This is a genomic window from Arthrobacter sp., from assembly GCF_048266065.1.
GTDB lineage: Bacteria > Actinomycetota > Actinomycetes > Actinomycetales > Micrococcaceae > Arthrobacter_H.
On record NZ_JBLXAH010000016.1, the window covers coordinates 1 to 41823 of the forward strand.

38 protein-coding genes and 1 tRNA gene are annotated in these 41823 nt (G+C 67.4%); 15 read left to right on the top strand and 24 right to left on the bottom strand.

Annotated features, from left to right (window positions below; all coding sequences use genetic code 11):
- Nucleotides 1-53: 53 nt before the first annotated feature.
- The 7 genes from ACN0TP_RS17600 (at nucleotide 54) to ACN0TP_RS17630 (ending at nucleotide 8972) form a co-directional block, all read left to right on the top strand.
- Nucleotides 54-1409, top strand: coding sequence for an amino acid permease (locus ACN0TP_RS17600; protein ID WP_417221196.1), 1356 nt, complete (start codon nucleotides 54-56; stop codon nucleotides 1407-1409).
- Between the two features lie 130 nt (nucleotides 1410-1539).
- Nucleotides 1540-2664: an ABC transporter permease gene (locus ACN0TP_RS17605; RefSeq protein WP_417221135.1), complete on the top strand. Its 1125-nt coding sequence runs from the start codon at nucleotides 1540-1542 to the stop codon at nucleotides 2662-2664.
- A 68-nt stretch (nucleotides 2665-2732) separates the two neighbouring features.
- Entirely contained in the window at nucleotides 2733-3467 is a 735-nt protein-coding gene (locus ACN0TP_RS17610; protein ID WP_417221138.1) for an ABC transporter ATP-binding protein, read from the top strand.
- A gap of 103 nt (nucleotides 3468-3570) precedes the next feature.
- A complete protein-coding gene (gene pta, locus ACN0TP_RS17615) occupies nucleotides 3571-5643 on the top strand; it encodes a phosphate acetyltransferase (protein WP_417221140.1) in 2073 nt (690 codons plus the stop codon).
- Nucleotides 5644-5669: 26 nt separating this feature from the next.
- Entirely contained in the window at nucleotides 5670-6800 is a 1131-nt protein-coding gene (locus ACN0TP_RS17620) for an acetate kinase (protein WP_417221142.1), read from the top strand.
- Between the two features lie 48 nt (nucleotides 6801-6848).
- Complete coding sequence (locus ACN0TP_RS17625) at nucleotides 6849-8570, top strand: ABC transporter ATP-binding protein (protein ID WP_417221143.1); 1722 nt, start codon at nucleotides 6849-6851, stop codon at nucleotides 8568-8570.
- Between the two features lie 12 nt (nucleotides 8571-8582).
- On the top strand, nucleotides 8583-8972 hold the full coding sequence (locus ACN0TP_RS17630) for a hypothetical protein (protein WP_417221146.1): 390 nt from the start codon (nucleotides 8583-8585) through the stop codon (nucleotides 8970-8972).
- Nucleotides 8973-8981: 9 nt separating this feature from the next.
- Here ACN0TP_RS17630 and ACN0TP_RS17635 read toward each other — a convergent pair whose 3' ends face one another.
- The 8 genes from ACN0TP_RS17635 to ACN0TP_RS17670 all read right to left on the bottom strand — a co-directional run bounded on the left by ACN0TP_RS17635 (nucleotide 8982) and on the right by ACN0TP_RS17670 (nucleotide 16441).
- Nucleotides 8982-9950, bottom strand: coding sequence for an ABC transporter permease (locus ACN0TP_RS17635; RefSeq protein WP_417221148.1), 969 nt, complete (start codon nucleotides 9948-9950; stop codon nucleotides 8982-8984).
- Nucleotides 9947-10951 carry an ABC transporter permease gene (locus tag ACN0TP_RS17640; protein WP_417221150.1) on the bottom strand — a complete coding sequence of 335 codons (1005 nt, stop codon included), beginning with the start codon at nucleotides 10949-10951 and terminating at the stop codon, nucleotides 9947-9949. The genes ACN0TP_RS17635 and ACN0TP_RS17640 overlap by 4 nt, the downstream gene beginning before the upstream one ends.
- Before the next feature lie 72 nt (nucleotides 10952-11023).
- Complete coding sequence (locus tag ACN0TP_RS17645) at nucleotides 11024-12685, bottom strand: ABC transporter substrate-binding protein (protein WP_417221197.1); 1662 nt, start codon at nucleotides 12683-12685, stop codon at nucleotides 11024-11026.
- Nucleotides 12686-12843: 158 nt separating this feature from the next.
- Nucleotides 12844-13155, bottom strand: coding sequence for an AzlD domain-containing protein (locus tag ACN0TP_RS17650; protein WP_417221152.1), 312 nt, complete (start codon nucleotides 13153-13155; stop codon nucleotides 12844-12846).
- A complete protein-coding gene (locus tag ACN0TP_RS17655) occupies nucleotides 13152-13832 on the bottom strand; it encodes an AzlC family ABC transporter permease (protein ID WP_417221154.1) in 681 nt (226 codons plus the stop codon). Before ACN0TP_RS17655 ends, ACN0TP_RS17650 begins: the two co-directional genes overlap by 4 nt.
- A 45-nt stretch (nucleotides 13833-13877) precedes the next feature.
- Nucleotides 13878-14561 carry an HAD family hydrolase gene (locus ACN0TP_RS17660; RefSeq protein ID WP_417221156.1) on the bottom strand — a complete coding sequence of 228 codons (684 nt, stop codon included), beginning with the start codon at nucleotides 14559-14561 and terminating at the stop codon, nucleotides 13878-13880.
- Nucleotides 14562-14567: 6 nt separating this feature from the next.
- Nucleotides 14568-15575 (bottom strand): NADPH:quinone reductase, encoded by a 1008-nt coding sequence (locus tag ACN0TP_RS17665; protein WP_417221158.1) that lies wholly within the window; start codon nucleotides 15573-15575, stop codon nucleotides 14568-14570.
- Nucleotides 15572-16441 carry a glycerophosphodiester phosphodiesterase gene (locus ACN0TP_RS17670; RefSeq protein ID WP_417221160.1) on the bottom strand — a complete coding sequence of 290 codons (870 nt, stop codon included), beginning with the start codon at nucleotides 16439-16441 and terminating at the stop codon, nucleotides 15572-15574. Before ACN0TP_RS17670 ends, ACN0TP_RS17665 begins: the two co-directional genes overlap by 4 nt.
- Before the next feature lie 75 nt (nucleotides 16442-16516).
- Here ACN0TP_RS17670 and ACN0TP_RS17675 point away from each other — a divergent pair, with 75 nt between their 5' ends.
- Nucleotides 16517-17767 (top strand): DUF445 domain-containing protein, encoded by a 1251-nt coding sequence (locus ACN0TP_RS17675; protein WP_417221162.1) that lies wholly within the window; start codon nucleotides 16517-16519, stop codon nucleotides 17765-17767.
- On the opposite strand, the gene ACN0TP_RS17680 is transcribed toward ACN0TP_RS17675, so the two are convergent.
- From ACN0TP_RS17680 to ACN0TP_RS17695, 4 genes are all read right to left on the bottom strand, one after another.
- Nucleotides 17756-18619, bottom strand: coding sequence for a hypothetical protein (locus ACN0TP_RS17680; protein ID WP_417221164.1), 864 nt, complete (start codon nucleotides 18617-18619; stop codon nucleotides 17756-17758). The two genes, ACN0TP_RS17675 and ACN0TP_RS17680, sit on opposite strands and share 12 nt — an antisense overlap.
- Before the next feature lie 41 nt (nucleotides 18620-18660).
- Nucleotides 18661-19110 carry a DUF2871 domain-containing protein gene (locus ACN0TP_RS17685; protein ID WP_417221165.1) on the bottom strand — a complete coding sequence of 150 codons (450 nt, stop codon included), beginning with the start codon at nucleotides 19108-19110 and terminating at the stop codon, nucleotides 18661-18663.
- Between the two features lie 98 nt (nucleotides 19111-19208).
- On the bottom strand, nucleotides 19209-20483 hold the full coding sequence (locus tag ACN0TP_RS17690; RefSeq protein WP_417221167.1) for an endonuclease/exonuclease/phosphatase family protein: 1275 nt from the start codon (nucleotides 20481-20483) through the stop codon (nucleotides 19209-19211).
- A gap of 298 nt (nucleotides 20484-20781) precedes the next feature.
- Nucleotides 20782-20854: transfer RNA gene (locus tag ACN0TP_RS17695), tRNA-Lys, on the bottom strand.
- 98 nt (nucleotides 20855-20952) lie between these two features.
- Between ACN0TP_RS17695 and ACN0TP_RS17700 the strand changes: the two genes are divergently transcribed.
- The 3 genes from ACN0TP_RS17700 (at nucleotide 20953) to ACN0TP_RS17710 (ending at nucleotide 23503) form a co-directional block, all read left to right on the top strand.
- Nucleotides 20953-21612 carry a hypothetical protein gene (locus ACN0TP_RS17700; protein WP_417221168.1) on the top strand — a complete coding sequence of 220 codons (660 nt, stop codon included), beginning with the start codon at nucleotides 20953-20955 and terminating at the stop codon, nucleotides 21610-21612.
- Nucleotides 21613-21879: 267 nt separating this feature from the next.
- Nucleotides 21880-22476 carry a hypothetical protein gene (locus tag ACN0TP_RS17705; RefSeq protein ID WP_417221171.1) on the top strand — a complete coding sequence of 199 codons (597 nt, stop codon included), beginning with the start codon at nucleotides 21880-21882 and terminating at the stop codon, nucleotides 22474-22476.
- A gap of 13 nt (nucleotides 22477-22489) precedes the next feature.
- A complete protein-coding gene (locus tag ACN0TP_RS17710) occupies nucleotides 22490-23503 on the top strand; it encodes an anion permease (RefSeq protein WP_417221172.1) in 1014 nt (337 codons plus the stop codon).
- Between the two features lie 133 nt (nucleotides 23504-23636).
- On the opposite strand, the gene pstB is transcribed toward ACN0TP_RS17710, so the two are convergent.
- From pstB to pstS, 4 genes are all read right to left on the bottom strand, one after another.
- Complete coding sequence (gene pstB, locus ACN0TP_RS17715) at nucleotides 23637-24416, bottom strand: phosphate ABC transporter ATP-binding protein PstB (RefSeq protein WP_417221174.1); 780 nt, start codon at nucleotides 24414-24416, stop codon at nucleotides 23637-23639.
- A gap of 26 nt (nucleotides 24417-24442) precedes the next feature.
- Nucleotides 24443-25564, bottom strand: a complete 1122-nt coding sequence (gene pstA / locus ACN0TP_RS17720; RefSeq protein ID WP_417221176.1) for a phosphate ABC transporter permease PstA — start codon at nucleotides 25562-25564, stop codon at nucleotides 24443-24445.
- Nucleotides 25564-26496, bottom strand: coding sequence for a phosphate ABC transporter permease subunit PstC (gene pstC, locus ACN0TP_RS17725; protein ID WP_417221177.1), 933 nt, complete (start codon nucleotides 26494-26496; stop codon nucleotides 25564-25566). Before pstC ends, pstA begins: the two co-directional genes overlap by 1 nt.
- Nucleotides 26497-26616: 120 nt before the next feature.
- Nucleotides 26617-27732, bottom strand: a complete 1116-nt coding sequence (gene pstS, locus ACN0TP_RS17730; RefSeq protein ID WP_417221179.1) for a phosphate ABC transporter substrate-binding protein PstS — start codon at nucleotides 27730-27732, stop codon at nucleotides 26617-26619.
- A 310-nt stretch (nucleotides 27733-28042) separates the two neighbouring features.
- On the opposite strand from pstS, the gene ACN0TP_RS17735 reads away from it, so the two are divergent.
- The 3 genes from ACN0TP_RS17735 to disA all read left to right on the top strand — a co-directional run bounded on the left by ACN0TP_RS17735 (nucleotide 28043) and on the right by disA (nucleotide 31749).
- Nucleotides 28043-29170: an FUSC family protein gene (locus ACN0TP_RS17735; protein ID WP_417221181.1), complete on the top strand. Its 1128-nt coding sequence runs from the start codon at nucleotides 28043-28045 to the stop codon at nucleotides 29168-29170.
- 41 nt (nucleotides 29171-29211) lie between these two features.
- On the top strand, nucleotides 29212-30588 hold the full coding sequence (radA, locus tag ACN0TP_RS17740) for a DNA repair protein RadA (protein ID WP_417221183.1): 1377 nt from the start codon (nucleotides 29212-29214) through the stop codon (nucleotides 30586-30588).
- Between the two features lie 84 nt (nucleotides 30589-30672).
- Nucleotides 30673-31749, top strand: coding sequence for a DNA integrity scanning diadenylate cyclase DisA (gene disA / locus ACN0TP_RS17745; protein WP_417221184.1), 1077 nt, complete (start codon nucleotides 30673-30675; stop codon nucleotides 31747-31749).
- A 19-nt stretch (nucleotides 31750-31768) separates the two neighbouring features.
- Here the strand turns inward: disA and ACN0TP_RS17750 are convergent, their stop codons facing one another.
- Nucleotides 31769-32458, bottom strand: coding sequence for a hypothetical protein (locus ACN0TP_RS17750; protein WP_417221186.1), 690 nt, complete (start codon nucleotides 32456-32458; stop codon nucleotides 31769-31771).
- An 86-nt stretch (nucleotides 32459-32544) separates the two neighbouring features.
- Here ACN0TP_RS17750 and ACN0TP_RS17755 point away from each other — a divergent pair, with 86 nt between their 5' ends.
- Nucleotides 32545-33516, top strand: a complete 972-nt coding sequence (locus tag ACN0TP_RS17755; RefSeq protein WP_417221188.1) for an A/G-specific adenine glycosylase — start codon at nucleotides 32545-32547, stop codon at nucleotides 33514-33516.
- Nucleotides 33517-33598: 82 nt separating this feature from the next.
- On the opposite strand, the gene ACN0TP_RS17760 is transcribed toward ACN0TP_RS17755, so the two are convergent.
- The 7 genes from ACN0TP_RS17760 to ACN0TP_RS17790 form a co-directional block, all read right to left on the bottom strand.
- Nucleotides 33599-33796, bottom strand: coding sequence for a hypothetical protein (locus ACN0TP_RS17760; RefSeq protein ID WP_417221189.1), 198 nt, complete (start codon nucleotides 33794-33796; stop codon nucleotides 33599-33601).
- Nucleotides 33797-33978: 182 nt separating this feature from the next.
- On the bottom strand, nucleotides 33979-34482 hold the full coding sequence (locus tag ACN0TP_RS17765) for an amino-acid N-acetyltransferase (RefSeq protein WP_417221190.1): 504 nt from the start codon (nucleotides 34480-34482) through the stop codon (nucleotides 33979-33981).
- A gap of 98 nt (nucleotides 34483-34580) precedes the next feature.
- Nucleotides 34581-37112 carry an ATP-dependent Clp protease ATP-binding subunit gene (locus tag ACN0TP_RS17770; RefSeq protein ID WP_417221191.1) on the bottom strand — a complete coding sequence of 844 codons (2532 nt, stop codon included), beginning with the start codon at nucleotides 37110-37112 and terminating at the stop codon, nucleotides 34581-34583.
- Between the two features lie 147 nt (nucleotides 37113-37259).
- Nucleotides 37260-37562: a histone-like nucleoid-structuring protein Lsr2 gene (locus ACN0TP_RS17775; protein WP_417221192.1), complete on the bottom strand. Its 303-nt coding sequence runs from the start codon at nucleotides 37560-37562 to the stop codon at nucleotides 37260-37262.
- Between the two features lie 135 nt (nucleotides 37563-37697).
- Nucleotides 37698-37880 carry a hypothetical protein gene (locus ACN0TP_RS17780; protein WP_417221193.1) on the bottom strand — a complete coding sequence of 61 codons (183 nt, stop codon included), beginning with the start codon at nucleotides 37878-37880 and terminating at the stop codon, nucleotides 37698-37700.
- A gap of 4 nt (nucleotides 37881-37884) precedes the next feature.
- Nucleotides 37885-39414, bottom strand: coding sequence for a lysine--tRNA ligase (lysS, locus tag ACN0TP_RS17785; protein ID WP_417221194.1), 1530 nt, complete (start codon nucleotides 39412-39414; stop codon nucleotides 37885-37887).
- Between the two features lie 139 nt (nucleotides 39415-39553).
- On the bottom strand, nucleotides 39554-41557 hold the full coding sequence (locus tag ACN0TP_RS17790) for a M13 family metallopeptidase (protein WP_417221195.1): 2004 nt from the start codon (nucleotides 41555-41557) through the stop codon (nucleotides 39554-39556).
- Nucleotides 41558-41823: the final 266 nt, after the last annotated feature.

A 41823-nucleotide genomic window follows, 5' to 3' on the forward strand; every position in this document is an offset into this window, starting at 1 on the left:
TGAACCTGCTGCGGGTCAGCGTCTTCGGCGAGCTCGAATTCTGGTTCACGCTCATCAAGATCGCCACCATCATCGCCCTGGGATCCGCGATCGGCACCGGACTGTTCTACGGTTCGGCCGAAACCATCCAGGCTGCCGGTCCCGCGGTCCTGCTGGCCTACATCGTCGCCGGTTGCGTGGTCTTCACGGTCATGCGTGCCCTGGGCGAACTGGCAGTCCGGCATCCGGTCGCCGGTTCCTTCGCCCAGTACGCGAACCGCTACATCCACCCGCGCGTCGGATTCCTCGCCGGCTGGACGTTCGCCTTCGAGATGATCGTCGTGGCGATCGCCGACATGACGGCCGTCGGCCAGTACATGGGCATGTGGTATCCGAACGCCCCGGGATGGATCTGGATGCTCGCTGCCATGCTGCTCATCGGCGGGTTGAACCTGCTGCGGGTCAGCGTCTTCGGCGAGCTCGAATTCTGGTTCACGCTCATCAAGATCGCCACCATCATCGCCATGATCGCCGGGGGCCTGTACCTCATCGTCTTCGGCGTCACCGTCGGCGGATACCACCCCGGCCTGCACAACCTCGTGGACCACGGCGGGTTCGCCCCCTTCGGCGTCTGGGGCATCGTGATGAGCCTGGGCATCGTCGTCTTCTCCTTCGGCGGCATCGAGACGCTGGGCATGACCGCAGGGGAGACCGGCGACCCCGCCACGGCTATCCCCAAGGCGGTCAACACGGTCCCGATGCGCATCCTGATCTTCTACGTGCTCTCCCTGGGCGTCATGCTGTGCATGTTCCCCTGGAGCGAGATCGGCTCCGAGGGCAGCCCGTTCGTGCAGGTCTTCGCCGGACTGGGCATCCCCGCCGCCGAGCACATCATCAACGCGGTGGTCCTCACCGCGGCCCTGTCGGCGATGAACTCCATCTTCTACGCGGCCACCCGCACCATGTACGGGCTCGCCGAGCAGGGGCAGGCACCGGCAGCCTTCGGGCGGGTCTCGCGCAACGGGATCCCGGTCTGGCCGGTCGGGGTCGTCGCCGCCTGCCTACTGGTCGGCCTGGGCCTGTACTTCTGGATCCCCGACCAGCTCTTCCTCATCGTCGCGTCCATCGCCACGTTCGCCACGGTGTTCACCTGGGGGGTCATCCTGCTGGCCCACCACCGGATGCGCCTGGAACTGCGCGCTGCCGGCCGGCAGCCGGGAAAATACGTCATGCCGTTCTGGCCGGTGCTGAGCTACCTGGGATTGGCGTTCATGGCGTTCATCGTCGTCATCCTCGGTTTCAGCACCTCCGGGAGGACCGCCCTGGTCGTCGGCGCGGTGTGGATTGTCCTGCTGCTCATCGCCTACCAGTTCGTCGGCGCCGACGGCCGGCGGAAGGTCGACCTGGAGACGGCCAACAGCACCTCCTGACGGCGGCGGGGGCAGGTGTGAGCGCCCCCACCCCGAGGATCAACCGAACGGTTGATGGACCGGATCCGGGATCACGGGATGGTGGATACAGGAGCCAAACGGCTCGTGTTGTCCCCCGAAAGAAGTCACCGTGTTCCTTGCCATTCGAGATATCCGCTTCGCCAAGGGCAGGTTTGCCCTCATGGGCGGCGTCGTCGCCCTGATCACCCTGCTGCTGGTCATGCTCTCCGGGCTGACCGCCGGCCTGGGCGACCAGTCGACCTCATCCATTTCCCAGCTGGGCGCCGTCCACGAGGACGGCACCACGAAGCCGGTGGACACCATCGCCTTCGGTGCGACCGGCACCGCGGACCCGAAGGAATCCTTCACCGAAAGCTCCATCACCGCCAGCCAGGTCAGCGACTGGTCCCGGCAGAACGGCGTCGCCCGCGCCGAGCCCCTGGGCATCAGCCAGACCCGCCTCCAGGCCGGGGACGCCGACCACGCGGTCGGCACCACCAATGTGGCGGTCTTCGGGGTCGACCCGGCCGGCCAGCTCGCCCCCGCCCCGGTGGACGGCAAGACAGTGGTCCTGAGCACGACGGCGGCAGAAGACCTCTCCGTCGACACCGGTGACACGGTGGCCCTGGGCGGAACCGAACTGACCGTCGGGAAGATCGTCTCCGACCAGTGGTACTCGCACACCAGCGTCGTCTGGACGGCACTTCCCACCTGGTCGAAGATCGCCCACCTCTCCGACCCGCACCAGATCGGCACCGTCGCGGCCATCACCTACCAGGACGGCGCCACGGTCGACGAGGCGGCAGCCAACCAGGCCGCCCACACCGTGAGCACCTCACGCACCGGGGCCTTCCAGGCCCTGGGCTCCTACAAGTCCGAGCACGGCTCCCTGCTGATGATGCAGGCGTTCCTGTATGGCATCTCGGCACTGGTCATCGTCGCCTTCCTCACCGTCTGGACCGTCCAGCGCACCCGCGACATCGCCGTGCTGAAGGCACTGGGCGGATCCGGGGGCTACATCCTGCGCGACGCCATCACCCAGGCGGCCATCGTCCTGCTCGTCGGAGCGGGGATCGGCGGGGCGGTCGGCATCCTCGGCGGGTTCTTCGCCGCGCAGGCGGCACCATTCCTGGTGAACCTGCAGACCACGCTGTTGCCGATCATCGGCATCGTCGTCCTGGGCCTGGCCGGATCCGCAGTAGCCGTCCGCCGCACCACCAAGGTCGATGCCCTGATCGCCCTCGGCGGGAACTAACCGCCCCGCCCGCTTCCCGCGGCGGCACGCCGCCTCCCCCACCCCCTGCCTTGCACGAAGGACACCCCATGACCACCACGTCCAATTCACCCCGCCCCGCCTCCACCCGCACCGGCTCGGCCCTGAGCCTGGTCAACGTCACCCTCGAATACCCGGATGGCGAGGGCATCGTCAAGGCCCTGGACGCCGTCGACCTCGCCGTGGAGCCCGGCCAGATGGTCTCCCTCGTCGGCCCGTCGGGTTCGGGCAAGTCCAGCCTGCTGGCCACCGCGGCCACGCTGGTGCGCCCCACCCACGGCGTGGTCCTGATCGACGGCGTCGACGCCACCGGGCTGGCCGACCACGACCTCACCACCCTGCGTCGCGAGAAGATCGGCATCATCTTCCAGCAGCCGAACCTGCTCGCCTCGCTGACAGCCACCGAGCAGCTGCTCATCGTGGACCACCTGCGCGGCAAGTCCCCCAAGGCAGCACGGGACAAGGCCGCCGGGCTCCTGGACCTGGTCGGACTCGGCTCCGACGCCTCCAAGCGGCCGCACCAGCTCTCCGGTGGCCAACGCCAGCGCGTGAACATCGCCCGCGCCCTGATGGGCGACCCCACGGTGCTGCTGGTCGACGAGCCCACAGCGGCCCTGGACCACGACCGCTCCGACTCGATCGTGAGGCTGCTGCGCCAGGTCACCGACGAGTTCCAGGTCGCGACTGTCATGGTCACCCACGACACCGAGTTCGTCCCGCTGACCGATGCCGTCGCCACCATGCGCGATGGCCACCTGACGGCACCGGTGCCGGCCAACTCCTGAGCCGCGGGCGCGGGCCGCCCGGGATGTGACGGGCATCCTCGGCGGTCCGCGCCGTGCCGTGGCACGATGGACGGGGAAATTCGTCCCGTTTCGAAGGAGACCCATGGCCCGCGGCATCTACGTCAGTGCGTCCACCCCGGCCAGCGGCAAATCGCTGGTCACCCTGGGCCTGGCCGACCTCCTGCACCGGCACGCGGACCGGATCGGGTTCTTCCGCCCCATCACCGATGGCCCCGAGGTGGACACCGATCCGGCAGCCACCCTCATCCGTGACCTCTTCAAACTGGACGACTCCCATGTCAGCGTGGCCATGACGCGTGCCCAGGCCCGCGAGCTGATCGTCGCCGGCAGGATCGACGAGATCCACTCCCGGTCGCTGGAGGCCTACAGCCGGATCGCCCGGGAGGTGGACGTGGTCATCGTCGAGGGCACCGACCTCTCCGACCATGACGCGGCCCTGGAATTCGGGCTGAACGCCCAGCTGGCCAACCACCTCGGCTGCCATGTCGTCGGCGTGGTCAACGCGGCAGGACACACGGTGAACGAGGCGGTCGACGCCGTCGACGTGGCCCGCAAGGGCTTCTACGAGGAGAACGTCTCCCTGCTGTCCATGATCGTCAACCGGGCCGACCCGGAACTGGCAGGGCAGATCCGCGACACCGTCCGCCCCGGTCTGCAGCACCGCAAGGTCTACGTGCTCCCGGAGATCGACGAGATCGTCAGGCCCACCGTCGGGGAGGTCAGTTCGGCCCTGGGAGCACAGCTGGTGGCCGGGGCACCGGAAATGGACCGCGACGTCCGGCACGTGCTGGTGGCCGCCATGAACGTGGGCTACCTGCTGGAGCGCTACCGCGACGACTCGCTGGTCATCGCCCCGGCGGACCGCTCCGACGTCATGGCCACCGCGGTCGCCACGTCCCGGACACCTGGCTTCCCCACCACCGCAGCCCTGCTGCTCACCGGTCCCCGGCCCATCGAGGACACCGTACTGCCCCTGCTGGCCGCCGCACCCTTCCCTGTCTTCACCGTCCCGGACGACACCTACTCCACGGCACACCGCGTCTGGGAGGTCTCCGGCACGCTGACCGCCGCGCAACCGCGCAAGACGGCGGCGGCCCTGGGCGCCTGGTACCGCGACGTCGACGAGGACGAACTGCTCGCCCGGCTCTCCCTGCCGGCACCGGCGACCATGACTCCGCTGCGCTTCCTGCACCAGCTCGTCGAACGGGCGCGGTCCTCCCGGCAGCGCATCGTGCTGCCGGAGGGCGAGGACCTGCGCATCCTGCGGGCCGCGGAGATCATCAACCGCCGCGGCATCTGCGACCTCATCCTGTTGGGCAACACCCACGAGGTCCGCGAACTGGCGGCCACCCACGGCATCGACCTGGGCTCCATCCCCATCACCGACCCGGCCCGCAGCGACCTGCTGGAAGGCTTCGCCGCCGAATATGCGAAGCTGCGCGCCCACAAGGGCGTCACGCTCGATGCAGCGCGCGAACGCATGCTCGACCGGTCCTATTTCGCGACGATGATGGTCCACCTGGGCCACGTCGACGGCATGGTCTCCGGCGCCGCCCACACCACGGCGAACACCATCCGCCCCTCGCTGGAGTTCATCAAGACCCGGCCCGGGGTCGCCGTCGTCTCCTCCGTGTTCCTCATGCTGATGGAGGACCGCGTGCTGGTCTACGGGGACTGCGCGGTGAACCCGGAACCCGATGCGGCCCAGCTTGCCGACATCGCAGTGGCCTCGGCCCAGACGGCCCGGCAGTTCGGCGTCGAACCCCGGGTGGCGATGCTCTCCTATTCGACAGGCACCTCCGGCTCCGGCGGCTCGGTCGACGATGTCCGCGCCGCCACCGACCTGGTGCGCGAGCGCGACCCGGAACTGGCAGTGGACGGCCCCATCCAGTACGACGCCGCGGTCGACGCCTCCATCGGAGCCTCCAAACTGCCGGGTTCCTCGGTCGCCGGGCAGGCGACGGTGTTCATCTTCCCGGACCTGAACACCGGCAACAACACCTACAAGGCCGTCCAGCAATCCGCCGGCGCGGTCGCCGTCGGGCCGGTGCTGCAGGGCCTGAACAAACCGGTCAACGACCTCTCCCGCGGCTGCACTGTCGATGACATCGTCAACACCGTCGCCATCACCGCCATCCAGGCCCAGGAAGACTAGCCACCAGAAGACCAGGAGTCCCCCGCATGCTCGTACTCGTCATCAACTCGGGTTCATCGTCGCTGAAGTACCAGGTCCGCGAAACCACCACCGAGGAGGTCCTGCTCTCCGGCCTGGTCGAACGGATCGGCGAGACCGAGGTCCCCGACCACGCGGCAGCGCTGGAAACTGTGGAAGGGCACCTGCACCGCGTCCTGGGCGACCGGGCGATCGAGGCGGTCGGCCACCGGGTCGTCCACGGCGGCGAGCGCTTCACCACCCCCGTGCTGATCACCCACGAGATCGTCCGCGCCATCGAGCGCCTCGCCCCGCTTGCGCCCCTGCACAACCCTGCCGCCGCCCTGGGCATCCGCGCCCTGCTGGAGAAGTGGCCCAAGCTCCCGCAGGTGGCCGTCTTCGACACCGCATTCCACCGCACCCTGCCCGAACATGCCTGGCGCTACGCGGTCCCGGATGACCTGTACAAGTTGCACGGCGTGCGCCGCTACGGGTTCCACGGCACCAGCCACGACTTCGTCACCGGGCGCGCCGCCGAGCTGCTGGGCATCGAGCGGGACCGCTTCCGCGCCGTCATCGCCCACCTGGGCAACGGCGCATCGGTCACCGCCATCCGCGACGGGCGCAGCATCGACACCTCCATGGGCTACACCCCGCTCGAGGGCCTGGTCATGGGCACCCGCTCCGGGGACCTGGACGCCTCGATCGTCACCCAGCTGGTGATCCGCGGCGAATACACGGCCGAGGAGATGGACCGCATCCTCAACAAGGACTCCGGGCTCAAGGGGCTCTCCGGCGACAATGACATGCGCTCGGTCGTCGAGGCCGCCGCGGAGGGGCACGACGGCGCCGAGCTGGCCTTGGAGGTCGCCTCCTACCGGTTGCAGAAGTACATCGGTGGCTACCACGTCGCCGTCGGCGGGGCCCAGGCCATCGTGTTCACCGCAGGCATCGGCGAGAACTCCTGGCCCTTCCGCCAGCGCGTGGTCGACGGGCTCGGGGCGCTGGGCGTCACGCTCGATCAGATGTCCAACGTGGAGCGCAGCCAGGAGGCGCGCATCATCTCCGGGCCGGATTCGGCGATCCCGGTCCTGGTGGTTCCCACCGACGAGGAGTCCGAAATCGCGCGGGCCACCGAGGATCTCGCCCTCGCGGGGTAGGGGCCGTGGCGGCGTGCCAACCACCCGCCGATAAGGCAGGATGGGACTATGACGCACGCCACATCCGAATTCACCGATTCCGCCGAACCCGCGGAGGGTGGTGGTCCCCTGTTGCAGATCACCGACCTGGCCATCGACTTCAGCACGTTGAACGGTCCGGTCAAGGCGGTCGAGGGTGCCAACCTCAGCCTGCACGCGGGCAAGACGCTGGCCATCGTGGGCGAATCCGGCTCCGGCAAATCCACCACCGCCATGGCCGCCATCGGCCTGCTGGCCGGCAATGGCAAGGTCGTCGGCGGCAGCATCACCTTTGACGGGCAGGACCTCGTCGGCCTGCCGGAAGCGAAGATGCGCTCCATCCGCGGCCGGCAGATCGGACTCGTCCCGCAGGATCCCATGTCCAACCTGAACCCGGTCACGAAGATCGGCCAACAGGTCGCCGAAACGCTGCTGGTCCACGGCATGGCCACCCGCAAGAACGTCGACGCCCGGGTTGTCGCCACCTTGGAAGCGGCAGGGATCCCCGATGCGAAGTCGCGCGCCAAACAGTATCCGCACGAGTTCTCCGGCGGCCTGCGCCAACGGGCCCTGATCGCCATCGGCCTGGCCTGCCGCCCCCGGCTGCTCATTGCCGACGAGCCGACCTCGGCATTGGATGTGACCGTCCAGCAGACCATCCTGGACCAGATCGAGCGGATGACCGCTGAACTGGGCACCTCGGTCCTGCTGATCACCCACGACCTGGGACTCGCGGCGGAACGCGCCTCCGACCTGGTCGTCATGCACCGCGGCAAGGTCGTCGAATCCGGTCCGGCACGCCAGCTCCTGGAGGATCCGCAGCACCCCTACACCCAGTCGCTGGTCAAGGCCGCCCCCTCGGTCGCGGTGGCACGCCTGAGCCCGGGCGCCTTTGCCGCCGACGCCACCGAGCGGGTCGCCAAGGCCACGGATGCAGCTCTCCAGCAGGACGCCCCGAAGAACATCGTGGAGATCCGCGAGTTGACCAAGGCCTACAAGCGCCGCGGAACCAAGGAGGACTTCTTTGCAGCCCGCGACGTCACCCTGGACATCCCCCGCGGCTCGACGGTGGCCATCGTCGGCGAATCGGGTTCGGGCAAAACGACGACGGCACGCATGCTGCTCAAGCTCATCGAACCGACCCGCGGCACCATGCTCTTCGACGGCAAGGACGTGGCCACACTGGACCGCGCTGACCTGCGTGACTTCCGCCAGCGCGTGCAGCCGGTCTTCCAGGACCCCTACTCGTCGCTGAACCCCATGTTCACCGTGGGACGGATCATCGAGGAACCGTTGACCACCTACAAGCGCGGCAACTCCGCAGAACGCAACGCCCGCGTCCACGAACTCATGGACCAGGTGTCGCTGCCCCATGCGATGCTGCGCCGCTACCCGGCCGAGCTCTCCGGCGGCCAACGCCAGCGCGTGGCCATCGCCCGGGCCCTGGCCCTGAAACCGGAACTGATCGTGTGCGACGAGCCGGTCTCCGCCCTGGACGTGCTGGTGCAGGCGCAGATCCTCGAACTGCTCGGCGACCTCCAGGCCGAACTGGGCCTGAGCTACCTGTTCATCTCCCACGACCTGGCAGTGGTCCGGCTGATCTCCGACTTCGTGTGCGTGATGAAGGACGGCGAACTCGTGGAGGCCGCCACCAGCGAGGAGATCTTCACGAATCCCCGCCACCCCTACACCCGCAAGCTGCTCGCCTCGATCCCCGGCAACGAGCTGGAAATCGATCCGGACGCCGCGTAGGGAGGCGAACACATGCCGTCCTGGCTGGACCACCCGCGGTCACCGGACGAGGGCGACGAGCCCGACGACGAGGCCCGCCCGCCGGGACAGGGCCCGCAGCACGGCGGGCCGGCCGCCGGCGAGGACCACTATGCCAACGGGTCCGCCGAATTCCACGGCGCCGGTGCGGTCCCCGAGGGCTTCGGTTTCCGCACCGGGATGCGCAGCGCGCGCACCGTGCTGGGATTCGCCTGGTTCGTCCTGGCCATGGCCACGCTGCTGTTGGGCATGGGCGCGATCATCTTCATCGGCCAGTCGGCCTGGATCCCCGTCGCGCTGCTTTGCCTGCTCGAGCTGGCGTTCATCGCCGTGTTCCTGGTCCTGGTGAGGCTGGCGCGCCAGCGCCGAAACCAGCCGGACTGAACCCGGCAGCTACCGGGACTTCGGATCCAGCGATTCGCGCAGGGACTCCCCCAGCAGGGTGAAGCCCAGCGCGGTGATGGCGATGCAGGCACCGGGCAGGAAGGCCAGCTGCGGGGCGATGCCCAGCTCGGCCTGCGCATAGGTGAGCATGCGTCCCCATTCGGCCGTCTGCGGCAACCCCCCGCCCAGGCCCAGGAAGGACAGCGCCGCAGCGTCGATCACCGCGGTGGCCAGGGTCAGTGTCGCCTGGACGATCACCGGTCCCACCGAGTTGGGCAGCAGGTGGCTCATGGTGATCGTGCGCCGGCTCAAGCCCAGGGTCTGGGCGGCCAGGATGTAGTCGGCCCCCTTCTGCTGGAGCATCGAGGAGCGCAGCAGGCGGGCGAAGATCGGCACGGCGGAAACACCGATGGCGATCATGACCGCGTATTGGCCTTGTCCCAGCACCGCGGCGATGGAGACTGCCAGCAGCAGGTTCGGCACCGAGAGCAGGATGTCCACGAAGCGCATGATCACGTTGTCGACCCAGCCGCCGAAACCGCCGGCCAGCAGGCCCAGCACCATGCCACCGACCAGCCCGAAGGCGGTGGACACGACGCCGATCACCAACGAGGCGCGCGCACCCCAGACCAGCTTGGAGAACACGTCCCCCCCGAAGCGGTCCAGGCCCAGCAGGTACTGCTCGAATTCGCCGGGCCCCGGAATGTGGGTGGGGATGATCTCCTTGCGCCCGGGCAGGTCGTTCCCGCCAAAGGGGGCGATCAGTGGCGCGAACGCCGCGACCAGCAGGAACACGGCGACGATGACCGCGCCGGCGATGGCCGCCGGGTTGCGGCGCAACCGGGTGAACGCGTCGCGCCAGACGCTGTTGCCGCGCCGGGTCGGGGCCGGCGGCGCACCGGCACCCGGGCCGGGTTCGGGGACGCCGGGGGCCCCGGCGATGTCGGATCCGCCACTTGGCGGCAGTGTCATGCTCATTGCACACGCACCCTCGGGTCGATGAGGCCGTAGGAAATGTCCACCAGCAGGTTGATCAGCGCGTAAAAGATCGCGATGAAGATGACGAACCCCTGGAGCACCGGATAGTCGAGCGTGAAGATGGCATCACGCAGGAACCTGCCGATGCCACTGAAGGCGAACACCGTTTCGGTGAGCACCGCCCCGGAGATCATCAGGCCCAGTTGCAAGCCGATCGTCGTGGTGACCGGCAGCATCGCATTGCGCAGGATGAACCGGTTGCGGATCAGCTTCTCGGTCAGCCCCTTGGCCTTGGCCGTGCGCACGTAGTCGGCATTCACGACCTCCAGCACCGAGGCACGGGTGATGCGCACGATGATGGCCAGCGGGATGGTGCCCAGCGCCAGGCCGGGCAGCACCAGGTGCATGAAGGCATCCCAGGCGGCATCCCACTCACGGGTCAGCAGCCCGTCCAGCACGTAGAAGTCGGTGATGTGGGTGGCGTTGATGCGCGGGTTCTGCCGGCCGTCCGTGGGGAACCACGGCAGCTGGATGGCGAAGATCCACTTGAGGATGAAGGCCAGGAAGAACACCGGGATGACGATGCCCAGCAGGGAGAGCACCACGGAGAAGTGGTCCTGCCACTTGCGCACGTGGCGGGCCGCCCAGTATCCCAGCGGGATGCCGACGCCGATGGCGAAGACCAGGGCCACAATGGTCAGCTCGACGGTGGCCGGGAAGCGGGTGGCGAATTCCTCGGTGACGGTGCGCCCGGTCTGCAGGCTCACCCCGAAGTCGCCGGAGAGCAGCTTGCCCATGTATTGCAGGTACTGCACGATGATGGGCTGGTCGAAGCCGTAGGCCTCGTTGATGCGGGCCACCGCCTCGGGGGTGGCCTTGTCGCCCAGCAGGGCGGTGGCGGGGCCGCCGGGCAGGCTGCGCACCCACACGAACAGCAGGATCGAAAGACCCAGGAGCGTCGGGATCAGCAGGGCGATCCGTTTGCCGATGACTCTGAGCACGGTGTCCTCTCGAGATCACGGGAGACGGTACGACGGCGGGGATCCCCCGCCGTCGTACCGTCACCTCGGTGGTTACTTGTTCAGCTTGATCTCGTTGAAGACCTCGTCGTTGACCGGGCTCGTCGGGTAGGAATCAACCCGCTCGTTGAAGGCCAGCGACGGCGCGGGGTGCGCCAGCGGGACGGCCGGGACGAAGTCGGCGATCTCCGCGTTGATGTCCTGGTAGAGCGGGGTCTGCTCCTTCAGGTCAGCGATGCCGCGGGCCTTGGCCAGGTCGGAGAACAGCTTCTCGTTGTCGAAACCGTACTCCGGCTTCTCGGAGCCGAAGAACACGCCGACGAAGTTGTCCGTGTCGTTGTAGTCGCCGGTCCAGCCCAGCAGGTGGATGCCGTGGTCGCTGCCGCCCTGGATGCGGTCCAGGTAGTCGGGGCTCCACTTGTTCGGCTGGGCGTCGACCTTGATGCCGACGTCCTTGAGCTGTGCCGAGAGGTTGGTGAAGATCTGCTCCGGGGTGGGCATGTACGGGCGGGATACGCCGGTCGGGTAGTTGAACTTCACGGTGAAGCCGTTGGGGTAGCCGGCTTCCTTGAGCAGCTGCTTGGCCTTCTCCGGGTTGTAGTCGTACTTCTCGACGTCCGGGTTGTAGCCGTTGACGCTCGGCGGGATGAACTCGATCGCCTTTTCCGTGCCGGTGGGCAGGGTCTGCTTGATGAGCGCGTCCTTGTCGATCGCGTAGGACAACGCCTGGCGGACCTTGAGGTTGGAGAGTTCCTTGACCTTCTGGTTGATGCCCAGGTAGAGGATGGTGAACGGCTGGCGGGCCACGACCTTGTAGCCGTCCTTCTCCAGGGCGTCGGTATCGGACGGCGAGACCAGGTCGTAGCCGTCGATGCTGCCGGCCTCCAGCGCCTGGCGGCGGGCCACCGGGTCGTCGATGACGCGGAAGATGATCTTGTCGATCTGTCCCTTGTCGCCCCAGTAGTCCTTGTTGTAGGACAGCTCGACGCTCTGGCCGGTCTCCCACTTGTCGAACTTGAACGGCCCGGTGCCGACCGGGTGCTTGGTCGCGTATTCGGAGAGCACGGGAGCCTCGGCGGTGCCGCCGACCTTGTCGGCGTCGTACTTCTCCAGCGCCGTCGGTGACTGCATGGCGAACGCCGGCAGGCTCAGGGCCGCGACGAACCCGGCAAACGGCTTGGCCAGGGTGATCTTGGCCTCCGAGGCGGAGACGGCGTCGCAGGACTTGTAGACGGCGTTCTTCGGCTTGTCGGCGAAGCCGCGGAAGAGGTTGCCGTAGTAGTAGGCAACGGTTTCGGACTGCTGGATGCCCTTGAAGTGGTACCAGCGCTCGAAGTTGGCGCAGACGGCCTCGGCGTTGAAGTCGGTGCCGTCGTGGAACTTCACGCCTTCCTTGAGCTTGAAGTCATAGCTGAGCCCGTCCTCGGACTGCTCCCACGATTCGGCGAGCAGTGGAGCCGGGTCCGCGGTACCGGGCTTCGTGCCGACCAGGCCCTCGAAGATCTGGCGGCTGACGCGGAAGGATTCCCCGTCGGAGGCAAAGGCCGGGTCCAGCGACTTCGGGTCCGAGGAGGCGGCGAAGATGAACGTGGAATTCACCGCCGAGTCCCCCGACCCTTCGGCACCGCCGTTGTTGCGCTGGCTCTCGGCACATCCGCTGAGCACCAGGGCCCCGATCGCGAACGAGGTGGTGATGGCTGCAAAGCGGCGGGACATTTTCCACCGTGGCGTGCCACTGGGTGTCATGGCTTCTCCTGAAGGTCGAGTGATCTCACCGGGGGGTCGCTTTCCCCTGCACCTCCGGGTCGGAGGCGCGGTGCATGAATGTGATCCTAGTCTCATTCGGTGCGGGATTCACGCAAGCCAGACCCCGTTTATGGCATTCCGGCCAACCGAAGCAGTGCTGCGGCCACCGCGCCCACGATCACGACCACCAGAAACGGGGCGCGCAACAGCAGGGCGATGCCCGCGGCGACGAGGGCGCCCACGCGGGCGTCGAGGACCAGCTGTTGCCCGCTGGCGAAGGTGTTGACCGCAGTCAGCGAGGCCAGCAGGCCGATGGTCAGGGCGGTGGCGACACGGCCCATGCGCGGTTTGTCCAGGATGCGCGCCGGCACCAGGTAGCCGGACAACTTGGAGAGGTAGGCGACCACGCACGCCAGCAGGACCCACCACCACAGGCTCATGCCGACGCCTCCCGGCCCTGGTGTCCAACCCAGCCCCACACCCCGGCCACGAGGGCCGCCACCAGGATCGGGACGCCCGGCGGCACGAACGGCACCACCAGCACGGTGGCCAGGGCGCAGACGACGGCGATGGCCACCGGTTCCCTCGACTTCAGCCGCGGCCACAACAGGGCCAGGAAGGCTGCCACGGCGGCGCCGTCCAGCCCCCAGGCCTTCGGGTCCCCCAGGGCGTCCCCGAGCAGGGCGCCGACCACGGTGAACACGTTCCAGAGGATGAAGATGCCCACTCCTGCCGTCCAGAATCCGCGCCGGGACTCGGCGAGGTCCGGCTGCACGATCGCCGTGGCCGTCGACTCGTCGATGGTCACGTGGGCGGCGGCTGCCTTGCGCCAGCCCCGGGGGCGGGCCATCGCGTTCATCTGCACCCCGTAGATGATGTTCCGCACGCCCAACAGGGTCGCGGCGCCGAAGGCCGCCGACCCGGCACCACCCCCGGCGATGACCCCGATGAAGGCGAACTGGGATCCGCCCGTGAACATGAGGGCGCTCAGTGCAACGGCCTGCCAGAACTCCAGCCCCGAGGAGACGGCCAGCGCGCCGAAGGAGATGCCGTACAGGCCGGTCGCCACCGCGATGGACAGGCCCGTCTTCACGGCAGGGGATTGGCTCAAACGCATGCCCCCGAGTCTAGCCAGCGGCCGGCTGGAGAGCCCGAGTGTGGCCTAAGCCCGGACGTGCAGATCCGCCAGCGTGTGCAGCACGGGACCGTCGGCCCTCCCCGACCGGTCCACCAGGACCGCCTGGAGTCCGGCGCGTTTCGCCCCCTCGATATCGGCCACCGGGTCATCCCCGACGTGCAGAACGTCCGCGGGGGCCACGCCCAGGGCCGCGCAGGGGACCAGGAAGGCCTCCCGGGCCGGCTTGGCATGCCCTGTCGCCTCGGAGGTGAACACCTGGTCCACCAGCTCCATGATCCCCAAGGCCTGCATTTTCCCAACCTGCTGATCCTGGGTTCCGTTGGTGACCACGGCGAGGGAAGTGCCCGACTTCCGCAGTCCCGCCAGCGTTTCGGCCACATCGGGGAAGGCGGCCCAGGCCCCACGGGCGGCCGCCAGGTACACGGAAAACCAATCGTCCAGCGCGTCCCGGCCCGGGGAGACGTCGAGGCCAGCCGCTTGGAGAAAGGAGAGCATCCGGGCACGGCGCTGCTCCTGGAAGGACAAAGTCCCCTCCAGATACCGATGGAAGTACCGGGCTTCAAGCTCGGCCCAGGTCCGCTGCAGACCGGCACCGCCCCGAAGGCCCAGGCCCTCCACGAGCGCCGTCACCCCGGCCCGCGCCGACGACTGGTGGTCAAAGAGGGTGTTGTCCAGATCAAAGAAGACGGCACGGGCCCGAAAGTCCACGCCGGGTCACCCGGCCGCTTCCGGCAGCAGGACGATCCGGGTGCCCCGCACGTTTCCCGCCTCGAGGTCTCCGTGGGCCCGGCCCGCGTCGGCGAACGCGAGTCGCCGGATGTGCCGCGGCTCCCAGCTGCGCTCGGACAGCATCGTGTTGACGGTGGCCGCCGCCTGGGCCAGTTCGCCCACTGTCGCGTTGCTGATCGCGAAGCCCAGCACGCTCGCATCGCGCATGTACAGCTTCCCGACGGGCAGCACGGGGGCGGACTCCGGTCCGGCGAGCACCACGATGCGGCCGCGCGGTGCCGCCAACCCCACCGCCGCTTCCAGGTCGTTGCGTCCCGAGGTCTCGATCTGGACGTCGATGCCCCCGGGTGCCGCCTCGCGCAACCGGGCGGCCACGCCCTCATCCCGGTAGTCCACCACCGTCTCGGCCCCCAAGCCCCGGCAGCAGGCTGCGTCCCCGGCGGCCGCGGAGGCCAGCACGCGTGCCCCGTGCCGGGCGGCCAGGACGATGGCCGCGGACCCGACGTTCCCCGCGCCTCCGGCAATGTACACACTCTCCCCGCGCCCCACGGCACCGTGCCGGTGAACGGCGAGCGCCGCCGTCGCGCAGGGGTGCAGGGCGGCGGCGGCCACCACCGGATCCACTCCGGCCGGCAGCGGGTAGGCGCGCTCGGCGTCGACGGCGACCAGCTCCGCGGTGGCACCGGGCCGACCGGCGAACCCCAGGGAGTTGGTCCACGCCCGTTGGCCGACGCTGAAGCCCTCGACGCCATCGCCGGTCTGCTCGATGATGCCCACGGCGTCCCGTCCGACGGCGAGGGGGAAGTGCAGTACCGTCGGGTAGGTGCCCGAGCGCACGAACGTGTCCACGTGGTTGACCGCGACGGCGGACACCCGCAGCAGCACCTGTCCCGGCCCGCAGCGGGGGCGGGGCAGATCCAGGCAGTGGATCTCCCCCGCGGAACCAAGGCGGTCGATACCGGCGGCCCGCACCGTCCCAGCGGCCCCGCTCATGGTCGCGCACCGTGCCGGGTGAGGACGCTGCGGGTATGGGCCGGGTGGTTGCTTGTCATCTCCTGGACGCCGAGATCGGCCAGGAACGTGATGTCGGCTTCCTCGTCCACGGTCCACACGCGCAGCCGTGTCCCGGCGGCCAGCCAACGGGCAACGACGTCCCGGTGTTCGCGCGCCCAGGCGACCCCCGGGCCGGCGATACCGGCCAGGCCGGCGTCGATGAGCGGCACCCCCTCCTCGGCCGAGCCATACACGACGGCGGCGACCTCGGCACCCAGCCGGTCACCGGCGTCGTGCAGGGCCTTGGTCTTTGCGGGGTTGGGCCCGGTGATGAGCTGGCAGAGCGCGGCGGCGGGAACCCGTGCTGCCAGGTGGCGCAGGGAGCCGGCGTCGAAGCACATGAAGCTGATGCCGACCGACCCGATGGTGGAGGTGGCGGCGTCCCAGCCGAGTCCGTCCAGGGTGTCCAGGACGGCGTCCTCGAGGTCGCGGCCGAATTCGCTGGGGTGCTTGATCTCGATGGCCAACCCGATCGGCCGCCCGGCCCCGGAGGCGAGGTGCACCAGTTCGGCCAGGGTGAGCAGCTGATCGTGCACGGTGCCGTAGCCGGCGGGGATGTCGTTGCCCTTCCACCCGGAGAAGTCCAGGCCCCGCAGTTCCCCGAGGGTGAAGGAGGAGATCCGCCCGGAGGCGTTGGAGGTGCGGTCCACGGTCTGGTCGTGGTGGCAGACGACTTGCCTGTCCGCGCTGAGGTGGACGTCGCACTCGATGCCGTCCGCCCCATCGGCGATCGCCTGCAGGTAGGCGGCCCGGGTGTTCTCGGCGCAGGTCCCACTGGACCCGCGGTGCGCATAGACGAGGCTCATGGATCCCACGCTACGGGATGCCGGCCGGTGAACTATCGTGGGACACCGTCAGCAGTCCCCACCGAGAGGACCAACATGGCCCTGGCTTCCGACGTCGAACGGGCCGTCGCACTGCGCCGGATGAAGGCGATCGCGACCGGCCTGCTGATCGGCATGGCGGCGGTCTTCGCCGTCTCCTTTGCCCTGCAGGAGACGCATGGCTGGCTGCGCTACGTGCGGGCCGCGGCGGAGGGCGGCATGGTCGGCGCGCTGGCTGACTGGTTTGCCGTCACCGCCCTGTTCCGCCATCCGCTGGGGTTGCCCATCCCCCATACGGCCATCATCGAGCGCAAGAAGGACCAGATCGGCGAGAGCCTGGGTGGGTTCGTGCAGGAGAACTTCCTCTCCGACGAGGTCATCGGCGCCAAGCTCGGTGGCATGTCCTTCGCCGCACCGGCCGGGGCATGGCTGGAACGGCCCGAAAATGCCGAGCGGGTGGCCCTCGAGGGTGCCACGGCGATCCGTGCCGTGCTCTCCGTCGTGGACGACGAGGATGTGCTGGCGCTGCTGGAGTCCCTGGCCCGCAAGCACATGCTGGCCCCCGAATGGTCCTCCACGCTGGGGCGGATGCTCGAACTCGTGCTGCGCGACGGGCACCAGCGACCCCTGGTGGACCTGCTCGCCGACCGGGCGGCCGATTGGATGGCGGCGAACCGCGAGACGGTGGTCCGGCTGGTGGCCGAGCGCTCACCGTCCTGGTTGCCCTCCGTGGTGGACTCGCTGGTGGGCGAGCGCCTGCACCGGGAGCTGGCCTCCTTCGTCGCCGCCGTCCGGGCGGACCCCGACCACCAGGTGCGGCGCAGCATCGATGGGTGGCTGGCCGATTTTGCCCACGACATGCAGCACAACCCCGAAACCGTGGACCGCGTCGAGGCGCTCAAGCACTCCATCCTGGACGACCCGCAGCTGCACGAGGCGGTGGCCTCGGGGTGGGACTCCATCAAGGCTGCCCTGTTGGACGCCGTGGAGAACCCGGACTCGGCGTTGCGGGCCAGCTTCGTGCGCGCCGTGATGGACCTGGGGTCCCGGCTGCGCACCGACACGGCGATGGCCGCGAAGATCGACGCCTGGATCGCCGGGGCCGCGGGGTACCTGGCGCATACCTACCGTGAGCAGATCACCGGCCTGATCGCCGACACCGTCGCCCGCTGGGATGGGCCGGAGACCAGCCGGAAGATCGAGTTGCAGGTGGGCCGCGACCTGCAGTTCATCCGCATCAACGGCACCGTGGTCGGCTCGCTGGCCGGGTTGGCGATCTTCGCGCTCGCCCAGGCGCTACTGGGCTGAGCCTCCGGCGCGGCGTGCCCGCTCCTGCTCGATCCGGGCCTCGACGTCCGCCTGCGCACGGTCCCGGGCCCCGCCGTCGTGCCCGTGGTGCCCTTCTCCTGCGGTGCCGCCGGTGAGCCGGCCCCGCCCCACGGGTGCCAGTTCCCCGGGGATGGCCGTGGGCACCGGGCCGAACGCCAGGCCGGCCGCCTGGACGACCTTCTTGCCCAGGAACCGGTTCCCGACGCCTCCCACCGCGGCACCGACGCCGAACGGGATGGCCCGGCCCAGCAGCGAGGCGCCCTGCGAGGCCAGCATCTTGCGCAGGAAGCGCTTCTGCACCTGGGCGCCGATCGCACCCCAGGCACCGGTGGACTTCCCCGAGCCGAACACCGCGCCCCAGCCCTTCACGGGGCCGGCCCCGCGGCCGGCCGCCTGATGGGTCAGGGCGGAGATCATCGAGCTGCCCTCGTCCCCCATGAGGATGGCCATCACCAGCACGCGGGCCTTCTCCGGGTCCTCGGTGGTGATGCCGTGCAGTTCGGCCAGCGACTGTGCGTAGAGGGCGCTGGCCTCCAGGAAGCCGATGGTCGCCGCCGCCGAGAGGCCCAGCGACGCTGCAGTGCCGATCCCCGGCACCACCGCCGAGGCGCCCACCGCGGCCCCGCCTCCGGTGACGGCGACCAGGTAGTCGCGTTCGGCGAGGCGGGCCAGTTCCGCCCCGGTGGCTCCCGGGTGCTTGCGTTGCAGGCGCCGCAGGTAGGACAGCACGAGGGGACGCTGGACGCCGATGGCCTTGATGATGGCGCCCTGGATGCCGGCAACGGGTTTGCCGTCCGGGCCCAGGACCACCGCGGGGATCTTTTCCTTCATGCAACGAGCCTACGCGGCGGGTGCCGGCCGGGGCCGCATTTTCAGGCGGCGACCAGGGCGTGCTGTGCCGGGACAGCGGCAACGACTGCCTTGCGCAGGGCCAGGAAGAGCAGCACGATCCCCGCGGTGAGCAGCATGTGCCCCATCCCGGCGATGCCGGCCAGCGCCGGCGAGGAGGCGTCGGAGCCCAGGACGGCCAGCGTGCCCTTGACAAGCATCATCCCGCCGGTGACCAGGACGCCGATGGTCCAGATCCAGTAGAACCAGGTGTTCAGCTTCGGTGCTGCGGCGGAGAGGTGGAAGACGCGTTCAAGCACCATCACGATCAGCAGCACCATGAACCCGAGCACCAGGAAGTGGGTGTGGACCAGGGGCAGCTGGGTGGCGGAGCGGTCCGTGAAGTCGTGGGCCTTCGTCAGCTCCCGGTAGAACAGGCCGGAGAAGACGCCGACGATCGCGAAGGTGAAGGAGGTGTAGAGCAGGCGGAGCACTGCGGGGCCTTTCGTTGATGGTTCAGGCTGTTTGCCTGTCTTCAACGATGCCGCGCCGGTGCCGCGGATGGATCAACCGAACGGTGGATTCCGGGCAGCTACTTGGCCTCGGGGAGGTCCACGTCGACCCAGACCAGGCGGTGGTTGCCGCTGGGTGCCGGATCGCCGAACACCAGGGAGCGGCCGTCCTGGCGCGCCGACGGCCAGAACACCCCGGCGCCGGCGAGCGCGAGCGTCGTGGACGGCAACGCATAGTCGGTGCGCAGGGCCGCGCCTCCCGCCGGGGTGGACGTCAGCAGTTCGGGGGCCGCAGCGTCGTGGTCGGCGGTGCCGCCCGCCGCGCCGGCTGCCTCGGCGGCCCCGTCGGAGGCCGGACGCGGGTCGGTGACCGCCGGGTTGCCGAGCAGGTCCTTGACCGCGCCGTGCGCCGCGGGCCCGTGGGCGGGGTCGGCGGCCAGGTCACCCAGGACGACGAAGCGCGAGTCGCGGGCGAGCCCGCCGGTTTGTCCACGGTCATCGGTGATGTAGGTCGCCGCGGCACCACCGCTGACGTAGTCGGAAAGCAGGCGGATCTGGTCGGCGTTGCGTTTTTGCTGGGACGTCCCGGCCTCGTCCACCGGGGCGACGGGGTTCGCTGCAATGACATGCACGGTGGTCCCGTCGACCTTCACGGGCACGTCCCAGGTGGTGGTGCTGTTCAGCCGCATGACGTTGCGGACCAGGCCCGAATAGCGCTGGTGCGGCATCTGGTTGCCGGGCATCGACTTCCAGAGCATGTTCTGGAACGTGCGGACCTGGTGCCGGTCGATGGGGTACCTGGAGTAGAGGACCATGCCGTGCTGGCCGGCGAAGTCGCCGACCCCGAAGCCGTCGGCGGGATCCCCGACGGTGCCGTTGCCGTCCAGGTCGGCGCCGGTGGCCACTCCGTTGTTGTTCGGGGCCACGTACACGTAGGGGTAGTCGATGGGCCGCTGGCCGTTCTGGCCCTGTTGCAGGTAGTTGCTGCTGAAGGCCTGGGCTGCGTCGTGGCCGTCGTCGTAGTCGAAGTCGTTGAGCAGGACCACGTCCGGGCGCGTGCGCTGGATGACCTCGGCGGCCGCGGAGGCGTGCTCATCACCCGGTATGGACAGGTCCTGGGCGAGGGCACCGGCGTAGCCGCGGCTGAGCGAGACGTTGAAAACGGCGGCACGCAGCTCGCCGCCCTGCACGGTGTCGACCTGTTCGGAGGCCCCCCATTGCGTGCGCAACCCCGGATATCCCGGGTCGAGGTAGTCGGCCACATCGGGGCCGGTCGCGAGCGCGGGCGCAACGGATGCGGCCGTCAGCGTGACGGCCAGCAGGCTGGCGCCCAGACCCCTCGTGATTGCTCGCACCCATCCAGCGTAGGGGGTACCGGGCCGCCGAGGAATACCCGGGCGCCTCCCCGGTGCCCCTCCCCGCCGCACGGCAGTGCACGACGGCGGCACCCGGGTTCCGCCGTCGTGCCCGGTTTGCCCCGGAATGACGCGGATCGTTGACCTTGTCAATGAAGGCAGGGCGGGGATCCGGGCGTCCCGGGCATTGTTGCCGTATTGAAATCTCCGGCGAGTGGACGTACGGCTCCGGCCCCGGCGGGACCCCGGGGACGTGGAATGCCCCGCCCCGCGACGGCGGGACGGGGCATGAAACGGGTGGGCCCTACGGGGATCGAACCCGTGACCAGCGGATTAAAAGTCCGATGCTCTACCATCTGAGCTAAAGGCCCCCGGCGGCCAAAGTGGCCGATATACATCCTAACGCACCCCCGGGACGGCCCGCCCAAACGGTGTGGCAGGGCCCCTCGGCCCGGAGTATCCTCGGGGCATGACTGACGCCGAGACCCCTGGATCCGGTGCGGGCGGGCGCCGGCACCACCGCCCCAAGCCCTTCGCCCCCGCCGACTTCGAACCGTTCGCCGGCGGCGCCGACCCGGCCCGCATCTCCGAAGCCGGCCACCTGGCGGCCGAGGCCCTGGTCAACCACGGACGGGCCAACTCCGATCCCGCGGTCACCCGCCGGCTGGTCAAGCTCGCGCAGAAGGAGGGCCTGGAGGTCCTCGCCGAGCTCTGGGCCGAGAGCCCCGCCCGGTCGCTGCCCGGAGCCCTGTGGCGCCTGTACGCGCTGAACACGGCCACCCAGCGCGAGCCGGAACGCTTCGCCTCCTATTTCTCCGCCGGCCGCCAGCGCTCGGACGTCTCCCGGGCCGTCGCCGGCGTCGCGGAGCCACCGGGCGCGCAGGAGGTGCTGGCCATGACGGATTCGATCCTGACCGGTGCCTTCGACGGCGAGTTCGACGTGGCCCTGGAACGGACTGCTGCCTTCTGCCGGATCATTGCCCTGGGGCAGGCTGGACATGCCGACGATTCGGAGATCTCGAACACCGAACGGTCCACCCGGCTGACCCACACGGCCGACCTGCTGGTGAAGACCGCCGAGGACCTGGAGGCCGCCGCCGGGGCATGGCGGCACGGCGAACTGGCCTGAGCGTGTGGGATCGGCCACTGCCCCGGCGGCCTGGTTGACATCGTCGGCGCCCGGGGAGAAAACTGGAGGCGGTGTCGGACCGCGGTAGCCCCGGGCTCCAACTTGCAGCCGCTTCGAGCGGCCTTCCGCCGAGAGGCGCTCCCGGTTCGGCACCATCACCCCGCGGCCGCCCCGGCCGTTAACCTCCCGTGCGTACACTGGGACGCAGTTCTTCGTCCACCCACCAGACGCCGGCGGTTCAACTTCGTGAAATTCAGACTGTTTCCCGTGGAAACGCGCTGTTTGGACCTGCTCCAGCAGCTGGGCACACTGGTTCGGCACTGCGTGGAGACCCTCTCGGAACTGCTCGGTGCGCCCGCCGAGGACCAGGACGGGCTGATCCGTGAACTCGAGCAGTTCGAACAGCAGGCCACCGACCTGCACCATGCCGTGCTGACCCATCTGCGCACCAGCTACGTGAACCCGCTGCCGCGCGAGGACCTCTACACGTTTTCACGGCTGCTCAACGACGCCGTGGCCGAGCTGGCAGGTGCCGGTGACCTGATGGTCTCCACCTCGGCCGCCGGCATTTCCCGGCGGGCCGCCGAACAGCTGGAGATGCTGGGCCGCCAATCCGAGATGACCAATGATGCGCTCGGCAAGCTCCAGCATCCCGACGACCTCGAGGACGCATGGCTCCAGATGATCCGGCTGGGCCGCCGTGCCCGCCGGACCCACCGTGCCTGGCTCGGGGAGATCGCTGACCTGTCCCGGGCCTCCACGATCCTGCGCCACCGCGCCGTTGCCGAGCAGCTGCTGACCGCGGTGGATTCCCTGCACGCCGTGGCCGATCACCTGGGCCGCGTCCTCGTCAAGGAATCCTGAGCGGACCCGGCCCATGCCCCTGCTTCTCTGGACCGTCTTCGCCGCGATCTGCGCGTTCGGGTTCCTCAACGGCTTCCGGGACGCCTCCAATTCGGTGGCGGCCGCCGTGCGCACCCGTGCGTTGACGCCGTCGGTCGCCGTCGTGCTGGCCGCCGCGTTCACCATCGTGGGCACACTGTTGGGCACCGCGTTCGGCACATCGTTGATCGCCGCCGTCGAGCTCAATGTCCCCGACGGGGCGCCCGGTTTGGCCATCCTGCTCACCGCCGTCCTGGCCGCCGGCGGATGGGGATGGTTCTGCTGGTACCGCGCGGTGCCCATGTCCTCGACACAGGCGGTGATCTCCGGTTTTGCGGGGGCCAGCGGCGCCTCGGCACTGCTCGGTGGCGATGGGGTCCACGGCGTGACGCGAATGCTGGTGGGTGGCGTCCTCATCCCGCTGCTGCTCACGCCGGTCATCGCCTACGCGTTGTCCTACCTGGTGGTCATCCCGCTGACCTGGCGTCTGCGCCACGCCAGCTCCGGGGACGCGAACACCGTGGGGCGCATGGGCCAGTCCATCACTGCAGGTGCCGTGGCCCTGGGGCATGGCCTGCAGGATGGCCAGCGCACCGCCGCGATGCTGACCCTGGCCCTGGTGACCGGCAGCGCCGTGGCGCCACAGGGAATCCCGTTCTGGGCCCAGGCCGTCGCCGCCGGTTGCCTGGGGGCCGGGGTGCTGTGCGGTGGCTGGCGGATCACGCACACGATCGCCAACCGGCTGGTGGCCATCGACCCGCTGCGGGGGATGGGTGCCCAGACCGTCTCCGCTGCCATGCTGTTCGTGGGGGCGATTGCGCTGCACATGCCGCTGTCCACCACCCAGGCGGTGACCAGTTCCATCGTGGGGGCCGGCGCCAACCAGCGCTTCGAATCGGTGGTGTGGCGCCGGGTGGCCGGCGTGGCCGCCTATTGGCTGCTCACGCCGCTGGTATGCATTGCCGTGGCCGGCGTCTTCTTCCTGGCCATCAATCCACTGTTGGGATAGGCGGCTTAACGCACGGATGCGGGGCGCCCCTCCCCGGCGCCCCGCATCCGCTGTCGATCCGCTGGGGATCACCCGGAGATTCCCCCTCCGGGTCCGTTCCCGCCGCGCGCTGGCAGCAGCGGGAACCGTCTGGTTATCCGAATCGGCCGGAGACGTAGTCTTCCGTGGCCTTGACGGATGGGTTGTTGAAAATCGCCGTGGTGTCGTTGTACTCGATGAGCTTGCCCGGCTTGCCGGTGCCGGCGATGTTGAAGAACGCCGTCTTGTCCGACACCCGGGCGGCCTGCTGCATGTTGTGGGTCACGATCACCACGGTGTAGTCGTTCTTCATCTCGTTGATGAGGTCTTCGATGGCCAGCGTGGAAATCGGGTCCAACGCCGAGCAGGGCTCGTCCATGAGGATGACCTGCGGCTTGACCGCAATGGTGCGGGCGATGCACAGGCGCTGCTGCTGCCCGCCGGAGAGGCCCGAGCCCGGCTTGTCGAGGCGGTCCTTGACCTCGTTCCACAAGTTGGCGCCACGCAGCGAGGATTCCACCAGGTCGTCCGCATCCGACTTGCCGATGCGTCGGGCATTGAGCTTGACCCCTGCCAGGACGTTGTCCCGGATGGACATGGTCGGGAACGGGTTGGGGCGCTGGAAGACCATCCCGATCTGGCTGCGCACGGTGACGGGATCCACTCCCGGGTCATACAGGTTGTCGCCGTCGAGCAGGACCTTGCCCTCGACGGTCGCACCCGGGATGACCTCGTGCATGCGGTTCAGGGTGCGCAGGAAGGTGGATTTCCCGCAGCCGGAGGGACCGATGAAGGCGGTCACCGACTTGGCGTCGATCTTGATGTTCACGTCCTCCACGGCACGGAACTTGGAGTAGTAGACGTTCAGGTCGGAGACGTCGATGCGTTTGGACACGAGGTGTTCCTTAATGTTTCGGGGGCCTAGCGGCCGGTCTTGGGGGCGAAGATGCGCGCAATCAGCCGGGCGCCGAGGTTGAGGATCATGACCATGAGGATCAGCAGCAGGGCTGCCGCCCAGGCGCGCTGGGCGCTGGGGTCGATGTTCGTCGGCGACGTCGGATTGAGGATCTGGTAGTAGATGAACGTCGGCAACGTGGCCATCCAGTTGCTGAAGACGTTGAAGTTGATGTTGTTGGCCAGCCCGGCAGTGACCAGGATGGGCGCGGTCTCGCCGATGACACGGGCGATGGCCAGGGTGACACCGGAGGCAATGCCCGAGATCGCCGTGGGGATGACCACCTTGGTGACCGTGCGCCATTTGCGCACGCCCAGCGCGTAGGAGGCCTCGCGCAGCTCGTTCGGGACGATCTTGAGCATTTCCTCCGTCGAGCGGACCACGGTGGGGATCATCAGCACCGACAAGGCGACGGCGGCGACGATGCCCATGCGGGTGGACGGCCCGAACATCAGGCCGAACAGCGCGGCGGCGAAGAGGCCGGCGACGATCGAGGGGATGCCCGTCATGACATCGACGAAGAACGTGATGCCCCGGCTGAGCAGCTTGCCCTGGCCGTATTCGACGAGGTAGATCGCGGTGAGCATCCCGATCGGGACCGAGATGATCGAGGACCAGAGGGTGATCAGCAGGGTCCCGACCACTGCGTGGTAGGCACCGCCAAGCACGGGCGTGCCGTCGGCCACCGTCTTGTTGTCCACCGCACCGGTCATCCCGTTCATCGAGTGGAACAGGAAATCGGAGGTCATGCCGGGCAGCCCGCGCTCCAGCACGGTGTAGAGGACCGAAACCAGCGGGATGAGCGCCAGCAGGAACGCCCCGATGACGAGGTGCTTGAAGAACGAGTTGGTGCCCTGCCTGCGGCCTTCGACCACGGTGGTGACCACCGTGGCGCCGATGACGAAGAGCAGCGCTGCGTAGATCAGGAACGAGGCAATGGAGAATCCGCCCAGGCTGGACCCTGCGGCTCCGAGGACCAGCGCAGCCAGTCCGACGGCGGGAATCGCCCAACGCGGCAGGCGGCCCTTGGAGAGCCGGTTGCGCCGTGTCGGCGAGGGCGTGGGGGTGAGGGTGGTGGTCGTGGACATCAGTTGGCTCCCGAGAATTCCTTGTGGCGGCCGATGATCCAGCGGGCGATCATGTTCACGGCCAAGGTGATGACGAAGAGGACCAGGCCGGCCGCAATGAGTTCGGACATCCGCAGGCCAAAGGCCTCGGGGAAGTTCAGGGCGATTTCCGCGGCGATCGTCTGGTTTCCGGACTTGACCAGTGACGGGATCAGGTTGCCGGTCGAGAGCACCAGCGCCACCGCCATGGTCTCGCCCAGGGCCCGGCCGAGGCCGAGCATCACCGCGGAGACGATTCCCGCGCGGGCGAACGGGAACACCGACATGCGGATCATTTCCCAGCGGGTGGCCCCCAGGGCCAGGGCAGCTTCTTCGTGCAGCCCGGGTGTCTGCAGGAAGATCTCGCGGGAGAGCGAGGTGATGATCGGCAGGACCATCACGGCCAGCACGATGCCGGCGGTGAGCATGGTCTTGCCGGTCTGCGATACCGGCCCGCCGAACAGCGGGATGAATCCGAGGTTTTCGTTGAGCCACTCGTAGCCTGGCACCAGCACGGGGGCCAGCACGAGGTAGCCCCAAATGCCGTAGATGACCGAGGGGATCGCGGCCAGCAAGTCGATCACATAGCCCAGTGGTGCCGCCAGACGGCGGGGGGCGTAGTGCGAGATGAACAGTGCCACGCCCAGGCCCACGGGCGTGGACAGCACGATCGCGATGGCCGCGGCGACCACCGTGCCGATGACGATCGGCCAGATGTAGGAGAAGAAGCCCTTGCCACCGGAGATGTCCGCCGGGTCGGCGGTGAAGGCCGGGATGGCTTGGATGAGCAGGAACAAGGCGACGGCGAAGAGGGTGGCCAGGATCAGGATGCCCGCGGCCATCGACGCAGTGGAGAAGACCTTGTCTCCCAGCCGGCCCGAGCCGGCCGGCTTGGTCAGCGCGTTGGTAGTCATAGTGACCTTTCGGTCTGGAGGCCCGGCAACCATGTGGAGGGGAATTCCTGGTCGACGGGGCGGTGGTGATTCAGGGGGCCGGCAAGCCGCTCGGGCTTGCCGGCCCGTGTGACGCGGAGGTTAGGACGCGACCGTGATGGAGTCGATGGCCTTCTTGGCCTTTTCCATCATCGAGTCGGACAGCGGCGCGCTGCCCGCGGAATCGGCTGCGGCCTGCTGGCCTTCGGCGCCGACCACGTAGTTGCCCCACGCCTTGACCAGGTCAACGGTTTCCTGGTCCTTGTAGGTGCTGCAGTAGATGTGGTAGCTCACCAGGATGATCGGGTAGGCACCCGATTCGGTGGTGTCGCGCTTGAGCTTGAGGGCCATGTCCTGGTCCGAACGACCCGAGACCGGCTCCGCGGTTTCGACGGCCTTGGCCGCAGCGTCCGCTGAAAGCTTGGTGTATTCGTCGCCCACCTTCACCGAGACGGTACCCAGCTTGCCGACGGCCGAAGCGTCGGCGTAGGTGATGGCGCCGGGGGTCGAGGAGGTGGTGGACACGACACCTGAGGTGCCCTTGGCGTTCTCGGACTGCAGGTCCGAGGGCCAGTCACCGGATTCCTCGTAGGTCCAGACATCCTTGGCCGCGACGGCCAGGTACTGGGTGAAGTTCTCGGTGGTGCCCGACTCGTCGTTGCGGTGCACGACGGTGATGTCCGTGGCCGGCAGGTCAACGCCCTCGTTCTGCTGGGCAATGGCCGGATCGTTCCACTTGGTGATCTCGAGCTTGAAGATCTTCGCGATGGTGTCGGCGTCGAGCTTCAGGTCGTCGACACCCTCGAGGTTGTAGGCCACGGCGATCGGGGAGATGTAGGCCGGGATGTCGAAGGCGCCGTCGGGGCCACACACCTTCTTGGAGGATTCGACCTCGTCATCCGCCAGGTAGGCGTCCGAGCCGGCGAACTGTGCGCCGCCGGCGAGGAAGGCCTTGCGGCCGGCGCCGGAGCCGTCGGGCGAGTACTGCACCTTGGCGTTGGAGTTGGCGGACTCGAAGCCCGACTTCCAGGCATCCATGGCGGCCTTCTGCGACGAGGCGCCAATGCCGGTCAACGTCCCGGTCGCGTTCGACCCGCTGGAGGAGGACCCGCCGGTGCCGGCGGCCTCTCCGGTGGCGTTGTCCGAACCACAGGCCGTGAGGGCCAGGGCGGCGACGGAGAGGACGGCTGCGGCTTGGCCGATGCGATTAACCTTCACGTGTTTGTTCCTTCTTCTACTCTGCGGCGGTGGGACGGGATGCCCCGGTGGTGCTGGCGAACGACCGGCCCGCTGGTGAGAGCAGACGACGTGCGTCGCAAGTGGCGTTCGACTTCACACCTGACGGTAGGCAAGGCAGGTAAAGAACGCTGCCGGGCGGGGTGAACGGGAGGTTAACGACGCGCGGATGTTCCGCGCCAAACCAGGGAAAACCGCGATTTGACAAGGATTTATGGTCATATTTCCTGACGACGTGCAGTACATCACATCCGGTGCCGTCCGTTGGGCGCATCCATGCCAAACTGTACGAATGGACCAGGCAAACCCGTTCGGCAGGATGGCGTCCTTGGCACGCCACCGTTCGCTCTCGGGAACCGCCAGGGTCCGCGTTTCCCTGGTGCAGATCATCCAGATCACGGTGTGTGCCGTCGGAGCCTACTGGATTGCGGAGAAGATCCTAGGCCACCAGGGACCGTTGTTCGCCGCGACCTCGGCAGTCGTCGCCCTCGGTTTCGGCGGGGCGACCCGGATGCGCCGTGTTCTGGAGGTCGCCATTGGCTGCACCTTGGGCATTGCCGTCGGGGATCTGCTGCTCACCCTGCTCGGCACGGGCATCTGGCAGGCGGCGGTCGTCGTCTTCATTTCGCTGGTGCTGGCCCGTTTCCTGGACAGCGGATCCATTTTCACGACACAGTTCGGCGTCCAGTCACTGCTGGTGGTCCTGCTGCCGGCTCCGGATGGCGGGCCCTTCACCCGTAGCGGTGACGCCATCGTCGGCGGTTTGTGCGCCCTGTTGATCACCGCTTTGGCCCCCAAGGATCCGCGTCGGGAACCGGCCGGCGAGCTACGGCAATTGATCCGCGAACTCTCGGCGATCCTGCGCGACAGTTCCGTTGCCTTGCGGGAGTCCGACTCCACCCGTGCCTGGCACGCCTTGATCCGCGCCCGTGGCACGCAGTCACTGATGGACAGGATCCCTGCCTCCCTCACAGGTGCCGACGAGATCGCCACCTTCTCTCCCCATTTCCGTCGACATCGCGGCGAACTGGAACGGCTGCGGCGGGTCGCCGGCCAGGTGGACCTGGCCGTGCGCAATGCGCGGGTCTTCGACCGGCGCATGGCATCGGTCATCACCCACGCCGCGCTCCGCGAGGAGGCCTCCGAGGAACTCTCCATCTATCTTGATGAAGTCGCCGACGCCGTGGACTCGCTGGCCCGCTCGGTCATGGAGCCCCAGCAATCCCAACGCGACCGGGCCGAGCGGGCAGCCCGCGAGGACCTCATTGCCGCCGCCGCGCGCCTGACGCCCGATTCTTTCGGGGCCACCGGGCTGCAGGGCGAGGGGCTGGTGCTTTTGCTGCGGCCCTTCGTGGTCGACCTGCTCGAGGCCACCGGCATGGACCATGCCGATGCGGTCTCCTTCCTGCCGCGCCTCTGACTGGTCCTGATCGTCGGTCGCAGGCGATAGCATCGTGACCCATGGCCACCAAGAGCAGTACCCGTGCACGCAATGCCCCCGCCTACCGGTGCGCCGAATGCGGGTGGACGACCGTCAAATGGGTCGGTCGCTGCGGTGAATGCCAATCCTGGGGCACCGTGGAGGAGATCGGGCAGGTCGCAGCCCGGACAACGGCTGCTGCCACGGTGTCCCGCCCGGCCCAGCTGATCGCAGATGTCGACTCTTCGGCTGCCCTGTACAAGCCCACGCGGATCGGCGAACTGGACCGGGTACTCGGTGGTGGACTGGTCCCCGGAGCGGTGATCCTGCTGGCGGGTGAGCCCGGCGTCGGCAAGTCCACGCTGTTGCTCGATGTCGCCGCCCGGACCTCGCGCACCAACCGCCGTGTCCTCTACATCACCGGCGAGGAGTCGGCGGCCCAGGTGAAAATGCGTGCCGAACGCATCGACGCGCTCTCCGACACCTTGTACTTGACGGCCGAAACAGATCTCGGCATCGCCTTGGGACAGATCGAGCAAATCGATCCCGAACTGCTGGTCATTGATTCCGTGCAAACCCTGTCTTCTGCCGATGTGGACGGAGCGGCGGGCGGCGTGACGCAGGTGCGGGAAGTGGCGGCATCGTTGATCAATGCCGCCAAGAAGCGCGACATGACGACCATCCTCGTCGGACACGTCACCAAGGACGGTTCCATCGCAGGACCGCGGCTCCTCGAGCATCTGGTTGATGTCGTCTGCCAGTTCGACGGCGAGCGCCATTCCCGGCTGCGTTTGCTGCGTGCGGTGAAGAACCGCTACGGTCCGACGGATGAGGTCGGCTGTTTTGACCTGACCGAGGCCGGGATCGAGGGGCTCGCCGACCCGAGTGGCCTGTTCGTCACGCGAACCAAGGAGCCGGTGTCGGGAACCTGCGTCACCGTCACCCTGGAGGGCCGGCGCCCGCTGGTCGCCGAGGTCCAATCTCTGCTGGCCAAGACGAACAATGCCCAACCACGACGAGCCACCAGCGGGCTGGACTCGGCCCGCACCGCCATGATCCTGGCGGTTCTGCAGAGCAGGGCCGGCATGGACCTGTCGAATCTGGATTCCTATGTCGCGACGGTCGGCGGCGTGCGGCTGGGGGAACCGGCCACCGACCTGGCCACGGCGCTGGCCATATCCGGGGCCAAGCTCGATCGTCCGCTTCCTGCCCAGTTCATCGCCTTCGGAGAGGTCGGCTTGGCCGGGGAGGTGCGTCCCGTCCCTGACATCGGGCGGCGCATCACCGAGGCTGAGCGCCTCGGCTTCCGCTACGCGTTGGTTCCGGCCTCCCCCAATGGGCCCGGTGCTGTGCCCTCCGGCTTCAAGGTCCGAGAAGTCGGCACTTTGCAGGAGGCCCTGGAGGCTGCTTTCGGCTAGGCGCGCCCGGTCGAAGCCGGTCTTCCACCGGGGACATGGAGGACATCCCCCTTACGATGGTGATGATCCAGTGGAAGGAACCCCATGGCCAAGACCCCCGAAGAGGCGCTGCGCACCACGCTCGCCCGAGTGGCACCTGGAACCCAGTTGCGCGACGGCCTCGAGCGCATCCTGCGCGGGAGGACCGGCGCACTGATCGTGCTCGGCACCGACCGGACCGTGGAGTCCATCTCCTCCGGGGGTTTTGACATCGACATTGCCTTCTCCCCCACCCGGCTACGCGAGCTCGCCAAGATGGACGGTGCCATTGTCTGTGACCGTGACGCCTCGAACATCCTCAAGGCCGCCGTTCAGCTGGTCCCCGACCACACGATCGATACCCAGGAATCGGGCACCCGGCACCGCACTGCCGAGCGCGTGGCCATCCAGACCGGTTTCCCGGTGATTTCGGTGTCCCAATCCATGCAGATCATTGCGATCTACGTCCAAGGCATCCGCCATGTACTGGAGGGATCCGAGCCCGTATTGGCCCGTGCCAACCAGGCACTGGCCACTCTCGAGCGCTACCGCAACCGACTGGACCAGGTCACCAGCACCCTCTCGGCACTCGAGATCGAAGCGGCGGTCACCGTCCGCGACGTTGCCGTAGTACTCCAACGTCAGGAAATGGTGCGTCGGATCTCCGAGGAGATCGACCAGTACGTGCTCGAGCTGGGAGTCGATGGACGGCTTCTCGCTTTGCAATACGACGAATTGAGCGCAGGCTTGGGGCCGGGCAGCGACCTGCTTCTCAAGGACTACTCCGAGGCCGGGACGACTCCGGAACAGATCGAGGCATCACTCGCGGAACTCCGCACGTTCAGCTCCAACGACATGATCGACCTGGGCAGGATCTCCACGATTCTCGGGTTCACCCCGGGCACCGATTCCCTGGAGGCCGTCGTCCACCCCAAGGGATTCCGGCTCCTGGCCAGCATCAAGGCGGTTCCCCGGGCGATCGCCGACCGTCTCGTGGACAGTTTCGGTGGCCTGCAGCATCTGATGGCCGCGAACATCGATGACCTCATGGACGTGGATGGCATCGGCGAACAACGTGCCCGGACGGTCCGTGAGGGTCTCTCGCGCATCGCGGAGACCAGCTTGTTGGACCGCTACATGTAGTGCTCGACGCTGCCAACGGCTACTTCAGGGAAAAGGTTGCCTTGTCGCTCTCGACGGCACCCAGCTTGGCGGTGAAAGTGTAGGTTCCCGGCCGCGGTTTGGTCGTGACCTTCTTGCAGCCTGGCGCACTACGCAGCCGTTCCCAGGTGAACCGGGCGCTTTCCGTCGCGCCGGCCTTCAAGGTCATCACGCTGTCGGTGGCGTTGGCCCGGCAGTCGGTCGTGGAGAAGATCCGGTCGGATCCGGAAACGATGTTGAATTCCTGTTGGCTGGTTCCGACGTTCAGGGAACAGTCCTCGGTGCCTGAGTTGGTGATCTTCATTTCCAGCACCGGGTCCTCGCCGGAGGAATAGGTGGACTTGTCCGTCGAGGAGCGAAGCTCGATGTCATCGGAGGCACATTCAGGGCCGGCCACCGCGGACGAGGACCCCTCGGCCGCCCCGGAGGAAGGACTCGGGGAGGACGTGGCCGAGGCAGAGGCAGAGGGCGCAGTTGATCCGGAAGCCGACGGCGACGTCACGGGTGCCGGGGTATCCTGCGTCGCCGCTTCATCGTGGCCCCCGGCGAAGAGACCGGCCACCGCAATGACCGCCCAGGCCAGCAACGCCAGGATGACGAGCAGGGCCACCGCGGCGACGATGCGGCGACGGCGGAAGACTTCGGGGCTCGGCTTGCGGGATCGGCCGGGTCGGGACTGCTGTGGTGCCATGCACCTAGGGTATGGAGCGACCCGCCCGGGCGTCGGCTCCCACGCCGTGCATTAGGGTATTGGTGCCGCGCAACTGAAGGAGCCACGTGCCATCCACCCCACCCCTCGACCTCGACGCCGTACACCACTCCCTGGCCGACTGGTTTGGCGTCAGGGGCCGCGACCTGCCGTGGCGACGCCCCGAATGCACGCCGTGGGGGGTCATGGTCAGCGAGTTCATGCTCCAGCAGACTCCGGTCGTCAGGGTGCTGCCCGTATGGGAAGAGTGGATGAACAGGTGGCCACGGCCAACGGACCTGGCCGCAGAACCTGCCGGGGAAGCTGTCCGTGCATGGGGTCGGCTTGGCTATCCGAGGCGCGCGTTGCGTCTGGCGGAGGCTGCACGGCAGATCGCCGAGGACCATGATGGCCAGGTGCCCTCCACCTACGCCGAGCTGCTGGCATTGCCCGGGGTGGGCAGCTACACGGCTGCCGCGATCTCCTGTTTTGCATTCGGGATCCCGGAAACGGTAGTCGATACGAACATCCGGCGGGTGCACGCACGGCTGATCAGCGGCCGGGCCCTACCCGAACCAAGCCACACTGCCGCTGAGGCACGTCTGGCCGCCGATCTCATGCCCCGGGTCGACCAGGACAACGGGCAACTGGCCTGTATCTGGAATGCGGCGGTCATGGAGCTGGGCGCCCTGGTATGCACGGCGCGATCCCCGCAATGCGCTGACTGTCCCGTGTCCGCATCCTGCGCGTGGGTGGCGGCTGGCCGGCCGGCACCGCACTACGTCCCCAAGGGCCAGCCCTGGGAGGGAACGGACCGCCAGGTCCGAGGGGCCATGATGGCGGTCCTACGCCTTTCAGACGAACCCGTCGCGGCCGGGACACTGCTCGGCGCAGAAGACACCGATGCCGCAACCAACGAGGCCACCGTTGGCCTCGTGACGGCACTGCAACGCCTCCGGGACCTGCCGGCCGGCCCGGAACAACGCCAGCGGTGCCTTGATGGCCTCATGGCCGATGGCCTTGCCGTCGATTCAGGGCGGGGAATCGTCCTGCCTCATTAGCAGTCCTTAAACACAGCTGGGGCCCCGCATTCCGCGGGGCCCCAGCCCACCGGCCAATGGTCGGTGGTTAAGTCACCAGGCCCTACTGGCCCTCTTCCTTGTTCTCGCCGCCACCGAGGAACTGCTCCTGGGCGCCGTCGATCTGCTCTGCATCCACGGGCAGCTTGTCGCCGAATTTTTCCTGCGCTCCATCGATGCCCTGATTGATCTGGTCACCGTGCTCGTTCTTGAGGTTCTCGATGTTCTCACCGAGTCCACCCAGGCTATCTCCGAGTCCCATTGCTTGACCTACTTTCGTTGGTTCCGAGTTGGTACTTTCGGTGCCTCAACGCTCCGTTGGATACGAAGTGCGGCGTGGGTCCCACTGAGGGCCCACGGCCAAACTAAGCAGTTCGGCGCCCTCAAGTCCACAACTTGCGGCAATTCCCGTGACATTACTCCGAACGCGAAATCCGGGCGGCGTCACAGGTTCATGATCATCCGGGTGTTCCCCAGGGTGTTTGGCTTCACCCGGGCAAGGTCGAGGAACTCGGCCACGCCCTCGTCGGTGGAGCGCAGTAGTTCGGAGTAGACCTCGGGATCCACCGCGCTCTGGTTGGCCATCACCTCGAATCCCATGGCCCGGAAGAATTCGACTTCAAAGGTCAGGCAGAAGAGCCGGCTGACGCCGATCACCCGAGCCCGTTCCACCAGTTCCTGCAGCAGGGCCTTCCCGATCCCCTCCCCGCGGTGGGACTCATCGGTGGCCAGTGTCCGGATCTCGGCCAGGTCCTCCCACATCACGTGCAGTGCCCCGCATCCGAGCAGGTCGTCGTCGCCGATGGCCACGATGAATTCCTGGAGGCTTTCAAAGTAGGCGACGGCTTCCTTCTCCAACAGCACTCGTTGGTCAGCCAGGGGGCGGACGAGGCGACGGATCCCGGCGACGTCTGAGGTGCGGGCGGAACGAAGCGTGAAGGACGGCATCTTTCCATCCTATTCCCGCGGCGGCCAGAGTCCCCGTCGCATGACAAAGGGCCCGGACCGTGGTGTTCCCACGTTCCGGGCCCTCCAGGCGCCTTGGCCTAGGAACCTGTGCTCAGGTGGCCTTCCTCGAGTTCGGCCGGCGTGTCCTGGCCCTCCAGCGCTGGTGTTTCCTCACGCCCGATGAAGGTGAACTTGGCCGTGTCACCTTCGCCGTCGACGTCAACGGTGATGGTTTGGCCGGCGACGATCTCCCCGAAGAGGATCTTCTCGGAGAGCTGGTCCTCGACTTCACGCTGGATGGTCCGGCGCAGCGGCCGGGCCCCCATGGCGGGGTCGTAGCCGCGCGTGGCCAGCAGCCGCTTGGCGGCCTCGGTCAGCTTGACGTGCATGCCCTTTTCGACCATGCGGACCTCGAGCCGGTCCACGAAGAGATCGACGATCTGGACGATCTCCTCCTGGGACAGCTGCGGGAAGACGACAACGTCGTCGACGCGGTTGAGGAATTCCGGGCGGAAGTGCTGGCGCAATTCCTCCTGCACCTTGGCCTGCATGCGGTCGTAGCCGGTCTTCGTATCGGTCGTCGACTGGAAACCGGTCATGACACCCTTGGAGATGTCACGGGTTCCCAGGTTGGTCGTCATGATGATGACGGTGTTCTTGAAGTCGACCACGCGTCCCTGCGAGTCGGTCAACCGACCGTCTTCCAGGATCTGCAGCAACGAGTTGAACAGGTCGGCGTGCGCCTTTTCAACTTCGTCGAAGAGCACCACGGAGAACGGACGGCGGCGGACCTTTTCGGTCAGCTGTCCGCCCTCTTCGTAGCCGACGTATCCCGGAGGGGCACCGAAGAGCCGGGAAACGGTGTGCTTCTCCGAGTACTCCGACATGTCGAGGGTGATCAGCGCGTCTTCCTCGCCGAAGAGGAACTCCGCCAATGCCTTCGCCAGCTCGGTCTTGCCGACGCCCGTGGGCCCGGCGAAGATGAACGAGCCGCCAGGACGGTTCGGGTCCTTCAGGCCTGCGCGCGTGCGGCGAATGGCCTGCGAGATCGACTTGATCGCCTCGTCCTGGCCGATGACCCGCTTGTGGAGCTCGGCCTCCATGTTGAGCAGACGGCCGGATTCCTCCTCGGTGAGCTTGATGACCGGGATGCCGGTCGAGTTGGCCAGCACCTCGGCGATGAGTTCCTCGTCGACTTCGGCGATCTCATCCATGTCACCGTTCTTCCAGGACTTCTCCTTTTCCGCGCGCTCTTCCTGGAGCTTCTGCTCCTTGTCGCGCAGCGAGGCGGCACCCTCGAAGTCCTGTGAATCGATCGCGGCTTCCTTTTCACGGCGGACGTCGGCGATCTGCTCGTCCATCTCCTTCAGCGCCGGCGGGGCCGTCATGCGACGGATCCGCAGGCGTGCGCCGGCCTCGTCGATCAGGTCGATGGCCTTGTCCGGCAGGAAGCGGTCCGAGATGTAGCGGTGGGCCAACTGCGACGCAGCCGCCAAGGCACCATCGGTGATGGACACCCGGTGGTGGGCCTCGTAGCGGTCACGCAGGCCGCGCAGGATCTCCGTGGTGTGCTCCACGGAGGGCTCCTTGACCTGGATCGGCTGGAAGCGCCGCTCGAGGGCGGCATCCTTCTCGATGTGCTTGCGGTACTCGTCCAAGGTGGTTGCACCGATGGTCTGGAGTTCGCCGCGTGCCAACATGGGCTTCAGGATGGAGGCTGCATCGATGGCGCCCTCGGCGGCCCCGGCTCCCACGAGAGTGTGGATCTCATCGATGAACAGGATGATGTCCCCGCGGGTGCGGATCTCCTTGAGGACCTTCTTCAGACGTTCCTCGAAGTCACCGCGGTACCGGCTGCCGGCCACCAGGGAACCGAGGTCCAGGGTGTAGAGCTGCTTGTCCTTGATGGTTTCGGGGACGTCGCCGCGAACGATGGCCTGGGCAAGACCTTCGACGACGGCGGTCTTGCCGACGCCGGGCTCACCGATCAGCACGGGGTTGTTCTTGGTGCGGCGCGAGAGCACCTGCATGACCCGTTCCATCTCGAACTCCCGGCCGATGACCGGGTCGAGCTTTCCTTCACGGGCGGCCTGTGTGAGGTTGCGGCCGAACTGGTCCAACACCACGGACCCCGCGGGCTGGCCCTCCGACTGGCCCTGCCCGACACCGGCACCGGCGGTTTCCTTGCCACCCTGGTATCCGGAGAGCAACTGGATGACCTGCTGGCGGACACGGTTCAGATCGGCACCGAGCTTGACCAGCACCTGGGCGGCGACTCCTTCGCCTTCACGGATCAGGCCGAGCAGGATGTGCTCGGTACCGATGTAGTTGTGGCCGAGCTGGAGCGCCTCGCGAAGCGAGAGTTCCAAGACCTTCTTGGCGCGGGGAGTGAAGGGGATGTGGCCGGACGGGGCCTGCTGGCCCTGGCCGATGATCTCCTGCACCTGCTCCCGTACTGCTCCGAGCGAGATGTTGAGCGACTCCAACGCCTTCGCGGCGACGCCCTCCCCCTCGTGGATCAGACCGAGCAGGATGTGCTCGGTGCCGATGTAGTTGTGGTTGAGCATGCGCGCCTCTTCTTGGGCGAGCACGACAACGCGACGGGCACGGTCGGTGAATCTCTCAAACATGCGGCACACTCCTAGCTAACGCGTACTGACGATGCTACGCATCAATCGGCGCCAGATGTCGCGTGTTCGCCGTGGGGATAACGGATCCTCCCACGGCGGAGCCGGTTCCCGGTTCCCCGGACTCCCCCAGCCCACGGGTGGAGGCGGTCAGGATTCGGGGTGTGCCTCACGGTAGGCGTCGATGACCTCGGAGTGCAGCCGCCCGCGTTCGCTGACCTTGAAGCCATTTTCTGCGGCCCACGAACGGATGGCAGGGGCTTCAGAGGCGGAGTACGCCGTGGAACGACGCGCCCTGGAGATGAACGGCGCGAGTGCCTCCCGCAGCTTGCGGGCGTTGTCCTCGCCGAGGTCGATCTCGTAGTGGCTGCCGTCCAAACCGAAATGCACGGTGTCCATGGCCGTACTCCCATCGAGATCGTCGATGAGTGTAATTTCAACCTTCCGTGCCACGGAGGGCTCCTCACTTCGAAGATGCGGGCAATGTTGCCGTGATGGCGGCGCGTCCCGCGCATGGCGTCAGATAATGCCTTTGGTGTTCGGGCACTATGCTACTGCGGAAACGACAGACAGACGACCGGGAAATCCTTAGTTGGCCGAGGGGTTTTCTTTTTCGTGATTCTCGGCAGCCTTCTGCATGGCCTCACGCTGCGCATCAGCTTCGGCCTCGGCCCGCCGTTCGTTGCGGTCCACCCGGAAGACGGCCCGCATGACGAACCAGAAAATCAGCGCGACGACGATGGTCGGCAGCAGCACTTCGACGTATGCCATGGGTTCAGGCCTCGGGCTTCAGCAACGGGTAAAGAATGGTTTCGCGGATGCCGGCGTCGGTGAAGAGCATGACCAGACGGTCGATCCCCAGGCCGATGCCGCCCATGGGAGGGGCGCCGTACTCCAAGGCACGCAGGAAGTCCTCGTCCAGTTGCATCGCCTCGTCGTCGCCCCCTGCGGCGAGCAGGGACTGTTCCGTGAGCCGTTCGCGTTGGATGACCGGGTCGATGAGTTCGGAGAATGCGGTTCCGCGTTCCATTCCTCCGATGATCAGGTCCCATGCTTCAATCACACCCGGGCGCGAGCGGTGTGGACGGGCCAGCGGCTGAGCGGCCGGCGGATAGTCGTAGACGAAGGTGGGGTCGATCAGCGTGGGCTCGACGATTTCGCCGAAGAGTTCGATGACCAGCTTCTCGGCGTTCCACTTCGGATCGATCTTGACCTCGTGGGCCGCTGCGATCGCCCGCAGTTCGTCGGCCGCGGTGTCCGGAGTGATTTCATGTCCGACCGCCTTCGACAATCCGGGGTAGACGCCCAGCCAACGCCATTCGCCGTCGAGGTTGATGGTGCCCTTGGCCGTCTCGATCTGCCGGCCGGCGCCCACGGCGTCGGCGGCGTTGAGGATGATCTCTTGGATGCGTTCGGCCATCACGAACTGGTCGGCATAGATCTCGTAGCATTCCAGCGTCGTGAATTCCGGGGAGTGCGTGGAGTCCACGCCCTCGTTGCGGAACAGGCGGCCGACTTCGAAGACCCGGGGAATGCCGCCGACCACGGTGCGCTTCAGGTACAGCTCGGTCGCGATGCGCAGCGTCATGTCCTGATCGAACGCATTCAGGTGGGTGTGGAAGGGCCGGGCCGAGGCACCACCGTGGACCAGTTGGAGCATGGGGGTCTCCACCTCCACGTACCCGTGTCCGTAAAGGGTGTCGCGAACGGCGCGGGTGACGGCGTCGCGCTTGTAGATCATCGCGCGGGCATCATCGCGGACCATGAGATCCGCATAACGCTGGCGCACTCGCGTTTCCTCGTTGAGGTCGGCATGCAGCACCGGCATGGGGCGCAGCGCCTTGGAGGCCATCTGCCAGTCTGTGACCATGACGGATAGTTCCCCGCGACGCGACGAGATGACCGCGCCCGTGACGAAGACGTGGTCTCCCAGGTCGGTGAGCCGCTTCCAGTCGGCCAGCGATTCCTCCCCGACATTCGCCAAGGAGAGCATGGCCTGCAACCGCACGGCTTCACCACTGGGACCGGACTCCTGCAACGTGGCAAAGCATAGTTTGCCGGTATTTCGGGCGAAGACGATGCGCCCGGCCACTCCGACGATGTCAGTTGTTTCCTCGCCCGCCTCGAGGTGGGCATACTTTTCGCGGATCTCGAGCAGTGTGTGCGTTCGTTCGACGCCTACCGGGTACGCCTCACGGCCGGAGTTGATCAGTTCGGTGCGCTTGGCCAGGCGGATCTCGCGCTGGTCGCGCGTGTCGAGGGTCTCGGCGGTTGCGGGGGCGGCAGGGGTCTGGTCAGCAGTCACAGTAATCGATTCTACGTGCTCCGGGTGGCGGTCGACCACGAATCCTGCAGCACTGTGCCCCCGATCACGATGCGGGGGTGGGCTCCCTGCGTCGTCGTGTCCGCGGCAGGTGCCGCGGGCACGACGACGCCGGATTCGGTCACCAGATCTCGACGCGTTCCGCTGGATCCAGCCACATGCCGTCGCCCGGCTGCGTGCCGAAGGCACGGTGGAAGGCATCCATGTTCCTCACCACCTGGTTGCAGCGGAATTCCCCCGGAGAGTGGGGGTCGGTGGTGATGCGCGTGATCATCGTTTCGGGTCGGGTCAACGACCTCCAGCACTCCGCCCAGCTGTGGAAGAACCGCTGGTCACCACTGAGCCCGTCGATGACGTCGTCCACCTCCAGGCCCCGGGCCGACAAGTCCAGCTGATACGCCTTGTATGCGATGCCGAGGCCGCCGAGATCACCGATGTTCTCGCCCAGGGTGAGCTTGCCGTTGACGTGCTGGTCCGGGGCTTCGGGCGGCACGAGGGCCTCGTACTGTTCGACAAGCTTTCCGGTCAGTTCATCGAAGGCGGCACGATCCTCCGGGGTCCACCAGTCGCGCAGTTGGCCCGTGCCGTCGAATTGGGAACCCTGGTCGTCGAATCCATGGCCGATCTCGTGGCCGATGACGGCACCGATGGCTCCATAGTTCGACGCCGGATCGCGGTCGGGATCGAAGAACGGGCTCCGGAGGATGGCAGCCGGGAAGCCGATCTCATTGAGCAGCGGGTGGTAGTAGGCGTTCACCGTTTGCGGGTACATGAACCACAGGTCCTTGTCGACGCCATCGTCGATCTTGGACAGCTCACGCATGAACTCGAACTCGTTGGCGCTGGCGACGTTGCCGATGAGATCCGTCTGGTCCGCCTCGATCGCACTGTAGTCGATCCATTTCACCGGGTAGCCGATCTTCGGGCGGAACAGGGAGAGCTTCTCAAGGGCGCGTTCCCGGGTCCCGTCGGTCATCCACGTCAGGGATCCAATTGACTCCCGGTAGGCCGCGATGAGGTTGGCCACCAACGACTCCATGAGGTCCTTGCTCCGTTGGCCGAAGTGCCGCTCGATGTAGAGCTGGCCGATATCCTCACCGACCGCACCTTCCGTGAACGCGACCCCACGCTTCCAACGAGGCCGCATCTCAGTGACGCCTCCCAGAGTGGCCGAATAGAAGGAGAAGTTCTCCTCAACGAATGGTGCCGACAGGTAGGCGGCGTTGCTGCGGACCACCTGGACGGCCAGCCAGTGACGCCAGGCCTTCAACGGCTGGCTTCGGAGCAGGCGCTCGACACCCTCCAGGTAGCTCGGCTGCCACACGTCGACCTCGGAGTAGTACTTCTCGTCAATGCCGGCACCCTCGAGCCAGAGGCGCAACGTCGGCTGCAACCCGAACAGGGCATCAGCGTCCATCAGGTTGTAGCGGGCCTGGGCGTCTCGGCATTTCACGGCATCCCAATGATGGGAAGCGAGTTCGGTTTCCAGCTCCACGACTGCGGCAGCTGCTTCTTCGGCATGCGGAACCTCTGCCAAGGCGAGCAGACGGCCAAGGTGTGCCCGGTACCCGGAGAGCATCTCGGCGAACTGGTCTTCCCGGTAGTAGGACTCGTCGGGCAAGCCAAGCCCCGACTGGATCAATGACAGCACGTTGCGCTCCGGTTGGCCCGCGTCGGAGTTGGCGCCGGCCTGGTACAGGCCCGATACGCCGCGGCGCTGCAAGTTGCCGCTGAGGGTCAGGAGCTGCTCGATGGTCGTGCAGCCGTAAACGGCCTTGAGGTCATCCCGGATCGGATCCATTCCCCGTGCCTCGATGGCGTCTTCGTCCATGAAGCTGGAGAACAGGGCACCAATGCGTTGCTTCCTGGCATCCACCAGCCCGTCGGTGTCGGCTGAATCCCCCTGGGCTTCCAAGATGATGGCATGGACGGCCGATTCAGCGTCATCACGCAGCTTCATGAACGATCCATAGCTACCCTGGTCCGCAGGAACCTCGGCTGTTGCCAGCCACTGTCCGTTCACGTGCCGGTAGAGGTCGTCCTGGATCCTTGTTTCGTGATCACGATGATCGGCCGGCAGCCCGGACTCGGTCTCCTTGGGCGAAGAGGTGGTTTCTGCAGTCATGGGTTCCCCATCGATAGTGGACGCGCGCACGTGGCGCAGATTTCGGTCTGCCACCTACCCTACTGACGCCAACCGCAGATCTTCTGGGCACCACCTCATGTTCCCCTGAACGCGAAACCAGGCCGCCCGGTGGTTGGTGGCTTAAATGACGCAGGGCCCCGGACTAATGTCCAGGGCCCTGGGCCTAATGATGGTCCGGCGGCGTCCTACTCTCCCACACCCTCCCGAGTGCAGTACCATCGGCGCAGTGGGTCTTAGCTTCCGGG

Coding starts and splice junctions, on each gene's coding strand:
- ACN0TP_RS17610 (WP_417221138.1), top strand. CDS start 2,733: ATGACCACCACGTCCAATTCACCCCGCCCCGCCTCCACCCGCACCGGC.
- pta (WP_417221140.1), top strand. CDS start 3,571: ATGGCCCGCGGCATCTACGTCAGTGCGTCCACCCCGGCCAGCGGCAAA.
- ACN0TP_RS17620 (WP_417221142.1), top strand. CDS start 5,670: ATGCTCGTACTCGTCATCAACTCGGGTTCATCGTCGCTGAAGTACCAG.
- ACN0TP_RS17625 (WP_417221143.1), top strand. CDS start 6,849: ATGACGCACGCCACATCCGAATTCACCGATTCCGCCGAACCCGCGGAG.
- ACN0TP_RS17630 (WP_417221146.1), top strand. CDS start 8,583: ATGCCGTCCTGGCTGGACCACCCGCGGTCACCGGACGAGGGCGACGAG.
- ACN0TP_RS17635 (WP_417221148.1), bottom strand. CDS start 9,950: ATGAGCATGACACTGCCGCCAAGTGGCGGATCCGACATCGCCGGGGCC.
- ACN0TP_RS17645 (WP_417221197.1), bottom strand. CDS start 12,685: ATGTCCCGCCGCTTTGCAGCCATCACCACCTCGTTCGCGATCGGGGCC.
- ACN0TP_RS17650 (WP_417221152.1), bottom strand. CDS start 13,155: ATGAGCCTGTGGTGGTGGGTCCTGCTGGCGTGCGTGGTCGCCTACCTC.
- ACN0TP_RS17655 (WP_417221154.1), bottom strand. CDS start 13,832: ATGCGTTTGAGCCAATCCCCTGCCGTGAAGACGGGCCTGTCCATCGCG.
- ACN0TP_RS17665 (WP_417221158.1), bottom strand. CDS start 15,575: ATGAGCGGGGCCGCTGGGACGGTGCGGGCCGCCGGTATCGACCGCCTT.
- ACN0TP_RS17670 (WP_417221160.1), bottom strand. CDS start 16,441: ATGAGCCTCGTCTATGCGCACCGCGGGTCCAGTGGGACCTGCGCCGAG.
- ACN0TP_RS17675 (WP_417221162.1), top strand. CDS start 16,517: ATGGCCCTGGCTTCCGACGTCGAACGGGCCGTCGCACTGCGCCGGATG.
- ACN0TP_RS17680 (WP_417221164.1), bottom strand. CDS start 18,619: ATGAAGGAAAAGATCCCCGCGGTGGTCCTGGGCCCGGACGGCAAACCC.
- ACN0TP_RS17700 (WP_417221168.1), top strand. CDS start 20,953: ATGACTGACGCCGAGACCCCTGGATCCGGTGCGGGCGGGCGCCGGCAC.
- ACN0TP_RS17710 (WP_417221172.1), top strand. CDS start 22,490: ATGCCCCTGCTTCTCTGGACCGTCTTCGCCGCGATCTGCGCGTTCGGG.
- pstA (WP_417221176.1), bottom strand. CDS start 25,564: ATGTCCACGACCACCACCCTCACCCCCACGCCCTCGCCGACACGGCGC.
- pstC (WP_417221177.1), bottom strand. CDS start 26,496: ATGACTACCAACGCGCTGACCAAGCCGGCCGGCTCGGGCCGGCTGGGA.
- ACN0TP_RS17735 (WP_417221181.1), top strand. CDS start 28,043: ATGGACCAGGCAAACCCGTTCGGCAGGATGGCGTCCTTGGCACGCCAC.
- radA (WP_417221183.1), top strand. CDS start 29,212: ATGGCCACCAAGAGCAGTACCCGTGCACGCAATGCCCCCGCCTACCGG.
- disA (WP_417221184.1), top strand. CDS start 30,673: ATGGCCAAGACCCCCGAAGAGGCGCTGCGCACCACGCTCGCCCGAGTG.
- ACN0TP_RS17750 (WP_417221186.1), bottom strand. CDS start 32,458: ATGGCACCACAGCAGTCCCGACCCGGCCGATCCCGCAAGCCGAGCCCC.
- ACN0TP_RS17760 (WP_417221189.1), bottom strand. CDS start 33,796: ATGGGACTCGGAGATAGCCTGGGTGGACTCGGTGAGAACATCGAGAAC.
- ACN0TP_RS17765 (WP_417221190.1), bottom strand. CDS start 34,482: ATGCCGTCCTTCACGCTTCGTTCCGCCCGCACCTCAGACGTCGCCGGG.
- ACN0TP_RS17770 (WP_417221191.1), bottom strand. CDS start 37,112: ATGTTTGAGAGATTCACCGACCGTGCCCGTCGCGTTGTCGTGCTCGCC.
- ACN0TP_RS17780 (WP_417221193.1), bottom strand. CDS start 37,880: ATGGCATACGTCGAAGTGCTGCTGCCGACCATCGTCGTCGCGCTGATT.
- ACN0TP_RS17790 (WP_417221195.1), bottom strand. CDS start 41,557: ATGACTGCAGAAACCACCTCTTCGCCCAAGGAGACCGAGTCCGGGCTG.